Annotated in this window: 51 protein-coding genes and 7 pseudogenes (1 of these 58 running past the window's edge); 32 read left to right on the top strand and 26 right to left on the bottom strand. The window is 71.4% G+C overall.

Going from position 1 to position 56309, the window contains the following annotated elements:
* The 3 genes from dgoD to QNO09_RS30860 form a co-directional block, all read right to left on the bottom strand.
* A protein-coding gene (gene dgoD, locus QNO09_RS30870; protein ID WP_283973548.1) for a galactonate dehydratase crosses the window boundary here: on the bottom strand, positions 1-772 show its 5' portion. The gene continues 374 nt to the left of window position 1, outside the view; 772 of the gene's 1146 nt are visible here — the first part of the coding sequence; the start codon lies at positions 770-772; the stop codon falls past the left edge of the window.
* A 199-nt stretch (positions 773-971) separates the two neighbouring features.
* On the bottom strand, positions 972-1742 hold the full coding sequence (locus tag QNO09_RS30865) for an SDR family NAD(P)-dependent oxidoreductase (protein ID WP_283973547.1): 771 nt from the start codon (positions 1740-1742) through the stop codon (positions 972-974).
* Positions 1739-2779: a LacI family DNA-binding transcriptional regulator gene (locus QNO09_RS30860; protein WP_283973546.1), complete on the bottom strand. Its 1041-nt coding sequence runs from the start codon at positions 2777-2779 to the stop codon at positions 1739-1741. Before QNO09_RS30860 ends, QNO09_RS30865 begins: the two co-directional genes overlap by 4 nt.
* Positions 2780-3284: 505 nt before the next feature.
* Here QNO09_RS30860 and QNO09_RS30855 point away from each other — a divergent pair.
* The 11 genes from QNO09_RS30855 to QNO09_RS30805 all read left to right on the top strand — a co-directional run bounded on the left by QNO09_RS30855 (position 3285) and on the right by QNO09_RS30805 (position 16458).
* Positions 3285-4637 (top strand): extracellular solute-binding protein, encoded by a 1353-nt coding sequence (locus QNO09_RS30855; RefSeq protein ID WP_349636996.1) that lies wholly within the window; start codon positions 3285-3287, stop codon positions 4635-4637.
* On the top strand, positions 4634-5665 hold the full coding sequence (locus tag QNO09_RS30850; protein WP_283973544.1) for a carbohydrate ABC transporter permease: 1032 nt from the start codon (positions 4634-4636) through the stop codon (positions 5663-5665). Before QNO09_RS30855 ends, QNO09_RS30850 begins: the two co-directional genes overlap by 4 nt.
* Complete coding sequence (locus QNO09_RS30845) at positions 5665-6486, top strand: carbohydrate ABC transporter permease (protein ID WP_283973543.1); 822 nt, start codon at positions 5665-5667, stop codon at positions 6484-6486. Before QNO09_RS30850 ends, QNO09_RS30845 begins: the two co-directional genes overlap by 1 nt.
* 111 nt (positions 6487-6597) lie before the next feature.
* Positions 6598-7266 (top strand): bifunctional 4-hydroxy-2-oxoglutarate aldolase/2-dehydro-3-deoxy-phosphogluconate aldolase, encoded by a 669-nt coding sequence (locus QNO09_RS30840; RefSeq protein WP_283973542.1) that lies wholly within the window; start codon positions 6598-6600, stop codon positions 7264-7266.
* Positions 7263-8228 carry a sugar kinase gene (locus QNO09_RS30835; protein WP_283973541.1) on the top strand — a complete coding sequence of 322 codons (966 nt, stop codon included), beginning with the start codon at positions 7263-7265 and terminating at the stop codon, positions 8226-8228. The genes QNO09_RS30840 and QNO09_RS30835 overlap by 4 nt, the downstream gene beginning before the upstream one ends.
* Positions 8229-8273: 45 nt before the next feature.
* On the top strand, positions 8274-9347 hold the full coding sequence (locus QNO09_RS30830) for a lactonase family protein (RefSeq protein WP_283973540.1): 1074 nt from the start codon (positions 8274-8276) through the stop codon (positions 9345-9347).
* A 33-nt stretch (positions 9348-9380) separates the two neighbouring features.
* Positions 9381-10907, top strand: a complete 1527-nt coding sequence (arfA, locus tag QNO09_RS30825; protein ID WP_283973539.1) for an arabinosylfuranosidase ArfA — start codon at positions 9381-9383, stop codon at positions 10905-10907.
* A gap of 31 nt (positions 10908-10938) precedes the next feature.
* Positions 10939-11892, top strand: a complete 954-nt coding sequence (locus tag QNO09_RS30820; protein ID WP_283973538.1) for a glycoside hydrolase family protein — start codon at positions 10939-10941, stop codon at positions 11890-11892.
* Positions 11893-12102: 210 nt separating this feature from the next.
* Positions 12103-12669 carry a hypothetical protein gene (locus tag QNO09_RS30815; RefSeq protein WP_283973537.1) on the top strand — a complete coding sequence of 189 codons (567 nt, stop codon included), beginning with the start codon at positions 12103-12105 and terminating at the stop codon, positions 12667-12669.
* Complete coding sequence (locus tag QNO09_RS30810) at positions 12666-15047, top strand: carbohydrate binding domain-containing protein (protein ID WP_283973536.1); 2382 nt, start codon at positions 12666-12668, stop codon at positions 15045-15047. The genes QNO09_RS30815 and QNO09_RS30810 overlap by 4 nt, the downstream gene beginning before the upstream one ends.
* A gap of 154 nt (positions 15048-15201) precedes the next feature.
* Positions 15202-16458 (top strand): glycoside hydrolase family 97 N-terminal domain-containing protein, encoded by a 1257-nt coding sequence (locus QNO09_RS30805; protein WP_283973535.1) that lies wholly within the window; start codon positions 15202-15204, stop codon positions 16456-16458.
* Here QNO09_RS30805 and QNO09_RS30800 read toward each other — a convergent pair.
* Together QNO09_RS30800 and QNO09_RS40090 are read right to left on the bottom strand one after the other, a co-directional pair.
* A pseudogene (locus QNO09_RS30800) lies at positions 16395-16598 on the bottom strand (IS5/IS1182 family transposase); the annotation flags it as partial. The gene QNO09_RS30805 and the pseudogene QNO09_RS30800 overlap by 64 nt on opposite strands.
* Positions 16599-16734: 136 nt before the next feature.
* Positions 16735-16893, bottom strand: a pseudogene (locus QNO09_RS40090) (IS5 family transposase); the annotation flags it as partial.
* Positions 16894-17650: 757 nt separating this feature from the next.
* Here QNO09_RS40090 and QNO09_RS30790 point away from each other — a divergent pair.
* Positions 17651-19150 (top strand): FUSC family protein, encoded by a 1500-nt coding sequence (locus QNO09_RS30790; RefSeq protein WP_283973534.1) that lies wholly within the window; start codon positions 17651-17653, stop codon positions 19148-19150.
* Between the two features lie 50 nt (positions 19151-19200).
* Here the strand turns inward: QNO09_RS30790 and QNO09_RS30785 are convergent.
* Positions 19201-19374: pseudogene (locus QNO09_RS30785) on the bottom strand (tyrosine-type recombinase/integrase); the annotation flags it as partial.
* 24 nt (positions 19375-19398) lie between these two features.
* Here QNO09_RS30785 and QNO09_RS30780 point away from each other — a divergent pair.
* Positions 19399-19998: pseudogene (locus QNO09_RS30780) on the top strand (FUSC family protein); the annotation flags it as partial.
* A 301-nt stretch (positions 19999-20299) separates the two neighbouring features.
* Positions 20300-21325, top strand: a complete 1026-nt coding sequence (locus tag QNO09_RS30775; RefSeq protein ID WP_283973533.1) for a lactonase family protein — start codon at positions 20300-20302, stop codon at positions 21323-21325.
* Between the two features lie 99 nt (positions 21326-21424).
* On the opposite strand, the gene QNO09_RS30770 is transcribed toward QNO09_RS30775, so the two are convergent.
* The 4 genes from QNO09_RS30770 to QNO09_RS30755 form a co-directional block, all read right to left on the bottom strand.
* Entirely contained in the window at positions 21425-22348 is a 924-nt protein-coding gene (locus QNO09_RS30770) for a sirohydrochlorin chelatase (RefSeq protein ID WP_283973532.1), read from the bottom strand.
* Positions 22349-22458: 110 nt separating this feature from the next.
* Entirely contained in the window at positions 22459-23445 is a 987-nt protein-coding gene (locus QNO09_RS30765; RefSeq protein ID WP_283973531.1) for an N-acetylglucosamine kinase, read from the bottom strand.
* A complete protein-coding gene (locus tag QNO09_RS30760; RefSeq protein ID WP_283973530.1) occupies positions 23442-24119 on the bottom strand; it encodes a uracil-DNA glycosylase in 678 nt (225 codons plus the stop codon). Before QNO09_RS30760 ends, QNO09_RS30765 begins: the two co-directional genes overlap by 4 nt.
* A gap of 99 nt (positions 24120-24218) precedes the next feature.
* On the bottom strand, positions 24219-25376 hold the full coding sequence (locus tag QNO09_RS30755; protein ID WP_283973529.1) for a WD40/YVTN/BNR-like repeat-containing protein: 1158 nt from the start codon (positions 25374-25376) through the stop codon (positions 24219-24221).
* A gap of 213 nt (positions 25377-25589) precedes the next feature.
* Between QNO09_RS30755 and QNO09_RS30750 the strand changes: the two genes are divergently transcribed.
* A complete protein-coding gene (locus QNO09_RS30750) occupies positions 25590-26174 on the top strand; it encodes an Rv1733c family protein (RefSeq protein WP_283973528.1) in 585 nt (194 codons plus the stop codon).
* A 133-nt stretch (positions 26175-26307) separates the two neighbouring features.
* Here the strand turns inward: QNO09_RS30750 and QNO09_RS30745 are convergent, their stop codons facing one another.
* Both QNO09_RS30745 and QNO09_RS30740 read right to left on the bottom strand, forming a co-directional pair.
* Positions 26308-28323 carry a HEAT repeat domain-containing protein gene (locus QNO09_RS30745; RefSeq protein ID WP_283973527.1) on the bottom strand — a complete coding sequence of 672 codons (2016 nt, stop codon included), beginning with the start codon at positions 28321-28323 and terminating at the stop codon, positions 26308-26310.
* Positions 28324-28457: 134 nt separating this feature from the next.
* Positions 28458-30137, bottom strand: a complete 1680-nt coding sequence (locus tag QNO09_RS30740; protein ID WP_283973526.1) for a DNA alkylation response protein — start codon at positions 30135-30137, stop codon at positions 28458-28460.
* 75 nt (positions 30138-30212) lie between these two features.
* Here QNO09_RS30740 and QNO09_RS30735 point away from each other — a divergent pair, with 75 nt between their 5' ends.
* Positions 30213-30971: a PaaX family transcriptional regulator C-terminal domain-containing protein gene (locus tag QNO09_RS30735; protein WP_283973525.1), complete on the top strand. Its 759-nt coding sequence runs from the start codon at positions 30213-30215 to the stop codon at positions 30969-30971.
* 73 nt (positions 30972-31044) lie between these two features.
* Here QNO09_RS30735 and QNO09_RS30730 read toward each other — a convergent pair whose 3' ends face one another.
* Positions 31045-31833 (bottom strand): pectate lyase, encoded by a 789-nt coding sequence (locus QNO09_RS30730; protein ID WP_283973524.1) that lies wholly within the window; start codon positions 31831-31833, stop codon positions 31045-31047.
* A 432-nt stretch (positions 31834-32265) separates the two neighbouring features.
* Here QNO09_RS30730 and QNO09_RS30725 point away from each other — a divergent pair, with 432 nt between their 5' ends.
* On the top strand, positions 32266-33561 hold the full coding sequence (locus QNO09_RS30725; protein WP_283973582.1) for an extracellular catalytic domain type 1 short-chain-length polyhydroxyalkanoate depolymerase: 1296 nt from the start codon (positions 32266-32268) through the stop codon (positions 33559-33561).
* A gap of 34 nt (positions 33562-33595) precedes the next feature.
* Here QNO09_RS30725 and QNO09_RS30720 read toward each other — a convergent pair whose 3' ends face one another.
* Complete coding sequence (locus QNO09_RS30720) at positions 33596-34675, bottom strand: NADH:flavin oxidoreductase/NADH oxidase (RefSeq protein ID WP_283973523.1); 1080 nt, start codon at positions 34673-34675, stop codon at positions 33596-33598.
* Between the two features lie 117 nt (positions 34676-34792).
* Between QNO09_RS30720 and QNO09_RS30715 the strand changes: the two genes are divergently transcribed.
* On the top strand, positions 34793-35143 hold the full coding sequence (locus QNO09_RS30715; RefSeq protein ID WP_283973522.1) for an ArsR/SmtB family transcription factor: 351 nt from the start codon (positions 34793-34795) through the stop codon (positions 35141-35143).
* 99 nt (positions 35144-35242) lie between these two features.
* Here the strand turns inward: QNO09_RS30715 and QNO09_RS30710 are convergent, their stop codons facing one another.
* Complete coding sequence (locus tag QNO09_RS30710) at positions 35243-36589, bottom strand: FAD-dependent oxidoreductase (protein WP_283973521.1); 1347 nt, start codon at positions 36587-36589, stop codon at positions 35243-35245.
* A 209-nt stretch (positions 36590-36798) separates the two neighbouring features.
* On the opposite strand from QNO09_RS30710, the gene QNO09_RS30705 reads away from it, so the two are divergent.
* Complete coding sequence (locus tag QNO09_RS30705) at positions 36799-37254, top strand: DUF6214 family protein (protein WP_283973520.1); 456 nt, start codon at positions 36799-36801, stop codon at positions 37252-37254.
* A gap of 28 nt (positions 37255-37282) precedes the next feature.
* Here the strand turns inward: QNO09_RS30705 and QNO09_RS30700 are convergent, their stop codons facing one another.
* Positions 37283-37939, bottom strand: coding sequence for a DUF305 domain-containing protein (locus QNO09_RS30700; RefSeq protein WP_283973519.1), 657 nt, complete (start codon positions 37937-37939; stop codon positions 37283-37285).
* 190 nt (positions 37940-38129) lie between these two features.
* Between QNO09_RS30700 and QNO09_RS30695 the strand changes: the two genes are divergently transcribed.
* The gene (locus tag QNO09_RS30695; RefSeq protein ID WP_283973518.1) at positions 38130-39632 is read left to right on the top strand and encodes an LVIVD repeat-containing protein; all 1503 of its coding nucleotides are present in this window, start codon (positions 38130-38132) and stop codon (positions 39630-39632) included.
* On the opposite strand, the gene QNO09_RS30690 is transcribed toward QNO09_RS30695, so the two are convergent.
* The 5 genes from QNO09_RS30690 to QNO09_RS30670 all read right to left on the bottom strand — a co-directional run bounded on the left by QNO09_RS30690 (position 39620) and on the right by QNO09_RS30670 (position 43677).
* The gene (locus QNO09_RS30690) at positions 39620-40306 is read right to left on the bottom strand and encodes a TetR/AcrR family transcriptional regulator (RefSeq protein WP_283973517.1); all 687 of its coding nucleotides are present in this window, start codon (positions 40304-40306) and stop codon (positions 39620-39622) included. The two genes, QNO09_RS30695 and QNO09_RS30690, sit on opposite strands and share 13 nt — an antisense overlap.
* Positions 40307-40506: 200 nt before the next feature.
* Positions 40507-41196, bottom strand: a complete 690-nt coding sequence (locus QNO09_RS30685) for an HAD family hydrolase (RefSeq protein ID WP_283973516.1) — start codon at positions 41194-41196, stop codon at positions 40507-40509.
* A gap of 71 nt (positions 41197-41267) precedes the next feature.
* The gene (locus tag QNO09_RS30680) at positions 41268-41936 is read right to left on the bottom strand and encodes a phosphatase PAP2 family protein (protein ID WP_283973515.1); all 669 of its coding nucleotides are present in this window, start codon (positions 41934-41936) and stop codon (positions 41268-41270) included.
* 166 nt (positions 41937-42102) lie between these two features.
* Positions 42103-43038: a M56 family metallopeptidase gene (locus QNO09_RS30675; protein ID WP_283973514.1), complete on the bottom strand. Its 936-nt coding sequence runs from the start codon at positions 43036-43038 to the stop codon at positions 42103-42105.
* A 99-nt stretch (positions 43039-43137) separates the two neighbouring features.
* The gene (locus QNO09_RS30670) at positions 43138-43677 is read right to left on the bottom strand and encodes a DUF5134 domain-containing protein (RefSeq protein WP_283973513.1); all 540 of its coding nucleotides are present in this window, start codon (positions 43675-43677) and stop codon (positions 43138-43140) included.
* Between the two features lie 123 nt (positions 43678-43800).
* On the opposite strand from QNO09_RS30670, the pseudogene QNO09_RS30665 reads away from it, so the two are divergent.
* Both QNO09_RS30665 and QNO09_RS30660 read left to right on the top strand, forming a co-directional pair.
* A pseudogene (locus QNO09_RS30665) lies at positions 43801-44007 on the top strand (FUSC family protein); the annotation flags it as partial.
* Between the two features lie 350 nt (positions 44008-44357).
* Entirely contained in the window at positions 44358-44837 is a 480-nt protein-coding gene (locus QNO09_RS30660; RefSeq protein ID WP_283973581.1) for a MarR family winged helix-turn-helix transcriptional regulator, read from the top strand.
* Positions 44838-44932: 95 nt separating this feature from the next.
* On the opposite strand, the gene QNO09_RS30655 is transcribed toward QNO09_RS30660, so the two are convergent.
* Together QNO09_RS30655 and QNO09_RS30650 are read right to left on the bottom strand one after the other, a co-directional pair.
* Positions 44933-45694, bottom strand: coding sequence for a VOC family protein (locus QNO09_RS30655; RefSeq protein ID WP_283973512.1), 762 nt, complete (start codon positions 45692-45694; stop codon positions 44933-44935).
* Positions 45695-45854: 160 nt separating this feature from the next.
* Entirely contained in the window at positions 45855-46247 is a 393-nt protein-coding gene (locus tag QNO09_RS30650) for a VOC family protein (protein WP_283973511.1), read from the bottom strand.
* A gap of 72 nt (positions 46248-46319) precedes the next feature.
* Here QNO09_RS30650 and QNO09_RS30645 point away from each other — a divergent pair, with 72 nt between their 5' ends.
* Positions 46320-46859, top strand: a complete 540-nt coding sequence (locus QNO09_RS30645; protein WP_283973510.1) for a GNAT family N-acetyltransferase — start codon at positions 46320-46322, stop codon at positions 46857-46859.
* A 125-nt stretch (positions 46860-46984) separates the two neighbouring features.
* On the opposite strand, the gene QNO09_RS30640 is transcribed toward QNO09_RS30645, so the two are convergent.
* Positions 46985-47668: a glycerophosphodiester phosphodiesterase gene (locus tag QNO09_RS30640; RefSeq protein ID WP_283973509.1), complete on the bottom strand. Its 684-nt coding sequence runs from the start codon at positions 47666-47668 to the stop codon at positions 46985-46987.
* 249 nt (positions 47669-47917) lie between these two features.
* Here QNO09_RS30640 and QNO09_RS30635 point away from each other — a divergent pair, with 249 nt between their 5' ends.
* From QNO09_RS30635 to QNO09_RS30615, 5 genes are all read left to right on the top strand, one after another.
* Positions 47918-49315 (top strand): DUF6421 family protein, encoded by a 1398-nt coding sequence (locus QNO09_RS30635; RefSeq protein WP_283973508.1) that lies wholly within the window; start codon positions 47918-47920, stop codon positions 49313-49315.
* Positions 49312-50106 carry an SDR family NAD(P)-dependent oxidoreductase gene (locus tag QNO09_RS30630; RefSeq protein WP_283973507.1) on the top strand — a complete coding sequence of 265 codons (795 nt, stop codon included), beginning with the start codon at positions 49312-49314 and terminating at the stop codon, positions 50104-50106. The genes QNO09_RS30635 and QNO09_RS30630 overlap by 4 nt, the downstream gene beginning before the upstream one ends.
* The gene (locus tag QNO09_RS30625; RefSeq protein ID WP_283973506.1) at positions 50103-51173 is read left to right on the top strand and encodes a threonine aldolase family protein; all 1071 of its coding nucleotides are present in this window, start codon (positions 50103-50105) and stop codon (positions 51171-51173) included. Before QNO09_RS30630 ends, QNO09_RS30625 begins: the two co-directional genes overlap by 4 nt.
* A 68-nt stretch (positions 51174-51241) precedes the next feature.
* Positions 51242-51814, top strand: coding sequence for a transglutaminase domain-containing protein (locus QNO09_RS30620; RefSeq protein WP_283973505.1), 573 nt, complete (start codon positions 51242-51244; stop codon positions 51812-51814).
* 7 nt (positions 51815-51821) lie between these two features.
* The gene (locus QNO09_RS30615; RefSeq protein WP_283973504.1) at positions 51822-52523 is read left to right on the top strand and encodes a B3/B4 domain-containing protein; all 702 of its coding nucleotides are present in this window, start codon (positions 51822-51824) and stop codon (positions 52521-52523) included.
* An 18-nt stretch (positions 52524-52541) separates the two neighbouring features.
* On the opposite strand, the gene QNO09_RS30610 is transcribed toward QNO09_RS30615, so the two are convergent.
* On the bottom strand, positions 52542-53270 hold the full coding sequence (locus QNO09_RS30610; protein WP_283973503.1) for a lysophospholipid acyltransferase family protein: 729 nt from the start codon (positions 53268-53270) through the stop codon (positions 52542-52544).
* 187 nt (positions 53271-53457) lie between these two features.
* Positions 53458-53911: pseudogene (locus QNO09_RS30605) on the bottom strand (DUF4395 domain-containing protein).
* 65 nt (positions 53912-53976) lie between these two features.
* Between QNO09_RS30605 and QNO09_RS30600 the strand changes: the two are divergent.
* The 4 genes and pseudogenes from QNO09_RS30600 to QNO09_RS30585 form a co-directional block, all read left to right on the top strand.
* The gene (locus QNO09_RS30600; protein ID WP_283973502.1) at positions 53977-54390 is read left to right on the top strand and encodes a TlpA family protein disulfide reductase; all 414 of its coding nucleotides are present in this window, start codon (positions 53977-53979) and stop codon (positions 54388-54390) included.
* A gap of 83 nt (positions 54391-54473) precedes the next feature.
* Positions 54474-54965, top strand: coding sequence for a flavin reductase family protein (locus QNO09_RS30595; RefSeq protein ID WP_283973501.1), 492 nt, complete (start codon positions 54474-54476; stop codon positions 54963-54965).
* Between the two features lie 218 nt (positions 54966-55183).
* Positions 55184-55972 (top strand): electron transfer flavoprotein subunit beta/FixA family protein, encoded by a 789-nt coding sequence (locus QNO09_RS30590; RefSeq protein ID WP_283973500.1) that lies wholly within the window; start codon positions 55184-55186, stop codon positions 55970-55972.
* Positions 55973-56027: 55 nt separating this feature from the next.
* A pseudogene (locus QNO09_RS30585) lies at positions 56028-56309 on the top strand (electron transfer flavoprotein subunit alpha/FixB family protein); the annotation flags it as partial.

Raw genomic sequence — 56309 nt, 5'->3', positions numbered from 1 at the left:
TGTCGGGCTGGGCCACGGCGATGCCGTCGGAGAGCACCGAGCGGAAGTCCCAGCGGGAGTACAGCCGTTCGCCGGTGGCGATGGGGATGGAGGTGGAGCGCACCACGTCCCCGAGGTCCTGGGAGAACTCCGGCAGTACGGGTTCTTCGACGAAGAGTGGCAGGAGCGGCTCCAGGAAGGGCAGGACGCGGCGGGACATCGCCCCGCTGAACCGGCCGTGGAAGTCCAGGGCCAGGTCGCGCTCCGGCCCGATGGCCTCGCGGACCGCGCTCACCCCGTCCACGATGGCGTTGATCGCGGCGGGTGTGCCGAGCGGCTCCAGTTGGCCGCAGGGGTTCAGCTTGACGGCCGTCATGCCCTTGGCGACCTGCTCGGCGGCCGACTCGGCCAGTTCCTCGGGGGTTTCGCCGCCGACCCAGCCGTAGACGCGTACCCGGTCGCGCACGTGGCCGCCGAGGAGCTGGTGGACCGGGACGTCATGGGTCTTGCCCGCGATGTCCCACAGGGCCTGGTCGATTCCGGCGAGGGCGCTGCTCAGGACGACGCCGCCGCGATAGAAGCCGCTCTTGGCGAGCACCTGCCAGTGCTCCTCGATCCTGGCCGGGTCCTGGCCGACCAGGTAGTCGAACATCTCCTCGACACAGCGGGCGACGGTGTGGGCCTTGCCCTCGACTATCGGCTCGCCCCAGCCGGAGATGCCCTCGTCGGTGTCGACGCGCAGGAAGAGCCAGCGCGGCTCGACGAGGAAGAGCTCGTATCCAGTGATCTTCATGGGGTGGACCTCCGGGTCCTGCGCGGTGTACGGCCTGGCGTCGGGCCGGGGCTTGGTGGCGGTGAGTCGGTCGTGGCCGGAGCGGGCTCGGGGAGCTGCCCGCCCGGTGGAGGAGAGAGGGCGTTGGTGTGCGGAGGGGCCGCTGTCCGGGTGCGCGGTCGGCGCTGCGATCGCCCGGGGCGGGGCAAGGCGCGGCGGCCTATTCCTGGGAGCTGATGCTGCGGCCACCGTCCACGAGGAGGTTCTGGCCGGTGATGAAGGAGGCGTCCTCGGAGGCGAGGAAGGCCACGGCGGCGGCGATGTCCTCCGGGGCGCCGAGTCTGCCGATCGGGGTGCGCGCGACGGTCTGCGCCTTGTACTCGGGGGGTGTCTCGGCCCACAGGGCGGTGACCACGGCTCCGGGCAGGATGGCGTTGAACCTGATCTGTCCTGCGTACTCGACGGCCAGCTGGCGTACGAGGGCGTCGATCCCGCCCTTGGCGGCCGCGTACGCGGGGAAGCCCTTGAAGCCGATCGCCGCGTGCACCGAGGAGGTGATCACCACCGCGCCGCCGGCCGTCCTGAGGAGGGGCACCGCGGCCCGGACGCCGTAGAAGACGGAGTCGAGGCCGAGCCGCAGCTGGTCGTGCCAGGCGGTGTCGTCGAGTTCGTGGGCCGCTCCGGGCAGGTTGCGGCCGGCGTTGAGGTGGAGCACGTCGAGGCGTCCGGTCCAGGACTCGGCCTCGGCGACGGCCGCGGCCCACTGACCCGGCGAGGTGACGTCGAGGAGCCGGTCCTGTGCCCGCCCTCCCCCCGCGCGGATCTCCTCGGCCACGCCATGGGCGGCCTTGGCGTCCACGTCGGTGACGAGGACGGACGCTCCCTCCGCCGCCAGCCGGCGGGCGGTGGCCGCCCCGATGCCGGAGCCGGCCGCGGTGAGCAGGGCCGTCCGGCCGGTGAAACGTGCCGGTGCCGCGGCGGCGAGGGTCATGGCGTTCCTCCCGGGTCTGCCGGTCTGGCCGTGGAGCCGCGCAGCACCAGCTGCGGCTCGGTCGGTACGAGGACGTCTCCCACCGTCCTGCCCTCGATGGTGGCCACCAGGGCGTCCACGGCGGCTGTCCCCAGCTCGTACAGGGGCATCGCGACGGTGGTCAGCGGAGGATGGAGGTGCGCGGCCACGGGCAGGTCGTCGTTGCCGACCACGGAGACGTCCTCCGGGATGCGGAGGCCGAGGTCCCTGATCGCGGCCATGGCGCCTATCGCCTGGGCGAGCGAGCTGGTGTACAGGGCGGTGACCGGCGGATGCCCGCCCCCGCTCAGCAGTTCCCGCGCGGCCGAGCCGCCCCCGTCCTCGGTGAAGTCGCCGGACGCGACCGGAGCCGCGTCCAGTCCCAGTGTGCCGGCGTGGCGCAGGAACGCCTCCTTGCGGACCTCGCTGGGGGTGATCCCGGAGGGACCCGCGATATGGCCGACCGTGCGGTGCCCGAGGCCGTGCAGGTGGTCGAGCGCGGTCACGCTGGAGCGGGCGACGTCCATGGTGACGTTGCGTCCGGAGCCCTCGACCGAGCGGTTGAGGAAGACGTGGGGGACCGCGCTGCGGTTCAGGGCGTCCAGGAGAGGGTGACCGGGGCGGGCCGAGGCGATGAGCAGTCCGTCGACCCTGCCCTCCTGCACCAGGTCGTTGAAGGACTCGTCGGCTTCCTGCCCGTCGAAGTCCTCGGCCAGCAGGGAGAGATAGCCCAGCTCGCGGGCCCGCTGGTAGGCGCCGCGGGCGATGGTGACGTACGTGGGGTTGCCGAGGGCGGGGACCAGCAGGGCCAGTGCGTGGGTGCTGGCACCGGCCAGGGCCCGTGCCCCGGAGTGCGGCCGGTAGCCGAGCGCCTCGGCGGCCTCGTGGACACGTCGGCGGGTCTCCGGCCGCACGGACAGGTCCTGCCGGCCGTTGAGCACCTTGGACACGGTGGCCTTGGAGACGCCGGCCGCGTGTGCCACGTCCACGAGCCTGGCCCTGACGGGTTGTTCCGGCACGTGTTCCCCCTCTCCGATGAGTGTTGTCCTGGACCGCTGCCACGGGCCGAGGGTGACTCATTACAACCTCTTGACACCTTCTGGCGACGCAACCTAACGTTCGCGAAAGTTTCAGTCAACCGGTTTCCTCAGACGGAAATAAGCGACAAGTCTGAGCAGAGCCCTAGAGACCGGAACATACCGACTGCATCCTGATGTCGGCCACAGCTGATGTGGAGTCAGCTGTGGCCGAGGAGCCGCCCCGGGGTTCACCGCGGACGCGACCACCGTCGCACTCCGCGGCCCCATGACACCGGTGCGCGCACCCGTCGACGAAAGACGGATGCGCCCGGTCAAGGGCATCTCGCACCACCGCCGAGCGCGCCGGTGTCCCACCGGCCGCCGTGCTCTCCGTTCTCTTCCCGGCGGCAGCCCCTCATGCCGCCACGCACCCGTCGTACGTTCCGCAGCCGTCGTACGTCCCGCACCCGCGTACGTCCCGCACGAAAGGCCCATCAGCATGCCCATGTCGACGACGACCTCTCTCGACAGACGGCGCTTCCTCGCCGTCTCCGCCGGTGCCGCGCTCGGCGCCTCCGCACTGTCCGCCTGCGCCGCGACGGTCGACGACGGTTCGAGCAGCGGTGGCGGAGGAAGCTCCAAGACGACGCTCACCGTGATGTCGCAGGACAACGAGCTGGACAAGAAGACCATCCAGGCCGCCGAGCAGGCCCTGGGGATCAAGATCCGGCTCATCAGCTCCGACGACACCAAGCTGAACGCCATGCTGGCGGCCAAGAACCCGCCGGACCTCGTGCGCGGCCTGGGCGCCGTGGAGACTCCCTACTTCGCCGCCCGCGGGCTGATGGAGAACCTGGACCCGTACTTCGCCAAGAGTTCGGTCCTCAAGCCCTCCGACCTCGACCCGGTCAACGACGTGTGGCGCTACGACGGCCACCGGCAGGGCGCGGGCCCCCGCTACGGCATGGCGAAGGACTACTCGCAGGACCAGATGTTCTGGTACCGCACCGACCTGTTCGACGCCGCGAAGCTGGACCACCCGAGCGCCACCGAGCCGCTGTCCTACGACGAGTGGCTGGACCTCGGCAAGCAACTGGTCAAGCGCCGGCTCGGCAAGGTCAAGGTGTACGGGCTCAACGCGACCGGACTCGGCAACTTCTCCCAGCTCATGGGCATGACCGCGTCGGCCGGCGGCAGTGTGTTCGCCGAGGATCTGGCCACGGTCGACTTCTCCTCCCCCGAGGCGCTCAAGGCGCTGAGGTGGCTCCTGGAGTACACCAAGGCCGACATCGGCCCCAACGTCGTCAACCCCAACCCGGACGGCTGGGACTGGCCCACCTACCAGGCCAACCGGATGGCCATCGCCTGCGACGGCTACTGGTTCGGCGGAGCGATAGGCGGCGACCCCAAGGCCGCCAAGGTGTCCAGGTTCGCTCCCGCACCGCAGCTCGGAAGCTCCCGCATCAGCCCCTGCTTCAGCGCCACCGGCTACTGGATCCCCACGGGCGCCAAGAACAAGGACGCGGCCTGGAAGTTCTTCGAGTGGTACTTCGGCGGACAGCCCGCCAAGGACCGGGCGAGCAGCGGCTGGGGCATCCCGACGCTGAAGTCCCTGCGCCCGCAGATGCCCCAGGGCACCGCCTTCCAGAAGCAGGCGTTCGAAGTGCAGCAGCAGGAGCTCGACTACTTCAAGGTGCTCACGTTCACCCCGTACGTCCAGCTGGCCGCCCTGGACGCGACGCTCAACCAGGTGCTGCCCCAGATGGTCAAGTCGGGCGCCTCGGCCGGCAAGGTGGCGGACAAGCTGAACTCGCAGATGAACGACCAGATCGCCAAGGGCAAGCAGGTGCTGGGATGAGCGGTACCGGTCAGCTCACCGCGCCGGCCAACGCCCCGGCCCCCCGGGCGGCCACCGCCCGGGGGGCCGGGGGGCCGGGCGGCCGGTTCGGCTCGCTGCGGCAACGCAGAACCCTGTCCTTCTACCTCTTCACCGGCCCCTGGATGCTGGGCTTCCTGGCCCTGACCGCGTTCCCGCTCGGATACGCGCTGTGGCTGAGCTTCACCAACTCCGACGGCCTCTCGCCGAACCCCCGCTTCGTCGGCCTGGCCAACTACCGCGAGGTCCTCACCGACCAGGCCACCCTCGACTCCCTGGCCCGTACCGGGCTGTTCACCGCGCTGACGGTGCCGCTGACGATCGCGGCCGGACTCGTCCTCGCCGTCATGGTGAACCAGCCGCTGCGCGGCCGCGGCATCTTCCGCACGCTGCTCTACCTGCCCGCCGTGATGCCGCCCGTCGGCGCGGGCCTCACCTTCAAGCTCATCTTCGACCGCGACTCCGGCTCGGCCAACGGCATCCTGGACCTCCTCGGCGTCAACGGGGTGTCCTGGCTGACGGATCCCTACGCCCGCTGGGTGCTGATCGTGCTCACGATGTGGGGCGCGGGCAACATCATGATCATCTCGCTGGCGGGACTGCAGGACATCCCCAAGGAGGTCCTCGAAGCGGCGAAGGTGGACGGGGCGCGCCCCTGGCAGTCCTTCACCCGGATCACCCTGCCGCTGCTCTCCCCTGTGCTGTTCTTCCAGGTGGTCACCGGGATCATCGCGGCGCTGCAGAGCTTCGCGCCCCTGTTCATCTCGCTCGACGCCAGCCCTCAGGGGATGGCGTCCGTACCGCAGGGCAACTTCCTGTTCATGATCCACGTTCTCACCGAGTACTTCGCCGCCGGCCGTTACGGCTACGCCTCGGCCCTGCTGTGGGTGCTCTTCGCGATCATCATGCTGCTCACCGCCCTCGTCTTCCGGCTGAGCAGGGGCGTGGTCTTCTACTCCGTGGAGCCTGAGAGCGCCGTGAAGCGGCCCCGGACGCTGGGAGGCAAGTGATGGTGTTTCCCCGGCGCACCGCGCTCTACATGCTCCTGGTGGGGCTCGCCGTCCTCTTCCTCAGCCCCTTCGGCTGGCTTCTGATCACCGCTCTCAAGGACCCCTCGGAGCTGCGTGTCCTGCCCATCCACTGGTGGCCGCACCAGCCGAGCCTGGGCAACTTCGAGCAGGCCCTGTCCTTCTGGCCGTACCTCGGCTACGCCCGCAACTCCCTGATGGTCTCCACGCTCTACGCGGTGCTGGCCACACTCGCCTCCGCCTGGGCCGGATACGGTTTCGCCCGGCTGGAGGCACCGGGCAAGCGCGTGATCTTCGGCGTGCTGCTGTCGACGATGATGCTGCCGCAGATCATCACCCTCGTCCCGACCTACCTGCTGTTCGGCAAGATCGGCCTGCTCAACACCTACATGCCGTGGGTGCTGTGGGGGCTGTGCGGAGCGCCCTATCTGATCTTCCTGTTCCGGCAGTTCTTCGCGAACATGCCCAAGGAGCTGGAGGAGGCGGCGATCGTCGACGGCTGCGGGCAGATCCGTATCTTCTGGCGGATCTTCCTGCCCCAGTCCTGGCCGGTCATCGCCACCAGCCTGATCCTGTCCTTCAGCTGGACGTGGGGCGACTGGATCGCGCCGGCTCTGCTGCTGGACGACGACCGCACCACCCTCGCCGTCCGGCTCGCGAAGGGCTACGTCAACCAGCACGGCGAGCCGCTGAGCAACCTCGTCGCGGCGGGCACCGTGATGTACGTCGTCCCCGTGCTCGCGCTCTTCCTGATCATGCAGCGGGGATTCGTCTCCGGGATCGCCACGTCCGGACTGAAGTGACCGACACCCGGGCAGAACCGGGCGGAAACGATCATCCAACGGACCTACTCGCAAAGGAACTTCCATGACCGACACCCAGGGCAGCGGAACGTCCTTCAGGGCGGTGGAGTGATGGAACGTCCGCCCGTCACCCCGCAGCTCGGCCGGAGCCGGGTCATGGCCATCCTGCGGTCGTCCGACGCCTCCGGGCTGCCCGCCGTGGCCCGGGCCCTCGCGGACGCCGGCATCACCTGCCTGGAGGTCACCCTCACCACCGCCGGAGCCCTCGACGCGCTGGCCCGCATCCGGGCGGACCTCGGCCCCGACGTCGCGGTCGGCGCCGGCACCGTGGTCACCGGCGATCAGGCCAGGGAGGCCCTGGCGGCGGGAGCGGAGTTCCTGGTCGCCCCCGTCGTGGACACCACCGTCATCCGGAACGCGGCGGACCGTGGCATCCCCTGCTACCCGGGCGCCTGGACACCGACCGAGGTGTCCCAGGCGTGGCGGGCGGGTGCCGCCGCCGTCAAGCTGTTCCCCGCGAACACAGGCGGCCCCGGCCATCTGCGCCAACTGCGAGCACCCCTGCCCGAGATACCGCTCGTCGCCGTCGGCGGCGTCGGCATCGACGAGGCACGGCACTACCTGGACGCGGGTGCCTGCGCCGTCGGCATCGGCTCCCCGCTGCTGCGGGGGGCGGACCGCAACCCGGCTCCCCCCGAACTGGACGCCCTCACCACGAGGGCGCGCACCCTGCTGGACGCGGTCGGCGCCACCGCACGAGCCGGGGAGGCGACGGCATGAGCAGCCCCCCGCCGCCCCGCGAGCCCTACCTCGTGACCGTCGGCGACGTACTCGCCGTCATGGCCGCCCGGAACCCCGGCCCGTTCGCGCTCGGCACGACCCTGCGCCTGGGGATCGCCGGCGCCGAGTCCAACGTCGCCGTCGGGGTCAGCCGGCTCGGCGGATCCGCCACCTGGATGGGCCGCGTCGGCGACGACGAACTCGGCGACCTCGTCCTGCGGGAGCTACGGGCCGAAGGGGTCACCACCGTCGCCGTGCGCGACCCCGCCCCCACCTCCCTGCTGCTGAAGGAACGTCGCACCGCCACCCACAGCCGTACGCGCTACTACCGCACCCACACGGCCGGGGCCCGGCTGACCGCCGACGACATCCCCGAGCACGTCGTCGCAGGAGCGGCGGTCCTGCACATCACGGGCATCACCCCGGCGCTCGGTGAGGGCCCCGCTGCGGCCGTGACCCGAGCCGTGGACATCGCCGCCGACGCCGGAGTCACCATCTCCCTGGACATCAACTTCCGTTCACTGCTGTGGAGCGAGAGCGAGGCCCGCCCGGTCCTGCTGCCCCTGCTGCGCCGAAGCGACCTGGTCTTCGCCGGACCGCACGAGGCCGCCGTCGTGGTGCCCGGAGCCGACGGACCGGAGGAACTCGCCCAGGGCATCTGCGACCTCGGACCCGCCGGGGCCGTGATCAAGCTCGGTGCCGACGGGGCGTACGCCCTCCTCGACGGGAGGCCCCACCGGCAGCCCGCCGTGCCGGTCCGCGTTCACGACTCGGTGGGGGCGGGGGACGCCTTCGCCGCCGGGTACCTCGCCGAACTGCTCGCGGGGGAGCCCGCGGAGCGGCGGCTGCGGACGGCTGCCCTGCTCGGAGCCTTCGCGGTGAGTACCGCCGGCGACTGGGAGGGCCTGCCCCGGCGCTCCGAACTGGGACTGCTGGACCACCACGACGACATCGTCCGCTGACACCTCTTCCCCTTCCAACCGCCCGACCGACTTCCAGGACCACCCATGCGCACCAGCCCCTCCACCGGCGCGATCTCCATCCTCACCGGCTCCTACACGCCGGACGCCGGCGGCCAGGGCCCCGGCATCGCCGCCCTGCTGCTCGATCCCACCACCGGCCCCCCGACGTACGACGAGGAGGTGAAGCCACTGCCCGTCACCGGCGCCTCCTTCCTGGCCGCACACCCGTCGCTGGATGTCGTCTACAGCACGAACGAGACGGAGGCGGGGACCGTCAGCGCCGTCGCACGCCATGACCACGGCACTCTCTCCCCGCTGGGCGACCCGGTCAGCAGCGGCGGGACGAACCCGTGTCACCTCACCGTCCACCCGGGCGGCGAGTGGCTGCTGACCGCCAACTACGGCAGCGACACGGCGCCCGGAACCGTGGCGGTGCACCGGCTCGACGGCGACGGACGTCTGCGGGAACCGACCGACCTCGTCGTCCACCCGGGGTCGGGACCGGTCACCGGACGACAGGAGGGAAGCCACGCTCACCAGGTCCTCGTCGACCCGGCAGGCCGATTCGTGCTGGCCACCGACCTCGGGTCCGACGCCGTGTTCACCTACCGGCTCGACACCCGCACCGGGAGCCTGGAACGGGTCGCGGTGAACCGGCTGCGTGCCGGATCCGGCCCCCGCCACCTCGCCTTCGCACCCGGCGGTGACCTGGTGTTCAGCGCCGACGAGCTGTCGTCGACCGTCACCTGCCACCGCTACGACGCCGCCACGGGCACCCTGACGGCCCTCTCCCGCGTACCCGCGACGGTAGCCCGGGACGTCGTCAACCAGCCCGGCGGAATCGTCGCGTCGTCCTGCGGGAGCTTCGTCTGGGTGACCAACCGCGGGGCGGACACGGTCGCCGCCTTCCGCCTTGACGGCACCACCCTCGAACCCGTCGGCGAGGTACCCGCGGGAGGCAGCTGGCCCCGCGGCCTGACCCTCGTGGCCGGCCATCTCCTCGTCGCCAATCAGCACAGCGGCACCCTCGCCGTCCTGCGCGTCCGGGACGACGGAACCCTCGACCAACCGCACCCGCCGCTCTCCGCCCCCTCGGTCGTCTGCGCACTGGCGCTCTGACCTCCCTCACCCCGCTTTGCGCGAAAGGCAGTCATGTCCCACCCCGGCACCACCCCCGCACGGTTCACCCTCGACCCGGCCTTCGCCGTCGGCAGCGTCAACCCCCGGCTGTACGGTTCGTTCGTCGAGCACATGGGCCGCTGCGTCTACACCGGCATCTACGAGCCCGGCCACCCCGTCGCCGACGCGGACGGCCTGCGCCAGGACGTCCTGGAGCTGGTCCGGGAGCTGGGCGTGACCACGGTCCGCTACCCGGGCGGCAACTTCGTCTCCGGCTACCGCTGGGAGGACAGCGTGGGCCCGCGCGAGGAGCGCCCGGCCCGGCTGGACCTGGCCTGGAAGTCCACCGAGACCAACGAGTTCGGCCTCGGCGAGTTCATGGGCTTCTGCGCCAAGACCGGCATGGAGCCGATGATGGCCGTCAACCTCGGCACCCGCGGCGTCGAGGACGCCGTACGGCTGCTGGAGTACTGCAACCACCCCGGCGGCACCGAGCTGTCCGACCGTCGCGCCGCCCACGGGGACAAGGAGCCGTACGGCATCCGCATGTGGTGCCTGGGCAACGAGATGGACGGCCCCTGGCAGACCGGGCACAAGACCCCGCAGGAGTACGGCCGCCTCGCCGCCGAGACCGCCCGCGCCATGCGGCAGGTCGACCCCGGCCTGGAACTGGTCGCCTGCGGCAGCTCCAGCTCCTCCATGCCGACCTTCGCCTCCTGGGAGTCGACCGTCCTGCAAGCGGCGTACGACCTCGTCGACCACGTCTCCCTGCACGCCTACTACGAGGAGATCGACGGCGACCGCGACTCCTTCCTGGCTTCCGCCGTGGACATGGAGCACTTCATCGAGTCGGTCGTCGCCACCTGCGACCACGTCCGCGCCCGCCTCAAGGCCGAGAAGCGCGTCAACCTCTCCTTCGACGAGTGGAACGTCTGGTACCAGAAGCGGCCCAACCCGCACCACGTGGAGGACTGGCAGCAGGCGCCGCGCCTGCTGGAGGACGTCTACACCGTCACCGACGCCGTGGTCTTCGGCTCGCTGCTCATCGCCCTGCTGCGGCACGCCGACCGGGTCACCGCCGCCTCCCTCGCGCAGCTCGTCAACGTCATCGCGCCGATCATGACCGAGCCGGGCGGCCCGGCCTGGCGGCAGACCACCTTCTACCCCTTCGCCCAGGCGTCGGCGTACGGACGGGGCCGGGTCCTCCGGGTGGAGGTGGACAGCCCGACGTACCCCACCGCCAGGTTCGGGGAGGTGCCGCTGCTGCACGCCACCGCCGTGATGGACGACGAGACCGGCGACGTCACCGTCTTCGCCGTCAACCGCGGGCAGACGAACACCCTGCCGCTGAGGATCGACCTACGCGGTGCCGGCGCCCACACCCTGACGGAGCACCTGGTCCTGGCCGACAGCGACCCGGAGGCCGCCAACACCGCCGACCGGCCCGACCGCGTCACCCCGCACACCGCCGCCGGCACCACCCTCACCGACGGCGTCCTCCGCGCCGAACTCGAACCGCTCTCCTGGAACACGATCCGCCTGACACACCGGCGGAACTGACGTGACCGCCCACGGCCCCTGGGAAGCACCGATGACAGTCATCGCCCACCCACTGTTCCGGGACCCCGTTCACGACGGCGCGGCCGACCCCACTGTCATCTGGAACCGGAACGCCCGCGAGTGGTGGATGTTCTACACGAACCGCCGCGCCGACGCCCCGCCGGTCAACGACGCGAGCTGGGTGCACGGGACCGACATCGGAATCGCCTCCTCCGTGGACGGCGGAGCCACCTGGCTGTACCGGGGAACAGCCGAAGGACTGGACATCGAGCCCGGCCGGCACACCTACTGGGCCCCCGAGATCGTCGACGACGGAACCGACTACCACATGTTCGTCAGCGTCGTCCGCGGTGTTCCGTCGCGGTGGGAGGGTCACGCCCGCGTGATCCGCCACTACACGAGCCGCGACCTCTTCGCGTGGAGCTACCGCTCCACCCTGTCCCTCTCCTCCGACAGAGTGATCGACGCCTGCGTCCTGCGACTCCCCACGGGCGGCTACCGCATGTGGTACAAGGACGAGGCCGACCACCAGCACACCTACGCGGCGGACAGCGACGACCTGGCGCGGTGGACCGTCCGGGGGCCTGCCGTCGAGTGCTCGGAACACGAAGGCCCGAACGTCTTCGAGCTGGGCGGCAGTTACTGGATGCTCGTCGACGAATGGCACGGCCTGCGGGTTCTTCGCTCCCAGGACCTGGAGACATGGGAGCCGCACGGACTCGTTCTCGATCGCCCGGGGCAGGGCACGGACGACGCGACCTTTGGACTCCACGCCGATGTCGTCACCAGCGAACTCGGCGCCTTCGTCTTCTACTTCACGCACCCCGGACGATCCGGCGAGGGCGCTGTGCAGCACAGCGGCTACCACGACCGCCGAACCTCGATCCAGGTCGCCCGGCTGCGGGTGAGCGGAGGCACCCTCGTGTGCGACCGCGACGAACCCCTTGAAGCCCCCGTCCTGCCTCTGGGAGGACCGGCCCGGTGACGTCAGAGAAGTAACCGAAGATCTCCCCGGCCCGCACGTCCTCGGGCCCGGAGACCGCCTCCGGCCAAGATCACGCAGGGCCCGGACCACCGTTCCCGAGGGAACACGACGACCTCCGCCACCACCGGATCGATGTGGTGCCCACCGCTCCTCCGGTGACGCGGGAGTCACTTCACCCACCATTCCCGTGTGGACAAGAGCGGAGCAAGGATGCTTCCACCAAGCCATACCACCGTCCGCAGGAGACGGGCTCATCTCATCAGGACGATCCCGTTCGCCGCCGCGCTGCTCCTCGTCACCGCATGCCGTGCCGAAGTGCCGGCCGGCTCCGACGTGACCCTGCTCGACGGGGGGCGAACTCCCGTCTCGGGCCCAGCCGTCATTTCCGCCCTTCCCATCGACGACCAGGGCGGCGTCGACGCGGCGGCGGCGCGCAGCCAGATTCCGTCGCTCAAGAGCGTGGCGCTGCAGTATCCCGATGTGCGGGTCCTCATCACCGACTCCGACGGCCGTACGACCGACGCCGCACTGCGGAACTTCGCGGTGAACTGGTCCCTCTCGCCTGAACTCCTGGTCGCCGCGGACTCCGCCTCCGCCGGCACACGGTTGTCCATGGACGGACAGCTCCACACCTTCCTGCTCGGCGCCGACGGACACGTGGCCGCCGATTGGCCGAACCAGGCCGCCCCCACGCAGGCCATCGCCGCCGCGCTCCGCAAGGTCACGGCGAGCCCCTCCACCCATCCCGACAGTGCCGTACGGGGAGAGACGCCATGAGACATGCCACAGAGATAAGACGGTTCATCGCAGGCGCGGTCGCCACCCTGCTGCTCGCCTGCGCCGCGGTGGCGCTGACGCCGGCCGTACCGGCACACGCGGCGGGCTCGGCCTACTACGTGGACTGCTCGGCGGCGGCCAACGGCACCGGCACCTCCGGCTCGCCGTGGAACTCGCTGGCGGGCCCGAACGCGAAGACCTTCGCCCCAGGGGACCAACTGCTGCTGAAGCGAGGGACGACCTGCTCGGGCACCCTGCATCCGCTGGGCTCGGGCAGCGGGGCAGGCGGGTCGATCTCCATCGACGCCTACGGCACAGGCGCCCTGCCGGTCATCGCCGCGGGCGGTGCCACCGATGCCGTCTACCTGTACAACCAGGAGTACTGGGAGATCTCCAACCTGGAGGTGACGAACACCGGCGCCGTGAAGGGCGCGAACGCGCGACGCGGTGTCTACGTGGTGCTCGAGAACTACGGGACCGGGCACCACTACAAGGTCAGCAACCTCAACGTCCACGACGTGAACGGGAACCAGTCGAAGGAAGTCGACGGCAGTGCCGGCATCCTCTTCGCCGTTCTCGGGACCACGACGCCCAGCGCCTTCGACGACGTCGTCATCGACGGCAACACCGTGGCCAATATCGCCCGCAGCGGTATCAACATGTCGAGCACCTGGCTGTGCCGGCCGTCCATCGGCTGCAACAACCCGGCCTGGACCCCCTGGACCGGCGTCGTCGTCAGGAACAACACCGTCCATGACACCGACGGCGACGGCATCGTCGTGCAGATGTCCAAGGGCGCCCTCATCGAGCACAACGTGGTCTACAACGCCGCGAAGGCGAACTCGGCGAACGCCGGCATCTGGGCCTGGGACTCCGACGGGACCGTGATCCAGTACAACGAGGCGTACGGCACCAAGAAGACCTCCGGGAACCCCGACGGCCAGGGCTTCGACGTCGACTACGGGCAGGACGGCACCGTCGTCCAGTACAACTACAGCCACGACAACGAGGGAGGATTCCTGCTCTTCTGCGGCTGCGGCGGAGGCTCACGCCTCAGCAGCAACGCGGTGGTCCGCTACAACGTCAGCGAGGACGACCGTCTTCGCGTCGTCAACATGCTCGGATCCCAGGACTCCAAGTTCTACAACAACACCATCTACATCCCGTCGGGGTCCACCGCGAACGTCTTCGAGGTCTCGGGCGCCTGGAACGACCTCACCCTCGCCAACAACCTCATCTACAACCTGGGCAGCGGCGACTACGTCTACACCACCGGCCAGCCGGCCTCGAACTTCTCCTGGCGGAACAACCTCTTCTACGGCAACCACCCGGCCGGCGAGCCGACCGGCAACGGAAACATCACCGCGAATCCACTGCTGGCCTCGCCGGGCAGCGGCGGCTCGGGCATCGGCTCCGTCGCGGGCTACCAGCTGACGGCATCATCTCCGGCCATCGGCGCGGGCGTCGTCATCCCCGACAACGGCGGCAAGGACTACTGGGGATCGCCCGTTCCCTCGGTCTGCGCACCCGACATCGGCGCCGACCAGTACAGCACGCCCTCCGACGCGACCTGCCTCGCGAACGATAACCTCGGCTTCGAGAAGGGGTCGCTCACGGCCTGGAGCGCGTGGAACTCCGCATCAGTGGTGAACTCGGGCGCCCACAGCGGGACCTACGCGGCCCGGGTCGGACCGTCGCCCGCCTCCGTCGAGCAGTTCGTCCCCGTCGCGCCCCGGACGACCTACCGCGTCTCGGGCTGGGTGAAGTCCGCTGTCGCCGGCGAGATCATGAACGTCGGCGTCAAGAACACCGGCGGGCTGGAGACGGTGGCGAGCGCCAGCGGCACCGGCTGGACCTTCGTCTCCGCCGACTTCACCACCGGGGCGGCGAACAGCACCGTCCGGCTGTACTGCTACAAGAGCTCGGGCAGCGGAAACGGCTACTGCGACGATCTCGCCGTCACTCCCGTCAAGAACCACGCGATCAACGGCAACTTCGAGTCCGGCCACACCGTTCCCTGGCGCAATGGTGACTTCTCGCTCACGGGCACGTCGTCCAACGGCAACGCAGCCGGACTGACGAACTCGTCCCTGAGCGGCGCCGCCCTGTGGCAACTGGTCTACACCCTCAAGCCGAACACCACCTACCGGCTGAGCGGCGCGATCAGGAGCCAGACCGCCGGCACCACGCCGGCACTGGAGGCCAAGCTCTACAACGGCACCGCCGTCACGAGCGCCTCGACCACGTCGAGCACCTACTCGAAGCAGTCGACGACCTTCACGACAGGGGCAGGTGTGACCACCGCTCGGATCTACTGCCACCTCGTCTCCGGAACCGGCGACGGCTACTGCGACGAGGTCACCCTGACCGAGCAGTGAACGACATCGACGCACACGACGCTTCGGTAGTCGTGTGAGACCTGGGCGTGGGTGTGCCCGGCTGAGCACGGACCCAGTCCGTGCGGCACGGCACGCCCATGCTCTCCCCTTGTTCGACCGGGTGCGACTCACTCAAGGGAGAGATGGACACATCATGGAAACGTCACGACGTCGGGAACAGCTCGGTCTGCAGGAAGCTGCCCGCCCCGGAGCGCTGTCCCGGCGTGGAATCCTCAAGGGAGCGGCGGTCACGGTGGGGGCCGCCTCACTGGGCCTCGGCGCCATGGGCGAGGCCCACGCGGCCGACGCCGCCATGACCGCCACGTCGCCGGACGGCAGCAACAAGATCACGGTGTCGCTGGTCGGCGGGGCACTCTCCTGGTCGGTCAAACGCGCCGGCACGACGGTCGTCGACACCTCGGCGCTCGGACTCGCGATGAGCGACGGCACCACACTGGGCACTGCGAACACCGTGATGACGGCGTACCAGCACTGGACCAAGGACAGCACCTGGACCCCGGTGTACGGCCGCAACGCGACGATCCGCGACCACTACCAGGAAATGCGCTGGAAGCTGCAGGACAGCAGCAGTGGCGTCGCCTTCGGCATCCAGATACGCGCCTACGACGCCGGAGTCGCGCTGCGCTACACGCTGCTCGACACGGGCAAGGCCACCATCTCGGACGAGCTGACCAGCTTCGTGTTCCCCGACGGCACCCTGGTCTACAGCGCCCGGGACGAGAACGTGTACAGCGCCGTCGCACCGGACGCGATCCCCTCGACCGGCACGTCGAGCACCGATGTCGGCCCCCTGACCGACATGCCGCTCCTGGTCACCCAGGTCGGCGGGCTGCGCGCCTGCGTCTGTGAGTCCTCCCGCGTGAACTACCCGCGAGGGATGCTCACCTCGGTCCCAGGGCAGAGCAACACAGTCAGGACCTATCTGATGAAGAAGACCGCCCGGGGCAGCGGCACGACACAGACCACCTCGACCGTCACCACGCCGTTCGCCACACCGTGGCGGGTACTCGTCCTCGGCTCCTCCGACACCGACCTGGTCGACAACGCCGAACTGGTGCTCAACCTGGCCCCGGCCAACGCCCTGACCGACACGACGTGGATCCGTCCGGGCAAGGTCTTCCGCTGCAACCTGACCACCGCCGCGGGTATCGCCGGCGTGGACTTCGCCGTCGCGCGCGACATGGACTACATCGAGTACGACGCGGGCTGGTACGGGCCGGAGTTCACCACCACCGACGCGACCACGGCGATCCCGGACATCGACCTGCCCATGGTGATCAACCACGCCACGGCGAACGGTATCGGGTGTGCGCCGAGTTGGGATCTTCAGGCGGGCTGGAGGCTGCGGAGCCAGATGATGGCGCCGCGTAAGTGGAGTCCGGCAAGGTAGCTGGCCGGGGTCTTGTCGCAGCAGGTGGCGAGCCCGCGCCATTCCTTGATCTTGTTGATGCAGCGTTCGGCCGTGTTGCGCTCCTTGTACAGGGCCGCATCGTGACTGACGGGGCGTCCACCACGCGAGTCGCGCTTCTTGACCAGGGCCTGTCTGACGTCGTGATCAATCAGTTGTCTTCAGCAGGTCGTTGATCCAGATCATTGAGGCGCGGAGGTGGAGGCCGGCGAGGTAGCTCTCGGGCGTCTTGTCGTATCGAGTTGCGATGCCCCGCCAGGCCTCAGCCCCAGGCCGGGTCCGGGGGCGGCCGATCGGCAGACGGATCCGCACCTTCTGCAGCACGGGGACGAACTGCGGGCTGTCGGCGGCCCGTCCTGCGGTCAGGACGAATGACAGCGGACGGCACTTGCGGTCCGCGGCGAGAGGAATCTTGCTCAGGGTACGGGCCGTATTCGCCTATCGGCAGGAACGGCTCGATCAACTGCCACTGTTTGTCGGTGAGTTGCCTGCGTGTCACGATCGTCTTCCTACCGGATCCGCATTCCAGACGGATCCGAATCGGCAAGATTGATCACGACGTCACACAGGCCCCAGGCGGGTATCGGTCAACACGGCTTCCGCAGTGCGCTACTGGCACGCATCGCACACGGACGACATCTATGTTCCGAAGCATCCCCGGTTTCCATAACCGGGGATTCGCTGCTGCATACGGTCGGTCCGCCAGCAGGTTTGGTGTCCATGGGCGTTCGGTTCACGGGCGCTGGACAGATTGGCTCGCAGTGAGCCGGAATCGGGTACGTCTTAGCAATCGTCGGGGAGCCGGCCGGCTGAGATGCGGCGGAAGTCGCCGTGAGATCGCAGATGGGCGTGGCGCGTGGCTGCAAGAGTCGGTTGGAGTAGCAGGTGTCCAGAGCCTGGGTGAAGTCTGAACCATTGGCTTCCCATCGGTCGACATCGAGGCTGATCAGCTGTGCCATTGGCACAGTCAGTGGGACGACAGTTGAGCCATTGGGCCCCTAGGTGGTTATCTTTGTCCTATCCATGTACTTGCGGCGCCGCGTAGCGCCGGACGGCGACGAGGCCGGGTCCGGACTGCGGTGCCTTCGTCGTGCCTGCTTGTTGTCCGCCACTCGGGACGACCGTGGGCAGGACGCGTACCACCGCGAGGGGGCGGCGCACCGCCGTGAAGAGGATGTTCGTGGCTCCGGACCCGGGGCGCTTGAGGCTGCGGAACGCGACCCGCGCCGTCGTCGGAGTCGCCGCCGCCGTCGCCGTTTCCGAACTGTGCGGGCTATCGCTCACCGCATCGATCACCGGAGGGCTCGCGGCGCTGCTCGCCCTCTTCACGGTCACCGATGCGACCCTCCGTGACCAGCGGATCAGCACCGCCCTGCTTCCCATCGCCGGATTCCCCGTGCTGGCGCTTGCCACCACACTGCACGGCATCACCCCGGCCCGTGACGCCGCGTTCCTGGCCGTCGTCTTCTGTGGGGTTTATGCCCGCCGCTGGGGCCCGCGGGGCCACGCGCTCGGGATCTTCGCGTTCATGAACTTCTTCATCACGCAGTTCCTGCACGCGGTTCCTGCTCAGCTGCCCGAGCTGTACACCGCCGTGGGTCTTGCCCTTCTCGCGGCCGGTGCCACGCGCTTCGTGCTCTGGCCCATCGAGCGTCATACCCCACCCGCGGCAGCCCCGCCGACCCTGCCCGGCAGCGGATTGGCGCGGCCCACCACCCGGCAAGCCTTCCAGGCCACTACTGCCTCGGCTCTCGCGCTTCTGGTCGGGCAGCTGCTCTCCGAAGAGCGCTGGTACTGGGCCGTTGGTACTGCCTGGTGGATCTTCGTCAACACGGCTTCTCGCGGCGAAACCCTGGTCCGCGGTTTCCGTCGGGTTTTCGGAACTGTGATCGGTATCGCCGTCGGCCTACTGGTCGCCGTCCCGCTGCATGGCGCGCCCGCGCCGACGGCCGCCCTGGTTGCCGTCTGTGTCTTCGGTATCTTCTACACCGCCGCCGTCTCGTATTCCTGGATGATGCTGGCAGTGACGGTCATGGTCAGCTTGCTGTACGGCCTGCTGGGCGTGCTGGACCCCGGCCTGCTCGGGCTCCGTCTTGTAGAGACCGGTGTGGGCGCGCTGTGTGCCGCGCTGGCCGTGGCCCTCGTCCTGCCGGTCACCACGCACGCCACTACCGATGCCTGGATCCAGCGGGCACTGCACTGCGTCCACGCGGCCACCGCCGAAGCGACCGCTCGCCTCGCTGGAGACCCGAAGGGCGACCCTGCCCCGCACGCTGGCGAACTGGAATTGGTGCTCGGCCGGGTACGGATGGCACTTGCCCCGTTGATGCACCCTTTGACTCCCTTCCGTGCTCGGAAAGCCCGTGCCCGCCGGGTCATTGAGCTGCTAGACGACTGCGCCCGCGAAGTGCGGGGTTTGGTGTCCGTTGCCGCCGATCCTGTCGCGTCGCACGACGCCCGTCTGGCCGCTGCCTGCTGGCGCGTCGAGGCAGCGGTGGAAGCACTCACAGTCAGCGACCTGGGGCGCAGGCGAGTGGCGTCCGCTAGCGGCGAGATACCTCAGCAGGACGAGGCGGAGTCGGCCCTTGTGCATCTGCGTGGCTTGGAGAAGGCTCTGTCGGAGTTGGCGATGCCGCTTGGCTCGTCTCAGCGCCCTCCACTTGTCGGTTCCTGAACGGGAGGAAGAGCGTCGACCTACGGTGCGGTGCGCTCTGCCCAGACGGCTCATAGCCGCTCGTTGAGGATCTTGGCTGCTCTCGTGATGGAGCCCGGCACGAGGTGCCGGTAGATCCTGTGGGTGACCTCGATTGATTTGTGTCCCATCCACTCGGCGACATCAGTGATCGGAATGCCGTGGGTAAGGCAGTTCGATGCGAAGTAGTGGTGGAGGGAGTACATCGTGTACTTGACTTCTACACCCGCCTCCTCGGCGTTCTCGACCCGGACCTGCTGGTCCTGCGTCTCGCCGAGACCGGCGTCGGGGCGCTCGGCGCCGCCCTGGCCGTGATCCTCGTCCTGCCCGTCACCACCCACAGCATCACCGACGCCTGGATCCGGCGGGCCCTGCGCTGTGTGCACGCCTGTGCCGTCGAGACCGCGCGGCGCCTGGCGGGGGCGCGGGACGCGGACCCCGCCCCGCGGGTGGCGGAGCTGGAGCAGCTCCTCGCCCGGGTACGGCTCTCCGTCGCCCCGCTGGTGCACCCGCTGAACCCGATGCTCGGTCGCAAACGACGCGCCCGGCACGTGCTCGCCCTCCTCGACGACTGTGCCCGGGAGATCCGCGGCCTGGTAGCCGTCGCGGCCGACCCGGAGGCCTCCCACGACGCCCGTCTGGCCACGGCCTGCCGGCGGGTGGAGGCCACCGTCGAGGCCCTCACCGAGGGCAGGGACATCGCGGTCCACGCGGAAGGGCTCCCTCACGTGGAACCCGCCCTGGCCCATCTGCACGGCCTGGAACGAGCCCTGTCCGAGTTGGCGCGTCCCTTGCGCGCGCCGTCGGGCTCCCCGCTGGTGGGAGCCTGAGGGACGCTCTCCGGGGGGTAGGGGTCGGCCGGTGTGGGCGGGCCGTCGCTCGCCGCGTCGGACCCGGGCCCGGTGGCCAGGGGAGGGCCGGACCGGTCTCCCGGCCGCCCTGGCGTGCCGCGTCGGGTCCGCCGCCCGGTGTGGATGCGGGACGGGTCTCCCGGCAGGCGGTCGGCCATCGACCGGCCGTCACGCTCTCGGGCTCGGGTCCGACCGGGCGACCCGCTCTTGACCGCTTGGTCTAGACCGCGCATGATCGGCTGCGCGGTCCTTCCGGGCGGCACGGCGAGAGGAGACAGCGGTGGCGGACGGCAGGCGGCGGGCGTTCATCGGGTCGTTCACGGCGGCCGGCGGTCCAGGGATCGTGACGGCGCAGGTCGACGTCGACAGCGGCGCGCTGACCGTGCTGAGCAGCGTGAACGCCGTCCCGGACCCCTCCTGCCTCACCCTCTCACCCGACGGCGGGACGCTGTACGCGGTCAGTGAGACGGCCGACGGCGCGGTGGCCGCGTACCGGGTGGACGGGGACAAGCCCGAGCCGGCCGGGCGGCCCGTGCCGGTCGACGGCAGCGGTCCGACCCACCTCGCCCTGTTCGCCGGTCACCTCCTGACGGCCAACTACGGCTCCGGCAGCGTCACCGCGGTCCCCGTCCGCCCCGACGGCACCCTCGTGCGATCCGCCTCCGGCGTGCTCCGGCACACCGGCGCGGGGCCGCACACGCCCCGCCAGCAAGGGCCGCACGCCCACCAGGTGCAGCCCGATCCGAGCGGCCGGTGGGCTGTCAGCGTGGACCTCGGCACGGACTCGGTGCGGGTGTGCACGCTGACGGACGGCACTCTCGCCCTGCACCGGGAGACCGCCCTGCGCCCCGGCTCGGGGCCGCGCCACCTGGCCTTCCACCCGGACGGTTCGCACGCGTACGTCGTCAACGAACTGAGCCCCTCCGTCACCGTCTGCCGCTGGAACGCGGCGGAGGGCGCCCTGACGTCGCTCTGCGAGACGGCGGTGCTGTCCGGCGCACCGGCACGTGACGCCTACCCCTCGGGCATCGCCACCTCGCCCGACGGCCGCTTCGTCTGGACCGCCACCCGCGGCGAGGACGTCCTGTCCGTGCTGGCCGTGGAGGGCGAGGGACTGCGGCTGGTCACCACGGTGCCCTGCGGTGGCCACTGGCCGCGCGCCCTCACCGCCTCCGACGGGTTCCTGTACGTCGCGAACGAGCGCTCCGGAGATGTGACCTGGTTCGCCGTCGACCCGCGTACGGGCGTGCCACGACGCGCCGGTTCGATCGGTGTGACGGCCGCGTCGTGCGTGGTCCTGGGCTGACCCGGCCTGCGCCGGAGAGGCCGCGCCCGACGGCCCGGTCCTACGACGGGAAGGCCCGCTCCGAACCCGGAGCGGGCCTTCCCGTAAGTACGTCCCGCGTCAGCGGACCGGCGCGCTCTGCGCCTGCTGCGGCGCGATGCCCAGGGCGGTCGTGTACTTGGCCAGCGCCAGCTTGCCGATCGCCGGGTACGGGCCGAGCGACTCGGCGGCGGAGCAGCCCGCCTCCTTCGCGGCCTCCTCGACCAGGCCCGGCTCGATCTCCGGGCCGATCAGATACGGCGCGAGCGCCAGCTGGTGCGAGCCCGAGGAACGCAACTGCTCGGCGACGGACGCGATGGAGCCCTCCTGGTCCAGGGCCGCCGCCATCACCGGCACGGCGAGGCGCGCGGCGAGCAGCATGCCGGTGATCCCGGCCGCCTGCACGGCCTCGTCACCGCCCACGGAGGCCAGGACGATGCCGTCCGCGGCGGTCGCCACGGTGAACAGCCGGGCACGGTCGGCACGGGCCAGACCGGCCTCGGACAGCCGCACGTGCAGCGCCTCGGCGAGCAGTGGGTGCGGGCCGAGGACATCGGTCAGCTCGGCGGCGACACGGCTCTCCATGAGGGCCTGGCGGACCTGGCGCAGCAGCGCGCTGTCCGGGCCGGCGAGCAGCGGCACGACGACGGCGACGGGGCCGTCGGGCATCTTGACGTCCATGCCGGCGGCGCGGGCCTGCTCGAAACGGGCCGTGCGCTCCTCGGCGGCGTGCACGAGCACGGCCTGCAGCGAGGGGAACTCCGCGTTGTCCCCGTCGAGGTAGCCGATGCGGGCGTCGAGGCCGGGGAGCTCGGAGCGGGCGATGCTCACGACCTCCTCGGCGAGGCTGCGCGTGGCGCTACTGGGCGTCCCCGGCACGGCGAGGACGAGCGCGGGCGCGCCCTCGGGAGCAACCAGCGGCTCGGGACGGCGGTGCCGTCCGGGCTGGCGGGGGCGCGGCATTCGTACGGGCAGGCCATCCGCGGGCCCAGTGGGGGAACTCATGGCGCCGCATGTTACTGGCTTCTTGGGTTCCCCTGTTCGGGGAGGGTGCAGGTGAGCGGTATCCGTCCCGTTTTGTCTGATGAGTTGCGTACGAACCGGATACGGTCGGATCAATCACCCGACCGGATGGTCACGGACAACATCCTCTCGTCACCCGGCAGTGTGAGCGAACCGGTGCCCAGCTCGGCGGCGATGCGCACCGCGCCGTGCAGCGGATCGCCCTCGGCCGGCACCCGCCGTGCCCGCGGCAACCGCCGCGCCAATTCCTCGTCCACCGGCCCGAGCAGCGGGTCGCCCAGCCTGAACAGGCCCCCGGTGACGGCGACACACGGCTCACCGCCGGAGGGGCACACGGCCGCCGCGGAGTCGGCCATGTGCCGGGCGGCGGCGCGCAGGATGCCCGCCGCGACCGGATCCTCGTCCGCGCAGGCGGCCACACGAGGCGCGAAGGAGGCGAGGACGGCGGGCCGGTCCGGACGGGGGTACAGCGCGCCGGGCAGCCCTGCGACGGGCCCGAACACCTCCTCGGCGCAGGTCAGTAGCCGGGCCGAGCCGTCCGCACGCCCGTCGTGGGCACGCAGCGCCGCATCGAGACCGGCCCGGCCGATCCAGGCACCGCCCCCGCAGTCGCCGAGCAGATGCCCCCAGCCGTCCGCACGCCGCCAGCCGGTGAGATCGGTGCCGACGGCGATCAGGCCCGTACCGCCGGCGATCACGGCACCGGGACGTGGCCCGAGCGCCCCCACGTACGCGGTCACGGCGTCGGCGGCCAGCGCGACCCTGCGCACGCCCCACTCCCGGGCCAGGGCGCCCGGCAGTTCGGCGCGCAGACCGTCGCCCAGGGACGCCAGCCCGGCGGCGCCGACGACCACAGTGGTCAACTGCACCGGTCCGGCCTCGGCGGTCAAGGCACGCACCAGCGGCACGAGTCGTGCCATGAGGTCCTCGGGGTCGATGCCCCGTTCGCCCGTGCGGACCGGCTGGTCGGAGGCCCGCCGGGCGAGCGGACCGCGCTCGGCGGTCCCCAGCACGGCACGGACACCCGAGCCGCCGGAGTCCACGGCGAGGAACCCCGAACCCTCCGGCGCCCCGGTCACGGCAGGCGCCAGTCCACCGGTTGGCCACCCTGACGGATCAGCAGGTCGTTCGCCCGGCTGAACGGACGGGAGCCGAAGAAACCCCGGTCGGCCGACATGGGGGAGGGATGGGCGGATTCGACGGAGGGCAGATCGCCGAGGAGCGGACGCAGATTGCGGGCGTCACGGCCCCACAGGATGGACACCAGCGGCTTTCCGCGCCCCGCCAGGGCCCGGATGGCCTGCTCCGTGACCTCCTCCCAGCCCTTGCCGCGGTGGGCACCGGGCTTGCGCGGGGCGGTGGTCAGCGCCCTGTTGAGCAGCAGCACGCCCTGCTGCGTCCACGGCGTGAGGTCGCCGCTGGACGGCTGGGGGAGTCCCAGGTCGGCGGTCAGCTCCCGGTAGATGTTGATGAGGCTGCCGGGCAGCGGTCGCACCTCGGGCGGGACCGAGAACGACAGCCCCACCGCGTGCCCCGGAGTCGGGTACGGGTCCTGACCGACGATCAGGACGCGCACGTCGTCGAAGGGCTGCTGGAAGGCCCGCAGGACGTTCGGCCCGGCCGGCAGGTAGGTGCGTCCCGCGGCGATCTCCGCGCGGAGGAAGTCCCCCATCGCGGCGACGCGTTCGCTCACCGGTTCCAGGGCCTTCGCCCAGCCCGCTTCGACGATCTCATGCAAAGGTCGTGGTGCCACGGGCGTCACCCTACTGCCGTACGGGCAACGGCGATCAACCGGTGGCCAAGACTGCTCCGCGACCTCGTCCTCCGACTCGTCCCCCGTTTCATCCGCGTCTCAGCCGACGACCGCGGCCCGCACGCACAGCACGTCCGGAAGATGCGACGCCAGTTGCCGCCAGCTGTCGCCGTCGTCCGACGACGCGTACACCTCGCCGTTGCGGTTGCCGAAGTAGACGCCCGCCGGATCGGCGTCGTCCGTGCACATCGCGTCGCGCAGGACCGTGCCGTAGTGGTCGTCCTGGGGCAGCCCCGCCGAGAGCGGCTCCCAGCTCTTGCCCGCGTCCGCCGTCCGGTAGACCCGGCACCGGTGGTCGGCCGGGACCCGGTCGGCGTCGGCGTTGATCGGGAACACATACGCCGTGTCACCCCGGTGCGGATGCGCCGCCGCCGCGAAACCGAAGGTGGACGGCAGGCCCTCGCCGATGTCCGTCCAGTGCGCGCCCGCGTCGTCGCTGCGGTACACCCCCCAGTGGTTCTGGAGATACAGCCGGTCCGGGCTGACCGCATCCCGCGTGACCTTGTGCACGCACTGGCCGAACTCCGGATTCGGGTCGGGCAGGAACACCGCGGAGACACCCGAGTTGGAGGGTGCCCAGCTCGCCCCGCCGTCCCGTGTGCGGAACACGCCGGCGGTCGAGACGGCGACCGTCACCGCCTGGGAGTCGCGCGCGTCCGTGAGGACGGTGTGCAGTCCCTCCCCGCCGCCGCCGGGCACCCACTTCGACCTCGTGGGGTGCTCCCACAGGGGCCGGACCAGCTCGAACGTCTCCCCGCGGTCCTCCGAGCGGTACAGCGCCGCCGGTTCGGTGCCCGCGTACACCACGTCCGGCTCGGCGGCGGCCGGGTGCAACTGCCACACCCGCTCCAGGGACGCCCCGGTGTCTTTCGGGAACTTCACGGCCGGATGGGCCGGTTCGGTCCAGGTCCGGCCGAGATCGTCGGAGTGGAACACGGACGGGCCCCAGTGCGCGCTGTCCCCGCCGGCCAGCAGCCGCGGGGCTCCGGCCCGGGTGTCGATGGCGATCGAGTACACGGCCTGCGCGTTGAAGTAGGGGCTTTCGTCGAACTCCCAGGTGCCACCACCTCGCCGGCGCCCGATGAACAGGCCTTTGCGCGTGCCCACGGCGAGCAGAACCTCGGTCATGCCGATCACCTCCGCGGCGTCGTCGTCGACGCCTTCGTCCCAGACACCGGCCAGTCTGCACCCGACCACTGACAGTCACCTCCGCAGCCCGCTCCCTCGCAGGTCAGCGGGGTGTCGGCGGTGCGCTCGGGCAGCGCGGCGGACCGCTCCGGGGAGCCGCTCGCGGAGGCCGGGGCCGGTGGGGGTCGGCCCGCCCACCCGGATGCGGTGAGCGTCCGGGCGCCGCCGTCCGTATGGGGAGGGCGGCGGGATGGCCGCGGGCTCGTGAGGAGGAGGCCTCCGATGGCGGTACGTGGTCCGAGGGTGTGGCTGTGGCGCTGGCGGCGCAATCCGCTCAAGCGCCGTGCGGACAGAGTGGAGGCCTGGATCGTGCTGGGCGTGTGGGTGCTCACCGCGTTCGCCGGGGTGCTGGCCGGGACGACGGTGAGCCGGTCCGTCGAGGACGGGCTGGCCAGGGAGCGCGTGGAATGGCGGCCCGTCGTGGCACGGCTCACCGAGCGCGCTCCCGGGACGGCCTCCGCGAACGCCCCTGTGTCCCGCGCCGAGCAGGTGTGGGCGGCGGCACGCTGGACCGCCGCCGACGGTTCCGGGCACTCCGGCCGGCTACGGGTGCCGGCGGGCAGCGCCGCCGGCACGCCGGTCACGGTGTGGACGGATCCCGAGGGCCACCAGGTCACCCGGCCCGTCACCGTGTCCCAGGCCCGCGTGCGCGCCTTCCTCATCGGCGGTGTGGCGGGCGGCTGCGCCGCGGCCTTGCCCCTGTTCGGCGGCCGGGCCCTGTGCGGCCGTCTGGAGCGTCGCCGCCTCGACCAGTGGGACGTCGAGTGGTCCCGCTTCGGCCCGATGTGGGGGCGTACGGCAGGGTGAGGACCTAGTGTCCCGCGCCGGAAGTTCCTAGGTAGTTCCCGCTGAGCTGCGGACGGTCAACGCCCCTGGTCGGCGGCGAGAATCCGAACGCCGAGACGAGACAGATCTACCGACGGATTTCTGGCGCAGCACACTAGCGGTGCCCTGTTCCGGCCAGCGCCTCCCGGCACACGCGCAGCAACTCCAGGTCCTGGTGTATGCCGTAGCCACCGCGGTCGGTTCGATGCCGCCGGGGGGAGGCGAGCTCGGCTCGGAGTAGATCGTGCAGCGGTGTTCCCGCCGGACCCAGGACCGCGACGCACCCGGCGACCGTGCGACGCGTGCCCGGGTGCTCCGCCCAGGCGGAGCGGAGGACGGGAAGGCACTGCTCGGGCTCATCGGTGGCCCGCCACATCGCGCACGCGGCCGTGACCCGCTCCCACGGGTCACCGGAGCGGGCCATCCCCCGCAACCCCGGCAGGGCCGGACGGGCCGCGGGCCCGAGCCGCCCCAGCACGGCTGCCGCACGGCGCCGCCGACCGCTCGCGGAACCCGCCAACTCCCTCAGAAGCACGGACAGCACGGCGTCCGCATCGCCCGTGACCGACCACAGCGCGTCCGCCGCCGCCACCGCGCAGTCGGTCTCCAGCAGCCCGCGCAGATCCGGTATCGCCTCGCGCGCGGCGCTGCCGAACGCGCCGAGGGCTCGAACCGCCGCTTCCGTCACGGTCTCGCGCCGCCGCGGCCCGTCCGGCAGGCCGCGCAGCAGACGTGACACCGCCGGAACGGACTCGGCGTCGCCCAGTGCGGCGAGGGCCGACAGCAGGGGAACGGCCCGCTCGTGCGGGTCGGGCGCGTCGAGCGGCACGCGCGCGAGCCGTCTGCGCAAGGCAGGGGCGAGCGGCAGGGCCGCACGGCCCAGGTGGGGTATCACCAGCCCCAGGTCGTTCGGGACGACCGGGCCCGCCAGCAGCTCGGCCAGCACCGGTGTGGCCCGCGCGTCCCCGGCCCGGGCCAGTGCCTTGAGCGGGCCGCCCAGAGTCGGCGCACCCCGCTCCCCGTGCCGTACACGAAGCTCGGGGCGGTAGGTCACCAGCGCGTGGAGGTGGTCCGCGGCGGGCGCGGCCAGCGCGAAGAGCTCCACCAGGACGGAGACCGCCGCGTCGTGCAACCGCCCCTCCTCCGAGCCCAGTTGGGTCCCTATGAGGGTGACGGGCTCCGCATGGCCGGTACGCCACTCGCGCAGCAGCCCGGCCGACATCCACACGCCGTTGCACCGGTCGAGGGGGTCCGGGCTGGTCAACTGCCCGCGCAGCAGGGCGATCCGGTCGGCGACCCGGCCGTCGAGCGCGCAGTGCAGGGTCCGCAGCAGCCGGGAGCCCTCCTCGTCCGAGGGGCGCAGGCGCCGCAGCCGGCGGGCGAGCGTGTCCGGGCCCGGCCCGTCGTACGGGTGCCCGGCTCGGGCCCGTTGCCTGGATCTGTCCCTGAGCAGGTGGACGGCGGTCGGTACGAGATCGGCGGGGAGCAGCTCCGGGGCACACGCCGCGAGCTGTCCGAGTGCGGCGAGCCGGAGACCGGGGCCGTACGGGGGTCCGCTCAGCTCGGTCAGCAGGCGCACCGCCTCGGCGGCATGAACGACGCCGTCCGGGCGGTGCCGCCGGACGAAGAGACCGAGGCTCTCCGTCAGCGCGAGCAGGACCCGGTCGTCCCGTTCCACGGTGATCCGCTGACGCAGCAGGGCGAGCACCCGCGCCGGTCGGTCGAGGAACCGCACGAGTGCCCCGGGCACCGCCCTGCGCACTCCCGCGTCCGCGTCCCCGGCGAGCGGGACGAAGACCTCGGCCCGTGCCCGCAGGGCCGCACGCGCTCCGGCCGCGAGATCGTCGCGGGGCCTGCCGGTGTCGCCGATGCTGACGAGGAGTTCCACCACGCCCTCCCGGTCCGGCACCTCCTCACGGACGACGAGCGCGAGGAGGAACGGAACACAGGCGAGCGTCGAGTCGTACACAGCGCCCTGGTGGTGCACGGCGCCGTACATCGCGTCGAGCGCGGTCTGTCGCTCGGCCGGGTCGGCGGAGGCCAGTCCCCGCAGCAGTCCGGGCACGTCCTTTGCGCTGCCGTACGCATGGCGCAGCGAGGCCCAGTCGACCTCGTCGATCCCCCTGAACACGTTGTCCTCCCCCGGGCGAAGTGCCACTGACCGGGAGTCTGCACCAAGGCACCGACAACGAAGCGGAATCGGGAGGTGACGGTACGCGAACTCTGCGCCCGATGGCCGGAGTTCGAGTCGGCCGCCCGGGCCGGTCAGGCCGCCCCGACGCCCTGGCCGGGCAGCGCCCGCTCCACGATCGCGTCCAGGCCCGCCGTCTGAGGCAGTGTGCCGAACGCGTACCCCCAGTCACCCCCGAGTCGCGTCGCGCAGAACCCGTCGGCGACCGCCGGCGGGGCGTGCCGGACGAGGAGGGAGGCCTGGAGCGTCAGCGCCATCTGCTCCACGAGCCGGCGTGCCGTCGTCTGCGACGCCTCGGACAGTCCCGCCTTGAGCCGTGTCACGGCCGCGTCCAGCCGGGCGTCCGCCCCCCGGGCCAGCGCGAGCTCCCCGAACAGGGCCTCGGTGGTGCCCGGTTCGCGACGCAGCGCCCGCAGCACGTCGAGGGCGTTGACGTTGCCCGAGCCCTCCCAGATCGACAGCAGGGGAGCCTCGCGGTAGTGCCGGGGCATACCCGAATCCTCGACGTAGCCGTTGCCGCCGAGGCACTCCAGTGCCTCCGCGGTGAAGGCCGGGCCCCGCTTGGTCACCCAGTACTTGCCGACGGCGGTGGCGATCCGGCGGAACGCGGCCTCGCCCTCGTCCCCGCGGATCGCCCGGTCGGCCGCCCCGGCCAGCCGCAGGGTGAGCGTCGTGGCGGCCTCGGACTCCAGCGCCAGATCGGCGAGAACATTGCGCATCAGCGGCTGGTCCAGCAGCCGGGCGCCGAACGCGCTGCGGTGCCGGGCGTGGTGTCCGGCCTCGACGAGGGACTTGCGCATCAGCGCGGCCGACATCATCACGCAGTCCAGCCGGGTGCAGTTGACCATCTCGATGATGGTCTTGACGCCCTGTCCCTCGGGGCCGACCAGCCAGGCCACCGTCCCGTCGAACTCGGGTTCGCAGGAGGCGTTGGACCGGTTGCCCAGCTTGTCCTTCAACCGCTGGATGCGGAAGGTGTTGCGGGTGCCGTCCGGCAGCACACGCGGCACCAGGAAGCACGACAGCCCGCCCGGGGCCTGTGCCAGCACGAGGAACACGTCGCACATCGGCGCCGAGGTGAACCACTTGTGCCCGCGCAGCGTGTACACCCCGGGCTCGGCCGTCGGGATGGCCCTCGTGGTGTTCGTCCGGACGTCGGAGCCGCCCTGCTTCTCGGTCATCCCCATGCCCGCCAGCAGCCCGCGCTTCTCCGTGGGCTCCCGCAGGGCGGGGTCGTACTCGCGGCTCGTCAGCAGCGGTTCGTAGAGCTTGGCCAGCTCCGGCTGCCGGCGCAGCGCGGGGACGGCCGCGTAGGTCATCGACGTGGGGCAGCCGTGCCCGGCCTCGGTGTGCCCCCACACCAGTCCGCCCGCGGTCCTGACGACATGGGCGCCGGGCCGGTCGTCCGCCCAGGGCGAGGCGGCCAGCCCCTCCGCGATCGCCGTGCGCATCAGGTGGTGCCAGCTGGGGTGGAATTCGACCTCGTCGACGCGGTTGCCGTACCGGTCGTGCGTCCGCAGCTCCGGCTCGTGCCGGTTGGCCAGCTCGGCCCAGTTCTGCGCCTGGGCGCTGCCGGCCTGCCTGCCGAGCCGCCGCAGGTCCTTCTCGGCCCACCCGGCGCCCTCCCGCCGCAGCCCTTCCAGCAGGGCCGTGTCGTCGGAGGCGTCGTACGGGGTGAGGGGAGGGGCCTGGTTGGTGACGTCGTGCGTGGCGGTTGTGCCGTGCGCCCGCTGTTCGTCCGGTGTCGAGACCATGCCGCGAGTGTTGCACTCTCGGTGCGATCGCAGCAATGGTGCAACACGGAGGCGTGCCGCGTACAGTACGTGACCATGCCGATGAACGTCCCGGCGCGGTCCGGCGCGCTCGATCTGCGCCCGCTGTCCGCGCGGTCGGTGGTGCTGAGCCTGCTGCTCGGGACGCATCCCCCCGAACTGCCGGTCAGGGAGCTGGTGCGGCTCGTGGAGCGCTTCGAGATCGGCGGCTCCACGCTGCGGGCGGCACTGAGCCGCATGGTGGCCGCCGGTGACCTGCGGCGCACCGACGGCGGCTACCGCCTCAGCGACCGGCTGCTGGAGCGCCGGCGCCGCCAGGACGACGCCGTGCGTCCCCGCACGCGCGCGTGGGACGGGGCGTGGGAGATGGTCGTGATCACCGCGACCGGACGCGGGCCGGCCGAACGCGCCGACCTGCGCGCCCGGCTGACCGGCCTCCGGCTCGCCGAACTCCGTGAGGGCGTCTGGCTCCGTCCGGACAACCTCACCCGTGCCCTCCCCGGCGACATGGACCGGGTGGTCCAGCGCTACACGGCCCGGCCCGACCGGCCCTCGCGCGAACTGGCCCAAGACCTCTGGCAGTTTGATGCCTGGTCCGGCACGGCCCGGGCGCTGCTCGCCCACATCGCCGGCGCGTCCGACCCGGCCGACCGCCTGACCGCCTTCGCCGCCGTCGTACGGCACCTGCTCGCCGACCCCGTGCTGCCACCGGCACTCCTGCCCGCCGACTGGCCCGGCGCCGAACTGCGCGCCGCCTACGGCGACTACCGGCGGGAGCTGACCGGGGAGGTACGCGCGCGCGTCCACGGCACCTGACGCGGACGGCCGTGCGCAGCGCCCGCCGGGACGCTCCACACGGCCGCCTTCTCCGTGGGGGGATGGCCTGGGACTACCTGTAGGTGATGTCCGAGGTGGAGTAGAGGCAGTTCCTGCTGTCGGGCCCCGAGCCGACGGCGGTGTTGTTGTTGTACTTCTGGCAGGGGACGACCTTGCGGCCGGAGTCGTTGCGGATCGTGATGTTCCGCAGGGTCGCCACGTCGTTGCGGTTGACGTTGATGCCGACGAGCCGCGCGGTGGAGCCGGTGCCCGTCACGTCGATGGTGTTGAGGTTGACCTTGCGCGTGTACTGCGTGGAGCAGTCGCCGCAGGAGCGGTAGAGCGTCTTGAACTCCTGCACCGCGAAGTTGGAGATGTTCAGGGTGCCGCCGCCGTTGTGCTGGAAGACCTTGTCCGCCGCCTTCTTCGCGCCGCCGCCGATCACGTGGTACGTGGCGCCGGTGCCGCCGCGGAAGGTGGCGGCGTCCTCGCCGACGTCCTCCCACCAGACGTTCTGCAGCGTGCAGCTGCCCTCGCAGTGGATGCCGTCGGCCGCGGGGGCACCGAGGATGACGTTCTTCAGCACCGCCCCGTTCGACAGCTTGAAGATCGGGTCCTGGCCCTCCTCCTGGCCGTCTCCGGCCAGGGCCCCGGTGCCGTAGAACCGCTTCATCCCGTAGTCCTTGGTGCCGGACACGGAGATGGTGGAGGAGGTGCCCTGGCTGCCGTTGGGGGTCGGCCAGGCGGCGGCGCTCGCCGCGGGAGCCTGTGTGGTCATGATCATGCCAACCGACAGGCCGAGTGTGGCCAGTGCGCCGGTCAGCGCACGCCGGCGGGCGGGCGGACGTGTCGCAGAAGTCATGTCCCGATTCCTTCTGTCGTGGGGGTGGATGGGGTCAGGGCCTTCCGGTGGTGCGCGTCCCATGGGGCTTCGTGTGCGGCTCTTCATGTACATGAATCACGTTCGTTCAGGTGACCGCTTGGTGCGGCCCAAGTGCACCCGTCCCCATCAACGGGTCACACTGCTGAACGGAACGTAGAGGGCAAGCGCTTTCTAGTCAACGCCTCGCGCAAAATGTGTTCGGCCGTCCCGGCGACGGCGGCAGCGGCGTGGGAGCGCTTCCATAGGAACCATGTCCATGCCACCATGCCGAACGGATGCCGCCCTCCCCGCCTCGGCGGACCGACTTCTTCGCTGAACAGCCCGTACGACGTCCTGCGCACCGCACCCAACGGAAGGGACCCGGACGTGTATGCCACCCCCCACCCCGCGCCGAGGAGACCCCTGCGGTCGATCCTCCTCGCGCTCGTCGCCGCGCTGCTGCCGTTGCTCGCGGCCTCCGCGCTCACCGCGCCCGCGGCGGCCGCGGGCGAGCCCGCCCGCGCCTCCGCCCGCCAGCGGGCCGTACCCGCCGCGGCCCTCACCGAGGTCACGAACTTCGGCACCAACCCGAGTAACCTGCGCATGTACCTGTACGTGCCGGAGAGTGTGACTCCCGAACCGGCCGTCGTGGTGGCCGTGCACTGGTGCACCGGCTCGGGCCCCGACATGTACAACGGCACCGAGTACGACACGCTGGCCGACCGGTACGGGTTCATCGTGCTCTACCCGTCCGTCACCCGCAGCAGCAAGTGCTTCGACGTCTCCTCGCCCCAGGCCCTGCGCCGCGGCGGCGGCAGCGACCCCGTCGGCATCAAGTCGATGATCGACTGGGTCACCCGCACCTATGACGCCGACACCGGCCGGATCTTCGCCACGGGCATCTCCTCCGGCGCGATGATGACGAACGTCCTGCTCGGGGACTACCCGGACGTGTTCGCGGCGGGCGCCGCCTTCTCGGGCGTCCCGTTCGGCTGCTTCGCCACCACCGACGGCTCCGAGTGGAACAGCGCCTGCTCGGGCGGCACGGTCACCCGCACCCCGAAGGAGTGGGGCGACCTGGTCCGGGGCGCGTACCCCGGCTACACGGGGCCCCGCCCGCGGATGCAGATCTGGCACGGCACCCAGGACGACGTCCTGCGCTACCCCAACTTCGGGGAACAGATCAAGCAGTGGACCGACGTGCAGGGTGTCAGCCGGACGCCCGCCACCACCGACACGCCCCAGTCCGGCTGGACCCGCACCCGTTACGGCGGCACGGGTGACCGGGCCCCCGTGGAGGCCATCAGCCTCCAGGGTGTCGGCCACAACCTGTACACCCAGGGCATGGCGTCCCGGGTGCTCACCTTCTTCGGTCTGGACGGCTCCGGCCCGGCTCCCCAGCCCCAGCCCGGCGCCTGCAAGGTGGCGGCCTCGGTGAACGCCTGGAACACCGGCCTGACCGCCACCGTGACCGTCACCAACACCGGCTCGACCACCGTCAACGGCTGGAAACTCGGCTTCACGCTGCCGGCGGGGCAGACCGTCACCGGCGGCTGGGGTGCCACGTACACGCCGTCGTCCGGGTCGGTCACCGCGACCAACGTCTCGTACAACGGCACCATCGCGCCGGGCGCGAGCGTGAGCATCGGCTACCAGGCCGGTCACGGCGGCGACAGCGCCACTCCGGCCGCGTTCACGCTCAACGGGACGGCGTGCGCGGCCGGTTGACGTACCTGCGTGAGTGCCGGACCGGACGGTCGGCTCAGACCGACCGGTGGTACTGGTCCGGCACCCGTACCTCGCCGCCGAGTTCCCGCGCGGCCAGCCGCGCCCACGAGGGGTTGCGCAGCAGCTCGCGGCCCAGCAGGACCGCGTCCGCCTCGCCGTTGGCCAGGATCTTCTCGGCCTGCTCGACGTCGGTGATGAGGCCGACCGCGGCGACCGGCAGGGCCGTCTCGTTCTTCACCCGGGCGGCGAAGGGCACCTGGTAGCCGGGGCCGGTGGGGATGCGGACACCGGAGGCGTTGCCGCCGCTGGAGACGTCCAGCAGGTCGATGCCGTGGTCCCGCAGGTCGGTGGCGAAACGGACCGTGTCGTCCGCGCTCCAGCCGCCGTCCTCGAGCCAGTCCGTCGCCGAGACGCGGAAGAACAGCGGCTTGTCGTCCGGCCAGACCTCCCGCACGGCGTCGACGACTTCGAGGGCGAAGCGGGTGCGGTTCTCGTACGAGCCGCCGTAGGCGTCGGTGCGGTGGTTGGAGTGCGGGGAGAGGAACTCGTTGATCAGGTAGCCGTGGGCGCCGTGGATCTCGGCGACCTCGAAACCGGCGTCGAGCGCGCGGCGGGCGGCTGCCGCGAACTGCTCGACGATGTCCCCGATCTGGTCGGCCGTCAGCTCGGCCGGGGCCGGGTGCCGGTCGTCGAAGGGGAGCGGGCTCGGGGCGACGGCGTCCCAGCCGTGGGCCTCCGGGCCGACCGGGGCGCCGCCCTTCCAGGGGCGCTCCGTGGAGGCCTTGCGGCCGGCGTGGGCCAGCTGGACGGCGGGAACCGTGCCGTGCGCGGCGAGGAAGCCGGTGATGCGACGGAACGCCTCGACCTGCGTGTCGTTCCAGATGCCGAGGTCGTAGGGGGAGATGCGGCCCTGCGGGGACACCGCGGTGGCCTCGACGATGATCAGCCCGGTACCGCCGGTGGCGCGGGCGGCGTAGTGCGCGAAGTGCCAGTCGGTGGGCGCCCCGGCCCGCGGGCCCTCCGGCGCCGCCGAGTACTGGCACATCGGGGGCATCCACACGCGGTTCGGGATCGTCAGCTCGCGCAGGGTGCAGGGCTCGAAGAGCGCGGTCACGGCGGACTCCATTCGTCACGGGGCCGGGTCGACTCGTACGATAGGCATCGTAGTACGGTGGATGTCAAACTACGAAGGTTCTCGTACCATGGGAGTTCCCGAGGAAGTGGAGCCGCCGTGACGTCCCCCGTCGTCAGCAGTCGTGACCTGCCGCATCCCGCGCGTGACGAGATTCGGCTGGAGGGGGTGCTGCACGCGCTCTCGGACCCGATGCGGTTGCGGATCGTGCGGGAACTCGCCGGCGCGAGCGCTGAGCTGTCCTGCTCGGACTTCGAGCTGCCGGTCACCAAGTCGACCACCACGCACCACTTCCGGGTGTTGCGGGAGAGCGGGGTGATCCGGCAGGTGTACCGGGGGACGGCCAAGATGAACGGGCTGCGGCGGGGGGAACTCGACGCGCTGTTCCCGGGGCTCATGGGTGCGCTGCTCGACGCGGCTGCCCGGCAGGACGTCCGTCTCGGTGGCTGAACCGGTCGCCGGGCACGGAAGGGCCGGGGCCTGTCGTGCCGACGCGGCCGAGTCGCGCGGTGCTCCGGCCCCGCCGCACCCGCAGAACCAACGAAAAGATCAGTGAGGAGCTCGGCCCGCCGCGGCCTCCAGCAGGGACTGCCAGTCCGGGAGCTTGACCACTCCGCGGCCCAGTGCGGCTCCCAGGTCCGCCTCCGCTCGCTCGATCGACCGCCAGCCCTCCCATTCGATCGGGTGGACGCCCTCGGCGTGCAGGAGCGGGAGCGGGTCGTCGGGGACGACCCGCAGGGCGAGCGCCGGGGCGTCCTCCAGGAGGGACGTCGCGGTCTCCTTCGCGCAGGGGCGGTTCGTACCGATGACGCCCGTGGGGCCGCGCTTGATCCAGCCCGCCACGTACTCGCCCGGGGAGGCGGCCCCCTCGCGCAGGACCCGGCCGCACAGGTTCGGGACCGTACCGGTGACCGGATCGAACGGGAGGTCCTCCAGGGGCACCCCGCGGTAGCCCACGGAGCGCAGGACCAGCTGCCCCTCGACGACCTCGTGGTGGCCCGTTCCCCTCACGCCGCCGTGGCTGTCCGGGGCCGTCCGCTCGAACCGCGCCCCGCGCACGCGGCCCTGCCCGGCGAGCAGTTCGGCCGGGCGGAGGAAGAACCGCAGGTGGATGCGGCGCGGTGCACCCGTCCGGGACGAATCTGCCCAGTCGCGCAGCACCTCCACGTTGCGGCGCTGCGGGGCGGGCAGCGCGGAGGGGTCCGCGTACCCCGGGTCCAGGGCCAGCTCCGCCGGGTCCACGACCACGTCGGTGTCCGGCAGGGTGCCCAGCTCGCGCAGTTCCTTGGTGGTGAACCGGGCCTGGGAGGGGCCCCGCCGTCCCACCATGTGGATCTCGGTCACCCGGCTTGCCCCCAGTGCGGCCAGGGCCCCCTGCGGCATGTCCGTCGGGGTGAGTTCGGCCGGTCCACGGGCCAGCATGCGCGTGACGTCGACGGCGACGTTGCCCAGGCCGATCACCACGGCCGACCGGGCGTCCCGCAGGAAACCGGCGTCCGCGGCGTCCGGGTGGGCGCTGTACCAGGACACGAACTGTGTCGCCGACCAGCTTCCCGGCAGGTCCTCACCGGGGATGCCCAGATGCCGGTCGGTGGCGGCGCCCACGCAGTACACCACCGCGTGGTAGAGCCGGCGCAGCCGCGCCACGCTCACCCCGTCGGGGCCGATCCGCACGCCGCCGAGGAACCGTACCCGGTCGTGCTCCAGCACCGCGCGCAGCTGGTTCTGCAGCGACTTGATCTTCTCGTGGTCGGGCGCCACGCCGTAACGGACGAGACCGTACGGGCACGGCAGCCGGTCCAGGACGTCGACGCACACCTCTGAGTCCAGCCGGACGAGGCTCTGGGCGGTGTAGCACCCGCTCGGGCCGGAACCTACGACGGCGACACGCAGCACGGCGGAACTCCTTACCCGGGGGATCCGGCGGATCTCGGGAGAGCGCTGACGCCTCCAGCATCCCACCGGCCGGGCTCCGCTGACAGGGTGCTGTGCGCCGGCCCGGGTGCGTGTCCGATCTGTAGGGAATGTGATCATGCGGTTACGTTCGGGATGTGCTGGAAGCCTCCTTTCTGAATCTTTCTGATCGCTCTCCGGCGGGCGACGCGGTGTCCGTGCGTCCCGCGTGGGAAGTGCGGGAGAACGAGGGCGCCACCCGGTGGTTCGAGTTCCGGCTGGTCTTCGCGGACGGCGCCCGGGTCGACGCGCTGGCCGTCGTGGGCGGCGGATGCGTCTGCGTCGAGGAGGTGCGGGCCCAGCCCGCGCTGTCCCTGGACGACCTGGCCGTGCTCGCCGACTGGATCGAGGAGTCGGTGGCCGAGGCGTGCGCCGGGTCCGGGCCCGACGGGCCCGGGGGCGAGGGGCGCCGTGCCCGGCCGGCCTGGCCGCGCGGTGCGGAGGGGCGGCGGCTGGTGGCGCAGGCGTACCGCGCCGCCCAATTGGACGGCGCCGACCCGGTCCTCGCCGTGATGGACGCGACCGGGCACAGCCGTCGCACGTCGCTCAGGCTGATCGGCCGGGCCCGGGACGAGGGCCTGCTGTCACCGCGCCGCGCCCGGCGCTGAAGGCGGTCGACGGCCCGGCCCGGGGTGATCAGAGCATGGTCCGCATCCGGGTGATCTCGCTCGTCTGCTGCGCGATCACCTCGTCGGCCATCTCCTCGACGCGGATGTTGTTGCCCTCCCCCTTCACCTCCGTGGCCATCGTGATCGCACCCTGGTGATGAGTCGTCATCAGGGTCAGGAAGAGGTGGTCGAACGCCTTGCCGTCGGCCGCGCGGAGCTTTTTCAACTGGGCCTCCGTCGCCATGCCGGGCATCGTGGCGTGCTCGTGCCGCTCGGCCTTCAGCGGCTTGCCGTACGACTTCAGCCAGCCCTTCATGGCCTCGATCTCGGGCTTCTGGCCGGCCGCGATGCGCTCGGCGATCCGCTTCACGTCCTGCGACCCGGCGCGCTCGGGGACGAGGTCGGTCATCACCAGGGCCTGGGCGTGGTGCTCGATCATCATGCGGACGTAGGAGACGTCGGCGGAGTTGGGGGAGTCGTTCTCCGAGCGCCGGTCGGCGGCCTCCTCGGCGGACAGGGTGCGGTTCGCCTCGCCCGGCTCACCCGGGGCGATCACGGCGGGCCCGTCCGCGGAGGCCGGTTCGCGGTCCGGACCGGAGTCACAGCCCCCGACCGCGAGCACGGCCAGGGCGACCAGCCCCGTCGCCGCGACGGCGGACGCCCGGGACGCACGAAGGAAGAGCACAACGACCTCCTGTGACAAGCGGGTTGGGACGCATCTCGGGTTGCGGACGATGTACTGGCACGCTTCCGCGGGTCATTGATCGGGAAACTTCATTGCGATTCTGTCGCCCTCTATTGGTATGTGCATGGCGAAGACGATACTGCGTGGTGCGTGAACCGTTCCGCAGTGAACGGAACCAGGGAGGAAAACAGTGATCCTGTTGAACGACCGCAGAACACGCCGCAGACGTCTGGGAGTTGCCACCGCGGCCGCCGGGCTGCTGGGCGCGCTCCTCACGGCGGCACCGGCAGGGGCCACCCCCGACCCGGGGGACGCGCCGCCCGCGCCGAAGAAGGTTTCCAAGAGCGCTCAGGCCGAGGTCCGTGAGGCCATCCAGAGCGGCGAGATACCCGCCCAGGACGAGATCGTCCACTCCGACAACATCCAGCACCTGGCCCACGTCCCCAAGGACGTGCTTCAGGGCACGAACTCGGACCTCGCCTTCCAGGGCAGGTACGCGTTCGCGGGCAACTACGACGGCTTCCGCATCTTCGACATCAGCAACCCCAAGGCGCCGAAGACCGTCGCCCAGGTGCTGTGCCCCGGCTCGCAGAACGACATCTCCGTCTCCGGCAACCTGCTGTTCCTGTCCACCGACTCCTCGCGCAGCGACAGCAGTTGCTCCAGCACCACCCAGCCGGTGACCGAGAAGTCCTCCTGGGAGGGCATGAAGGTCTTCGACATCAGCGACAAGCGCAACCCGAGGTACGTCGCCGCCGTCGAGACCGCGTGCGGCTCGCACACCCACACACTGGTGCCCGAGCGGCGCAACATCTACGTGTACGTCTCCTCGTACTCGCCGAACGCCGCCTACCCCGACTGCCAGCCGCCGCACGACGGCATCTCCGTCATCAAGGTGCCGCGCAAGGCTCCCGAGAAGGCGAAGGTCGTCGGCTTCCCCGTGCTGTTCCCCGGTGAGGGACCGGACGGCGGCGGCAACCCGGGCGGACCCACCAACCCGGGCGTCTCCAAGACCACCGGCTGCCACGACATCACCGTGCTGCCGTCGAAGGACCTGGCCGCGGGCGCCTGCATGGGCGACGGCATCCTGTTCTCCATCAAGGACCCGGAGCGCCCGAAGGTCATCGACCGGGTGCAGGACAACGTCAACTTCGCGTTCTGGCACTCGGCGACCTTCAACCAGAAGGCGAACAAGGTCGTCTACACCGACGAGCTGGGCGGAGGCGGCGCGGCCACCTGCAACGCGGAGGTCGGCCCGGACCGCGGTGCCGACGGCATCTACGACATCGTGGGCAAGGGCGACAAGCGCAAGCTCGTCTTCCGCAGCTACTTCAAGATCCCCCGCCACCAGGCCGACACCGAGAACTGCGTGGCCCACAACGGCTCGCTGATCCCGGTCAAGGGCAAGGACATCATGGTCCAGGCCTGGTACCAGGGCGGCGTCTCCGTCTGGGAGTTCACCGACTCGGCCAACCCGAAGGAGATCGCCTACTTCGACCGCGGCCCGCTGACCACCGACACGATCAAGTCGGGCGGTTCCTGGTCGGCGTACTACTACAACGGCCACATCTACTCGAACGAGTACGCGCGGGGCTTCGACGTCCTGAAGATCAAGGACCGGCGCACGGACCCGGCCCGCTGGGTCCACATGCGTGAGCTCAACGTGCAGACGCAGCCGGACTACTTCGACTGATCCGGCGGACCGCACTCCGGTGCGGCCCCGGTCGCGAAGAACCGCGACAGATCCTTGTCGCCCCTCCCGCCGCAGGCTTCGGTCTCCGGCGGGAGGCCCAGCCCCCAGTCGAGCCGGTAACGCTTGAACAGCTCGGCCCGCAGCACCGGCACCGGCATCGGCACTCCCGGCACCAGCGCCGCGTACACGGCGCCCATCAGCAGGGCGCGCATCATCGGGTAGTCGCTGTCGACGTCCGGTGAACCGTGCCGGACCATCGTGTCCCGCAGCAGCTCGGCCAGCCGCCGCTGCTCCGGGCACTGCATGAAGCCCTCGGCCTGCAGGATCCCCGCCATGTGCTGGCGCATCAGCACGGGCCGGTCCCTGGCCAGACCCAGGATGGCGTCGATGGCCCGGGCCATCCGCTCCCGTCCGTCCTCGGTGCGCGGCTCCCGCTCCAGCGCCTCCTCCAGCGTGCGGTGCATCAGCCGGTGCACGGCGGACTGCACCAGCTGGCGCTTGCCGGGGAAGTAGTAGGACACCAGGCCGCGGGCGGAACCCGCGCGGTCCGCGATGTCGCCGAGCGTGGTGGCGTCGTAGCCGCGCTCGCCCACCAGCTCGACCGCCGCCTGCAGGAGCCGCTCCCGGGAACGCCGCCGCAACTCTTCATTGACCGAGGCGCTACGCGGAGACATGCTGTAACTCCTGTGTTGACTGGCTGCCAGCCAACTATACTCAGGGCGTCCGGCCACGACCCGTGAGGTCTGGGCCGGCGATGCCGTCTGCCTCGGGCGACGCGGGGGATCGTCCGAGGCGGGCGAGCCATCGCCCTGGTAGTGGCCTCGGGCTACTTTCCCGTGGGGGAGTCACCCCTCATGTCGGGACCATGCGCCCCTCAGCTCACCAGATCCAGGACCGGACGCAGCCCGTCCGGCCGGTCGGCCGCCGGTAGGTGGTCCACGAAGTGCACCCCGCAACCCAGAGCGGCGGCGCCGCCGTCCGCCCTGCGATCGTCACCGACCATGAGGGTCTTGCGCGGATCGGCGCCGAGCGCCTCGCAGGCGGTGGCGAACAGCCGCGGGTCGGGCTTCTGGATGCCGTGCTCGTACGACAGGACGTACACGTCGACGTACGGGTCGAGGCCGTGCGCGCGGAAGACGGGACGCAGGTCCCAGCCGATGTTGCTGACGACCCCGACCGGGACGCCCCGCTCCCGCAGGGTGCACAGCACCTCGACGGCGTCCGGGTAAGGCGCCCACGCGGCCGGGGTCATGTGACGGTCGTACAGCGCGTCGTGCAGCGCGGGGTCGGGGAGCGGGACCTGCCGGGAGAGGCCGGTGTAGGCAGCCCGGTGCAGAGCGGCGCTCTGGTCCCGGACCGGCCAGGTGCCGGCCAGGTCCTCCGGTACCCGCGCGGGGTCACCGCCGCCCGGCAGCGCCCCGACCGACTCCAGCGCCCGTGCCGCGGAGGCCAACTCGGCCTCCGTGAGCCGGACACCGGCCCCGGCCAGGGTGCCACGCAGCCAGGAATCGGTGGACTCGACACGGAAGAGGGTCCCGGAGAAGTCGAAGAGCACGGCCGTCATGCGGCGATCCTACGAGGCCCAGCCGGGCCGCCGTGCGAAGACCGGTGATGCGGCGCCGATTTGGTCCGGCTTCAGGGGTGCCAGCTCCGGTGCGCCCACACCGCCAGGGCCACCACCGTCGTGCCCAGCAGCCAGCCGCCCAGCACGTCCGACGGCCAGTGGACGCCGAGCCAGATCCGGGTCAGCCCGACCCCGGCCACCGAGACGACGGCCACGGCCAGGGCCGAACGCCACACGGCCCGGCCGACGCCGTGCCGGTGCAGGAGCCACAGCAGCAGGCCGCACACCACCGTGGCGGTCATGGCATGGCCCGACGGGAAGGCCGAGTAGTGGGCCGAGTCGACGGGGTCGGGCCAGACCGGGCGCGGCCGGTCGACCGCCGCCTTGACGCCCTGCTGCACCAGCGTGCCCAGCGTGACGGCCAGGGCCAGCCACACCGCGGTCCAGCGCGCCGCCAGCCGCACCACCAGCCACACGACGACGGCCGCGCACAGCAGACGCATCGTCCACGGATCCCACACCCAGTCGGTGAGGATGCGGCACGCCTGGGTGAGAACCGGTTCGTCCACCGCCCAGCGGTGGGTGGTGCCGGCGATGTCACCGTCCGCCCTGATCAACGGGCTCCATCTGGCCGCGACGAGGATCAGCAGCAGCGCCGAGCACAGGGCGAGGACGCCGGCGAAACGAGCGGCGCTGTGGTTCTGCGGACGGGGCGGCGAGTCGAGGGTCGGGGTGTGCATGATGCGATCCTCGCCGAACCGGGGGGTCCGGATCCAGTACGGCGACGATCCGGCCCCGGGAGCACGCGCTTCGGCCAGGTCACAACCGCCGGAACCGGCCCGGGGGAACGCCGCGCCCGATGCCCGGCACGGCGGGAACCCCGGGACGGCCCCTGCCGCACTCCGGCTATCCCAGCGCCCGCAGCCCCGGGACGAACGCCACCAGGACCGGCACCGCGGGCACCAGCGCGGCCGCCGCCGTCAGCCGCAGGCGCCGGGCGGCGGTCAGCCGGTCCGGGGGAGTGAGCAACCGGTGCACCCGGGCCGGGACATGGGCCTGCGGTGTCGGGCAGGGGCCGAACACACCGCGGTGCTCGTTCAGTTCGACCAGGGCCAAAGCCGTGGTCAGACGGCCGAAGCGGCGCGATGCCGTGTCGTCGGCGGCGAGTTCGACCAGGCGGTGCATCTCGTCGCGGAACGCGGCGAACACCGGAACCTGCGGAAAGCCGCCGGCCAGGGCCGTGGAGCAGTTCAGCAGCCAGTCGTGCCGCGCCCGGGCATGCCCCTGCTCATGGGCGAACACGGCGTCCAGCTGCCGGCCCTTCAACCGGCGCAACGCGGCCGTGGTGACGACCAGTTGCGGGGGAGTGCCGGGCTGCCACCAGGCGTCGGGCCGCTCGCTCTCCAGGACGACGAGCCGACCCGAGACGGCCAACTCGCCCGGCAGCAGCGGAGCCCGCACGAGGAGATCGGCACGCCGCCGGCGGCGCCGCCCACGGGCCCGGCCGATCTCGTGGGCCAGCCTCGCCGCGCTCCACAGACCGCCGCCGGCCAGCGCGACCGCGAGGGTCGCCGCCCAGGGGCCCGCCGTACCGAGCGCATACGCCTCGACGACCGCGCGGGGAGCCGTCGCGAAGAGGTGCCCGCCGACCACGTGCCAGGCCGCGGCCGCGCTGAGCGTCATCGACAGCACGCAGCACACGAGGACGGCCGCCACCACGCACTGCCACATCCACAGCGCCACCACCGGCTCGCGGTCCGGCCAGTCCGCCCGGGCGAGCAGCCGCGGGGCGACGACGGCGGTGAGGGCGCCGAGCATCAGCAGCACGGCGGTGAGCATCATGAGGGCAGCCTATGAGCGCGGCCCCGCTCAGGGGTACGGCTTGTGGCACCGAAGTGACGCAGGCAACGGATCCACTGCGGCCGCCGGGGCCGGTCCCCTTCACAGCGCCAGCAGCATCGCGACCATCGCGATCCCCATCGACAGCCGGCAGGCCCGCGCCAGCTCCGGCCGGTCGCCCCACCCGGCGGGACCACCGCCTCCGGCCACGGCGGCGACCGGCACCAGGCGGACGCCGGTCAGCAGCACGTACCCGGCGAAGTAGAGCAACAGCGCCCCGGTCAGCAGCGGGACCCCCTGGCCGTGCCCGTGCCCGGGGGAGCCGGCCATGACCACGGACATGTAAGTCATCGCCACGGCCCCCACCAGGTGGTGGAGGTGGTGTGCGCCCGCCCGCGCCGCCCACAGCGCGTGCACGCCCGCCGCTCCGAACACCACCGCGTAGACGGGCCAGGTCCACGCGGGCGGCGTGAATACCGCCGTCGGCACGGCCATCGCGGCCATCCCGAAACCCATCAGCGCCTCACCGCCCGCCGCGCCGCGCTGCTCCGCCGCGCCGCTGCGCATCCGCGCCAGGCAGTAGGCGCCGGTCACCGCGCAGAGCGCCACCAGCAGCCAGCCGGACGAAGCCGGTCCGTGCACGCGCACCTCCCCGTTCGTCGGTCGGTCATTCGATGCCCGGGCCATGCGGCGCGCACGCGAGCGCAAGGATGTACACGGGGAGCATTGGACGGAGCACGGCAGGTGAGCAGTCGTACGTCACCGGCTCGCCGCGGTCTCGCCGTCGCCCTGGCCGACCTGCGGGCCACCGCCGATGCCGCCGCCGGTGAATGGTGGCAGCGCGCCATGCCCCAGAAGCGGGTCGTGCTCGCCGAGCAGGCCGGACACCGTACGCTCGCCGCGACGGCCCGACGCCAGGGACTGCTCCCGAACCGGGACCCGGCCACCGAAACGGAGGACGCACGGCCATGACGCCGACCGAAGGACCATCGCCCACGGGACCCGACGGGGGACGGGACCCGCAGCCGGTGGCGGAGGGGCAGGTGGCCGACGACAGGGCGGCGGCCGGAGGGGATCCCACCGGCGGTGCCCAGGCGGCCGGTGACGATCCGGTGGAGGGGACGCACCCGCCCGGCGGGGGGCACGCGGCCGGCGCGCACGCCACCGGGGGTGATCCCGCAGGGGGCCGGGCCGCCGAGGAAGGACCGGTGGCCGGGGGGAATCCGGCTCGCGACCCGGCGGCCGGAGCCGATCCGGGTGGCGATCCCGCAGGCGACACCGATCCGGCCGGTGGCCGCAGGGGTGACACCGTCGCCGCTGTCGTGCGGCAGTGGCGGGTCGTGCATCCCGGGCTCGACACCGGCCCGATGGAGGTCATCGGGCGGATCAACCGTTGTGCCGCCCTGCTGCAGCAGGCCGAGGACGCCCCGTTGCGCCGGGCGGGGCTCAGCAGGCCCGAGTTCGATCTGCTGGGCGCGCTGCGCCGTACCGGGCACGAGCTGACGCCCGGAGAGCTCGCCCGGGAGACCTTCTCCTCGGGGGCCGCCGTCACCAAACGCCTCAAGCAGCTGACCGAGCGCGGTCTGGTCGAACGGCGCGGCGATGCCCGTGACCGCCGGGTCGTCCACCTCCGCCTCACTGACGCCGGGCGCGACCTCGTCGACGGCATCCTGCCCGTCCAGCTCGCCTACGAGACCGCCGTGCTGTCCGGTCTCGACGGCCCCGAGCAGGGTGAACTCGCCGCTCTGCTGGGGGAGTTGCTCAGCCAGCTGGAGGGGCGCCTCGGCGTGCTGCGGCCCTGACCGGCGCGGTCAGGGCCCGGAGCACCTCGTGCGGCGCGCGGCGGTGTGTGGAGCGGCGGTCGTCGACGACCGCCCAGCGGTCGTCGTAGATGCTCTCAGGTCTCGTCGGCCGCCCGGTACACGCCGAACATCGCCCCCTGCGGGTCCCGCAGGACCGCGATGCGCGGTCCGTCGGGCACCGAGGTGGGCACCATCAATACCGTGCCGTGCCGCTGCACGACGGCCGTCGTGGCGTCCACGTCCGCCACGGCGAAGTACGGCAGCCAGTGCGCCGGCACCTCGGGCGGGAACTTGTCGTCCATCGTCACCATGCCGCCGAAGTCGGCGCCGCCGACGCCCCACTGGGTGTAGCGGTCCGACGGGGCGACGGTCCAGCCGAACACCCGCGTGTAGAAGGCGACGGCGCCCTCGGGATCCCGTGTCATCAGCTCCACCCAGCCCAGCGAGCCGGGCGCGTTGAACAGCCCGGCGCCCGGGAAGGTGCCCGCCTGCCACAGCTGGAACGCGGCACCGCCCGGATCGGCGGCCACCGCGAAACGGCCCACCTCGGACACGTCCACCGGGCCGAACAGCATCGTCCCGCCCGCCTCGGCCACCGCCCGTGCGGTGGCGTCCGCGTCGGTCACCGCGAACGACACGTTCCACCCGACCGGCTGCGACGGCTGGTACAGCGGCGCGAGCGCGGCCACGGCCGCGTCCCCGAGGTGCGCGACGGTGTAGCCACCGGTGTCCTGACGCGCGTCCGACTCGGGCCGCCAGCCGAACAGCCGGGTGTAGAACCGCCGGGCCGCGTCCAGGTCGCTGGTCCCCAGCTCGGCCCAGCAGGGGCCGCCGGTCACCGGTGCGTCGAGCTTCATGGCGTTCCTTCCACGAGCGGCGGGGACAGGGCCCCCGGGGTCCCTCCAGCACGCTAAGCCGCCGTCCGGCCTCCCTGCCATCCGGGAAAACCCACCGGTGTGCCGCTGCGGCCCGGCGCACCCCGCCGTGTCGCCCCGAGGAGCGCCGCGCCGGCCGGTCTCAGATGCCGGGCCGGTAGCGCATCGGATGGTCGGCGGGGACCTCCACCAGCACGATCGGCGTCCCGTCCGGGTCCGCGATCCACATCTCGACCAGCCCCCAGGGTTCCCGCACCGGTGGCCGGACGATCTCCACGCCCTTGGCGTGCAGCTCCTCCTGCGCCGCCGTCACGTCGTCGACCTGCAGCCACAGGCGTACGGCGGGCGCCGGGGCCGTCTCGGACCGGCCCGAGACCTCCAGGAAGCCGCCGCCCATGAAGAAGACCGTGCCGCGCTCCGGCCCCGTGCCGAACTCGCGGTACACGGCGAGGCCCAGCTGCTCACCGTAGAAGGCGCGGGACCGCTCGGGGTCGGTCGGGCGGAGCAGGATCCTGCTGCTGAGTACATGCACCATGCGGCGCAGCTTAGTGGCGGCGTTACGCTCGTCCCTGCCCGAGCCGCGTCAGGAAAACGGAGACCCGCACCGATGGAGACCGCCGCCAAGCCACTGACCTTCCGCGATGCCACCGACGCCGACGTGGACGAGCTGGTCGCGTTGATCGAGTCGGCATACCGGGGCGACGACAGCCGGGCCGGGTGGACCACCGAGGCGGACATCCTCCAGGGGCAGCGGACCGACCCGGAGGGTGTGCTGGAGATCGTCAAGGCGCCCGACAGCCGGCTCATGACCGTGGAGCGGGACGGCAGGATCGTGGCCTGCTGTCAGCTGCGGCACCAGGGAGACCACGCCTACTTCGGGATGTTCGCCGTGAGCCCCCGGCTCCAGGGCGCGGGCCTCGGCAAGGTGATCATCGCGGAGGCGGAGCGGCAGGCCCGCGAGACATGGGGCGTCAAGGAGATGCAGATGACCGTGATCTCCGTGCGCGAGGACCTCATCGCCTGGTACGAGCGGCGAGGCTACCGCCGCACGGGACGGATGGCCCCGTTCCCGTACGGCGACGAGCGCTTCGGCGTTCCACAGCGCGCCGACCTGGAGTTCGAGCTGCTGGTCAAGGAACTCGCCTAGAACCAGCCGGCCGCCAGGGGTGTCCCCCTGGGAGGGTGCTGAAGATCTTGGCCGGGCTCCCGACGCCTGGCAGCTGCACGCACCAGCCGCCGCTCGCTGATCCGGCCGAGATCTTCAGCACCCTCCTAGGCCGTGAAACGGCCCGTGCGCTTGATGTCCGGGTGGTCGGTGGTGGCGCCGTCCAGGCCGAACGCCCGGACCAGACGCAGCTGGTCCTGCGTGTTCACGACCCAGCCGATGATCTTCAGATCGGCCTTGCGGGCCCGCTCCACGATCTCCAGCGTGAGCCGGCGGATGTTCAGGCAGACGGTTTCGGCGCCGGACTGCACCGCGCGGTCGACGATGTCCGTGCCGTAGCGGCTGGCGACCAGCGCGGTGCGCACGCCCGGTACCAGGGGTTTGATCTCGGCGATCGCCTCGTCGTGGAACGAGGACACCTCCACCCGGCCGGCCAGATCTCGCCGGTTCATCACCTCGGCCAGGGCCCGCGCCGCGTGCACGTCCTTGATCTCCGCCTGGAGCGGCGTGTGGACGGCCTCCAGGACCTCCTCGAAGACCGGGACCCGCTCGCCCCGGCCCGCGTCCAGGGCCCGCAGCTCGGCGAGGGTCTTCTCGGCGATCGGCCCGGTGCCGTCGGTCGTGCGGTCCACATCAATGTCGTGCATGACGACGAGCGCGCCGTCCTTGCTCAGATGCAGGTCGAGTTCGATGACGTCGAGGCCGGCCTCCTGGGCGGCGACGAAGGACCGGAGGGTGTTCTCTGGCTCCACACCCATGACTCCGCGGTGACCGATGGTGAGGAAGTTCACGACGCGACTCTCTTCCGTCGACAGGCGGCACTGGGGGCCTGACGGCCCCCCTGACCGTATCGCCTGGACCTGCCCTGTGCAGAGAGTGAGGGCATGGTTGCCGCCCAATCGGGCAGAAGCGCGGCCGGCAGGAAAAAGTGCGGTGAAGGACCGGGTCCGGCAGGATATTTTCCCGAGGCCGCCCTTGCTGGAAGGAACCTCGTGTGTATACGGTCTGCATACGTGAGATTCTCCCGTGGAAGGTGGGACATGACGGAAATTCTTGTGCAGGTGGGTTCGGAGGAAGGTCTTCCTCCCGTGGCCAGGGTGGTGGAGCACCCGGCATGGCCCGTGCTCAAGGATGCCGTGGAGCGGATCCGTCCATGGCAGTCCAAGGACGGGTCGATCGACTTCGACGCCGAGGGCGCACCCGACCCGGCGGACGCCGAGCTCGCCGTCCGCCAGATCGCCGACGCCGTCCTGGAGCTCTCTCCGCTGCTCCCGCACGACGGGGCGTATCACGAGGCCCTGGTCAAGGATCTGACCGCGTGGGCCGACAGCGGCTTCCAGGTGCCCGACTTCCTCGACTCGCTGCTGGCCTTCCAGCCGGCCGCGCACCGCGTGGACGGCCTCCAGCACCTCGTCGTCTTCCCCATGTACACGCAGAACGGCAACCCGGACCGCAACTTCGAGGCGGTCGTGCTGCGCATGGTCTGGCCGGACTGGCTGGCCGAGCTGGAGCGCACCCGCTACGACAACCCGCTGTTCTGCGGCATCAAGTTCGAGGACTTCACGGCCGGCTACGACACCAACTCGGCCGTCCTCTTCCCCGAGACCATCGCCGTGCGCGAGGCCCCGGAACGGTTCACCTGGGGCGGCATCTTCTGCGACCGCGAGGCCGCCCGCTTCCGCCGCGTGACCGACGCCGCCGTCGACATCCTGGGCCTGGAACTGCCCGAGGACGTCGCCGCGATGGTCCACGACCAGAAACGCTGCGAGGAGGCGTTCGTCCTGTGGGACATGGTCCACGACCGCACCCACAGCCACGGCGACCTGCCCTTCGACCCGTTCATGATCAAGCAGCGCCAGCCGTTCTGGATGTACGGCCTGGAGGAGCTGCGCTGTGACCTCACCGCCTTCAAGGAGGCCGTGAAGCTGGAGGCGGACGGCGTCCCGCAGGCGCGTGACGTGCAGGTCGCGGTCCTCTTCGACCGCATGTTCCGCTTCCCGGTCACCGGCGAGCGCGTCCGCAACTACGACGGCCTCGGCGGGCAGCTCCTCTTCGCCTACCTGCACAAGCACGACGTCGTCCGCTGGACCGACAACAGGCTCACCATCGACTGGGAGCGCGCCCCGCAGGTCACCAACCAGCTGTGCGGCGAGATCGAGGACCTGTACCGCGACGGCATCGACCGCCCCAAGCTCGTCCACTGGTTCGCCGGGTACGAGCTGGTCTCCACCTACCTCTCCCCGCACCCGGGCTCGAAGTGGGCCAAGGGCCCCGACGCGCTGGACACGACGCAGCCGCCGCGCAAACTCGTCGATGACGTGCTTCCGGACGAGTTTCCGCTGAGCATGTTCTATGAGGCACTGTCCAAGAAGCTGAAGAACGTGATCGCCTCCACCAAGGGCATCACGGCGGACAGCTCCGAGCGGATCGCCGCATGAGCGATCGGCGGACCGAGAACACTGCTCAGGAGGCGAAGACCATGGCGGGGAACGGGGCGCTCAGCGGTGCGGTGATCGCGGTGGCCGGAGCGGGCGGACCCGCCGGCCGGGCCGCGCTGCTCAGGCTGGCCGAGGCGGGTGCGACCGTCATCGGCTCGGACAACGATCCGGAGCGGCTGGCGGAGGCGGTGGACGCGGCGAGCTACGCGACCGGCGGCGCCACCGTCACCGGTGACACGGTCGATCTGCTGGACCTGGGAGCCACCCGCGACTGGGCCACCCGCATCGAGAAGGACTTCGGCCACGTCGACGGTCTGGTCCACCTCGTCGGCGGCTGGCGCGGCAGTGAGACCTTCACCCGGACCAGCCTCGACGACTGGGACTTCCTGGAGATGCTGCTCGTGCGCACCGTGCAGCACACCTCCCTCGCCTTCCACGAGGCGCTGCAGCGCAGCGACCGCGGCCGGTACGTGCTGATCAGTGCCGCGGGCGCCACCAAGCCCACCGCGGGCAACGCCGCGTACGCGGCCGGCAAGGCGGCGGCCGAGGCGTGGACGCTGGCCATGGCGGACTACTTCCGCAAGGCCGGGGGTCCCGCGGGCCCGACGTCGGCTGCTGCGATCCTGGTGGTGAAGGCACTGGTCCACGACGCGATGCGCGCCGATCGACCCCACGCGAAGTTCGCGGGCTTCACCGACGTCAAGGATCTGGCCGAGGCCATCACCGAGGTCTGGGAGAAGCCCGCCGCAGAAGTGAACGGAAACCGTCTGTGGCTCACCGAGAAGCCGTGAACCCGCCGAAGACCGACGCCCGTCGCCGTCACGACCCCGAGGTCCGCGGTTTCGCCAGCGACAACTACGCCGGGGCCCACCCGGAGGTGCTCGCCGCCCTGGCCCTGGCCAACGGCGGACACCAGGTCGCGTACGGCGAGGACGTCTACACCGAGAACCTCCAGCAGGTGGTCCGCAGCCACTTCGGGCCCACGGCCGAGGCGTTCCCGGTCTTCAACGGCACCGGCGCGAACGTCGTCGCGCTCCAGGCGGTCACCGACCGCTGGGGCGCGGTGATCTGCGCCGAGAGCGCGCACATCAACGTCGACGAGTGCGGGGCCCCGGAGCGCGTCGGCGGTCTGAAGCTGCTGACCGTTCCGGCGCCCGACGGCAAGCTCACGCCCGAGCTGATCGACCGGCAGGCGTACGGCTGGGACGACGAGCACCGCGCGATGCCGCAGGTGGTCTCCATCGCCCAGGCCACCGAACTGGGCACGGTCTACACGCCGGAGGAGATACGGGCCATCTGCGAGCACGCCCACGCGCACGGCATGAAGGTGCACCTGGACGGCTCGCGGCTGGCCAACGCAGCCGCCACCCTGAACGTCCCGATGCGCACGCTCACCAACGCCGCCGGCGTCGACATCCTCTCCTTGGGCGGTACGAAGAACGGCGCCCTGTTCGGAGAGGCCGTCGTGGTCCTCAACCAGGACGCCGTCAGCCACATGAAGCACCTGCGCAAGCTGTCCATGCAGCTCGCCTCCAAGATGCGCTTCGTGTCGGTGCAGCTGGAGGCCCTGCTCGCCCGGGACCTGTGGCTGCGCAACGCCGGCCACGCCAACGAGATGGCCCAGCGCCTCGCCGAGGGCGTGCGCGCCGTGCACGGTGTGGAGATCCTCTACCCGGTGCAGGCCAACGCGGTGTTCGCCCGCCTGCCCCACGACGTGAGCGAGCGACTCCAGAAGCGGTTCCGCTTCTACTTCTGGGACGAGGCCGCGGGCGACGTCCGCTGGATGTGCGCCTTCGACACGACCGAGGAGGACGTGGACACGTTCCTGGCCGCGCTCAAGGAGGAGATGGCCCGCTAGCTGCATACGTATGCGGCGGAGCGTAAATCAATTGACGAGGAAGTGGTCCCTCCCTACGCTCTGCCTGCATGCAGCTGATCCAGCACAAGCCCTACCTCTCCGCCTACTTGGCCGCTGACGACGCGATCGACCACCACCATCCGCTCGTGCGGGAAACGGCGGCCAGGCTCGCCGATGGTGTGGCCGACTCGTATGACTATGCGCGAGCGGCCTTCGAGTTCGTACGCGACACCATCCCGCACTCGCAGGACTCCGGTGATCTCCGCGTCACCTGGCGCGCCTCCGACGTCCTGGAGCAGCGCACCGGCATCTGCTACGCCAAGGCCCACGCGCTGGCCGCCCTGCTCAGGGCCGAGGACATCCCCATCGCGCTGTGCTACCAGAAGTTCGATGTGGTGCACGGGCTGGTCGCCGTGCGGTTCAACGGCGCATGGCACCGGCAGGACCCCCGGGGCAACAAGCCCGGCGTCGACGCCCAGTTCTCCCTCCGTGGTGAGCGGCTGGCCTTCGTGCCCGACCTGGCGTCCAATGAACTGGACTATCCAGTCTTGTATGCTGCACCGCATCCGGTCGTGCTCGATGCGCTCGCGGCAGCGCGCGACCGGCCGCACCTCTGGCAGACGCTCCCCACCGCACTCTGAGGCGACCATGACGCTCACGCTGACCGTGTCCGACGACGTACGCGCTCTCGCGCCCGGTTTCACGCACATCGCGATCGAGGCGCACGGCCTCGTCGGCGGACCGAGCAACGACGCCGGTTCCGCGCTCCTCGACGACGCGACGCGTCGGCTCGCCGCGCGGCTGGACGGCCGCGCCCCGCACGAGGACCCGCACATGGACGCCTGGCGCGCGACCTACACGGCGTTCGGCTCCAAGCCGTCCCGTACCCGCAACTCCGCGGAGGCACTGGCCAAGCGAGCCCTCTCGAAAGCGGGACTGCCCCGTATCAACCTGCTCGTGGACCTCTACAACGCCGTCTCCGTGGCCCATCTGATCCCCGTCGGAGGCGAGGACATCGACCGCATCGAGGGCGGCATGCGGCTGATCCGTGCCACCGGGGAGGAGGACTTCGTGACCGTCGCCGGCGGTGAGGAGACCGTCGAGCACCCCGACGCGGGCGAGGTGGTGTGGCGCGACGACGCGGGCGTGACCTGCCGCCGGTGGAACTGGCGCCAGGGCCCGCGCACCCGGCTCACCGAGGAGACCACGTCGGGGATCTTCCTGCTGGAGAGCCTGGCCCCGATGCCGGTGGCCGAGGTGACGGCGGCCGCGGCGGAACTCGCCGAGCTGTTGGCGAAGTTCAGCCCGGGAGCGGACATCGCCGTACGCGCTCCGGAGCCCTCCGCCTGAGCCGCGGCCGGCCGGGCGTCAGTGCGCCTCGGCCTCGCGCACCTGCTCCGGCGTCGGGGCCGTTCCCCCGAGGTGGGCCGGCATCCACCAGGTGTCCTCCGGGCCCTTCGGGCGGACCGGGTAGGCGCGCTGGGCGGCTTCGAGGAGTTCCTGGACCCGCTCGCGCAGCTGGCGCGTGATGGCGCCCGCGTACTTGTCGCGGGAGGCCTCGATCGCCTCGCCCACCCGGATCGTGATGGGGATGTGGCTGCGCTTGAAGTTGCGCGGCTGGCCCTTGGTCCACAGCCGCTGCGTGCCCCACACCGCCATCGGGATCAGCGGGACCCCGGCCTCCTGGGCCAGACGCGCGGCGCCCGACTTGAAGCTCTTCAGCGTGAACGACTGCGAGATGGTCGCCTCGGGGAAGACCCCGATGATCTCGCCCGACCGCAGCGAGTCCAGGGCGTGCGCGTAGGCCGCCTCGCCCTGCTTGCGGTCCACCGGGATGTGCTTCATCCCCCGCATCAGCGGCCCGGAGATCTTGTGCCGGAAGACGGATTCCTTCGCCATGAAGCGCACGAGACGTTTCTGCGGCAGCGCCGCCAGGCCGTCGAAGACGAAGTCCAGGTAGCTGATGTGATTGCTCACCAGCACGGCGCCGCCCGAGCGAGGGATGTTCTCCGAACCCTGACAGTCGATCTTGAGGTCCCACACCTTGAACAGGGTGCGGGCGAAACCGACGACGGGACGGTAGACGAGCTCTGCCATGGGCGGGTCGGACCCCTCCTGCTCTGCCTGGGAAGGGATTCCCAGTGGAAAGTTACGCAGCCGTAGGTTTACGGCTTGTCGCAGATGGTGCCCCAAGAACGGCCGGGTAGCCAGTCCTCGTGCCCGTGGGCGGAGAGATTCTCGTCACGTCGCCCGCCGGTTCCCACCTCGTGCTTTTGCGCCCCCATTACTCCGCGTGGACCGTCATCCGCCGCACGAGCAGGTACAACGCGCAGCCCGAGCAGTACCCGAACGCCGCATTGAGGAAGGCGGCGACGAGCGCCGCGCCGGTCGCCGCGCCGGTCGCCGCGCCACCCGGTCGGCCGGGTGCCAGGGCGTGGCCCGCGAGCCCGGGCGCGGCGGACGGCAGACCCACCGCCTGGGCGCAACGCGGTGGTCCGGGTGCCTCGAACTCCGTCCACGGCCCGAGCCGTCGACGGACGGGCCCCACGGAACGGCAGGCCGTAGGGGGAGCGGCTCACTGCGCCCGCCGCGCCCAGCGGGAACGCGAGCGTCTGCCGGGCCCGTCGGCCGGACGCTCCCCGTGACCGGCACGACCGCCAGGACGGCGGCCGTGAGGGCCGCCGTCCGGAACGCGGCCCTCTCGCGTCGATGTCCGGATGTCCATGGGAAGCAGGCATCCCGCAAGGCGGTCGCGGAGCGGGGGCGGGAATCTTCGCGGTCTCGGGAACGCTTGCAGCAGGTGATGACCGGACTGGTGGTGTGCGTGCTGGTGCTCGCGGCGGCGAGCGCCCACCGAGTGCCGCAACGGCGACGGAGCGGGAGAGTGCGTGTGTACGGGCGGGACGAGGGCGAACGGCTCGATGCGGCGGAGCTGGGTGCGCCGCTCGGCGAGCGGGCCACGCTCGTGCAGTTCTCCAGTGCGTTCTGCGCGCCCTGCCGGGCGACCCGGCGGGTCCTCGGCGAGGTCGTCGCGGTGGTGCCCGGGGTGACCCACGTCGAGATCGACGCCGAGGCTCACCTGGACCTCGTGCGGCGACTGGAGATCGTCAAGACCCCGACCGTGCTGGTCCTCGACGCCGACGGACGTGTGGTGCGGCGGGCCGCGGGGCAGCCGCGCAAGGCCGATGTGATCGCCGCGCTGGGAGAGGCGGTGTGACGGGTGTGACGCCGCCAGTGAGTCATCTCCCACATCAGGGAACGAACTTGACTGCGCCTGCCATTCATCGTCAGCCTGCCCCCATGCCTGCGGACCTTCTCGCCCCGCCCGACCTCCTGCGCTCGGTCTTCCGCCGGCACGCGGCGGGAGTCGCCGTCATCACCGCCCGTGGCGAGGCGGGCCCGGTGGGCTTCACCGCCACCTCCCTGACGTCCGTTTCGGCCGAGCCGCCCCTGCTGTCCTTCGGTGTCGGCACCGGCGCCTCCAGCTGGCCCGCGATCGCGACGGCGGACCACGTCGGTGTCCACATCCTCGGCGAGCACCAGCGGGAACTGGCCGCCACCTTCGCCCGCAGCGGAGCCGACCGCTTCGCCCCGCCCACCGCCTGGCGGGAGGGGCCCGAGGGCGTCCCCGTCCTCGACGGCGTGCTCGCCTGGCTGGTGGGCCGTGTCGTCGCGCGTGTGCCCGCCGGGGACCACCGGATCGTGCTCGCCGAGGTCGTACGGGGCGACCCCTCGGGCACCGGCCGCCCTCTCCTCTACCACCAGGGGCGTTTCCAGCGTCTGCGGGACTGAGGTCGGGTCCCCCGGGCTGCGTGACCGTCGAGTTCCGGTTACGCTGCGTTGCGAAGGTCACAGTTCAAAGCGCTTGCTTAGCGGGAACGAACTGAGTGTACTGACGAGTAATATTTCGCTCGGGGCGTGGGTCGCCCCGACCGGGAACGGACGCTAGAGGCGCCTATGCTGCCTGCAAGTAGGCAGCATGGAAATGACGATGCAGTAGGAGAGCCGGCGTGAGCTTGAGGATCGTTGTCACTGTGAAGTACGTGCCCGACGCCACTGGCGACCGGCACTTCGCCGATGACCTGACCGTCGACCGGGACGACGTGGACGGTCTGCTCTCCGAACTCGACGAGTACGCGGTCGAGCAGGCGCTGCAGATCTCCGAGAACTCCGACGACGACGTGGAGATCACCGTCCTGACGGTGGGCCCCGAGGACGCCAAGGACGCCCTGCGCAAGGCGCTGTCCATGGGTGCCGACAAGGCGATCCACGTCGAGGACGACGACATCCACGGCACCGACGCCATCGGCACCTCCCTGGTCCTGGCCAAGGCGATCGAGAAGGCCGGCTACGACCTGGTGATCTCCGGTATGGCCTCCACCGACGGCACCATGGGCGTGGTGCCCGCGCTGCTCGCCGAGCGTCTGGGCGTTCCGCAGGTCACCCTGCTGTCCGAGGTGTCGGTCGAGGACGGCACGGTCAAGGGCCGCCGCGACGGCGACGCCGCCTCCGAGAGCCTTGAGGCCTCCTTGCCGGCGGTGGTGTCCGTGACCGACCAGTCGGGCGAGGCGCGTTACCCGTCCTTCAAGGGCATCATGGCGGCCAAGAAGAAGCCGGTTCAGTCCTGGGACCTGTCCGACCTCGACATCGAGGCCGAGGAGGTCGGCCTGGAGGGCGCCTACACCACGGTCGAGAATGCGGCCGAGCGTCCGGCCCGCACCGCGGGCACGATCGTCAAGGACGAGGGCGAGGGCGGCAAGCAGCTCGCTGAGTTCCTCGCGGGCCAGAAGTTCATCTAGGCCCCGCAGTCGCTGTCCGTCCCTCATCTTTCGCAAGCAGGAGAGAAGAAGTCCCATGGCTGAAGTTCTCGTCTACGTCGACCACGTGGACGGCGCCGTCCGCAAGCCCACCCTGGAGCTGCTGACCCTGGCCCGCCGCGTCGGCGAGCCGGTCGCCGTCGCGCTGGGCAACGGCGCCGGTGACACCGCCGCCGCGCTCGCCGAGCACGGCGCGGTGAAGGTCCTCACCCACGATGCCTCCGAGTACGCCGACTACCTGGTCGTGCCGAAGGTCGACGCCCTGCAGGCCGCGGTCGAGGCCGTGTCCCCGGCCGCCGTGCTGGTGCCGTCCTCCGCC

The sequence above is a fragment of the Streptomyces sp. 378 genome, assembly GCF_030124145.1.
Taxonomy (GTDB): Bacteria; Actinomycetota; Actinomycetes; order Streptomycetales; family Streptomycetaceae; genus Streptomyces.
The sequence above is the reverse complement of the archived record's forward strand: the minus strand, read 5'-3'. Positions and strand labels throughout refer to the sequence as shown.

Bases quoted from the DNA above. Each gene is read 5' to 3' on its own strand.
- QNO09_RS30865 (WP_283973547.1), bottom strand. From the start codon at position 1,742: ATGACCCTCGCCGCCGCGGCACCGGCACGTTTCACCGGCCGGACGGCC.
- QNO09_RS30855 (WP_349636996.1), top strand. From the start codon at position 3,285: ATGTCGACGACGACCTCTCTCGACAGACGGCGCTTCCTCGCCGTCTCC.
- QNO09_RS30850 (WP_283973544.1), top strand. From the start codon at position 4,634: ATGAGCGGTACCGGTCAGCTCACCGCGCCGGCCAACGCCCCGGCCCCC.
- QNO09_RS30845 (WP_283973543.1), top strand. From the start codon at position 5,665: ATGGTGTTTCCCCGGCGCACCGCGCTCTACATGCTCCTGGTGGGGCTC.
- QNO09_RS30840 (WP_283973542.1), top strand. From the start codon at position 6,598: ATGGAACGTCCGCCCGTCACCCCGCAGCTCGGCCGGAGCCGGGTCATG.
- QNO09_RS30835 (WP_283973541.1), top strand. From the start codon at position 7,263: ATGAGCAGCCCCCCGCCGCCCCGCGAGCCCTACCTCGTGACCGTCGGC.
- QNO09_RS30830 (WP_283973540.1), top strand. From the start codon at position 8,274: ATGCGCACCAGCCCCTCCACCGGCGCGATCTCCATCCTCACCGGCTCC.
- arfA (WP_283973539.1), top strand. From the start codon at position 9,381: ATGTCCCACCCCGGCACCACCCCCGCACGGTTCACCCTCGACCCGGCC.
- QNO09_RS30820 (WP_283973538.1), top strand. From the start codon at position 10,939: ATGACAGTCATCGCCCACCCACTGTTCCGGGACCCCGTTCACGACGGC.
- QNO09_RS30815 (WP_283973537.1), top strand. From the start codon at position 12,103: ATGCTTCCACCAAGCCATACCACCGTCCGCAGGAGACGGGCTCATCTC.
- QNO09_RS30810 (WP_283973536.1), top strand. From the start codon at position 12,666: ATGAGACATGCCACAGAGATAAGACGGTTCATCGCAGGCGCGGTCGCC.
- QNO09_RS30805 (WP_283973535.1), top strand. From the start codon at position 15,202: ATGGAAACGTCACGACGTCGGGAACAGCTCGGTCTGCAGGAAGCTGCC.
- QNO09_RS30790 (WP_283973534.1), top strand. From the start codon at position 17,651: ATGTTCGTGGCTCCGGACCCGGGGCGCTTGAGGCTGCGGAACGCGACC.
- QNO09_RS30770 (WP_283973532.1), bottom strand. From the start codon at position 22,348: ATGAGTTCCCCCACTGGGCCCGCGGATGGCCTGCCCGTACGAATGCCG.
- QNO09_RS30750 (WP_283973528.1), top strand. From the start codon at position 25,590: ATGGCGGTACGTGGTCCGAGGGTGTGGCTGTGGCGCTGGCGGCGCAAT.
- QNO09_RS30740 (WP_283973526.1), bottom strand. From the start codon at position 30,137: ATGGTCTCGACACCGGACGAACAGCGGGCGCACGGCACAACCGCCACG.
- QNO09_RS30735 (WP_283973525.1), top strand. From the start codon at position 30,213: ATGCCGATGAACGTCCCGGCGCGGTCCGGCGCGCTCGATCTGCGCCCG.
- QNO09_RS30730 (WP_283973524.1), bottom strand. From the start codon at position 31,833: ATGACTTCTGCGACACGTCCGCCCGCCCGCCGGCGTGCGCTGACCGGC.
- QNO09_RS30690 (WP_283973517.1), bottom strand. From the start codon at position 40,306: ATGTCTCCGCGTAGCGCCTCGGTCAATGAAGAGTTGCGGCGGCGTTCC.
- QNO09_RS30685 (WP_283973516.1), bottom strand. From the start codon at position 41,196: ATGACGGCCGTGCTCTTCGACTTCTCCGGGACCCTCTTCCGTGTCGAG.
- QNO09_RS30680 (WP_283973515.1), bottom strand. From the start codon at position 41,936: ATGCACACCCCGACCCTCGACTCGCCGCCCCGTCCGCAGAACCACAGC.
- QNO09_RS30675 (WP_283973514.1), bottom strand. From the start codon at position 43,038: ATGATGCTCACCGCCGTGCTGCTGATGCTCGGCGCCCTCACCGCCGTC.
- QNO09_RS30655 (WP_283973512.1), bottom strand. From the start codon at position 45,694: ATGAAGCTCGACGCACCGGTGACCGGCGGCCCCTGCTGGGCCGAGCTG.
- QNO09_RS30650 (WP_283973511.1), bottom strand. From the start codon at position 46,247: ATGGTGCATGTACTCAGCAGCAGGATCCTGCTCCGCCCGACCGACCCC.
- QNO09_RS30645 (WP_283973510.1), top strand. From the start codon at position 46,320: ATGGAGACCGCCGCCAAGCCACTGACCTTCCGCGATGCCACCGACGCC.
- QNO09_RS30635 (WP_283973508.1), top strand. From the start codon at position 47,918: ATGACGGAAATTCTTGTGCAGGTGGGTTCGGAGGAAGGTCTTCCTCCC.
- QNO09_RS30630 (WP_283973507.1), top strand. From the start codon at position 49,312: ATGAGCGATCGGCGGACCGAGAACACTGCTCAGGAGGCGAAGACCATG.
- QNO09_RS30620 (WP_283973505.1), top strand. From the start codon at position 51,242: ATGCAGCTGATCCAGCACAAGCCCTACCTCTCCGCCTACTTGGCCGCT.
- QNO09_RS30615 (WP_283973504.1), top strand. From the start codon at position 51,822: ATGACGCTCACGCTGACCGTGTCCGACGACGTACGCGCTCTCGCGCCC.
- QNO09_RS30610 (WP_283973503.1), bottom strand. From the start codon at position 53,270: ATGGCAGAGCTCGTCTACCGTCCCGTCGTCGGTTTCGCCCGCACCCTG.
- QNO09_RS30600 (WP_283973502.1), top strand. From the start codon at position 53,977: ATGACCGGACTGGTGGTGTGCGTGCTGGTGCTCGCGGCGGCGAGCGCC.
- QNO09_RS30595 (WP_283973501.1), top strand. From the start codon at position 54,474: ATGCCTGCGGACCTTCTCGCCCCGCCCGACCTCCTGCGCTCGGTCTTC.